At 66.0% G+C, this 57024-nt stretch carries 52 protein-coding genes and 3 pseudogenes (2 of these 55 only partly in view); 31 read left to right on the top strand and 24 right to left on the bottom strand.

Annotated features, from left to right (window positions below; translation table 11 throughout):
- From MSP7336_RS16635 to MSP7336_RS16615, 5 genes and pseudogenes are all read left to right on the top strand, one after another.
- Window positions 1-276, top strand: partial view of an alkane 1-monooxygenase gene (locus MSP7336_RS16635; RefSeq protein ID WP_113964150.1) — the 3' end only. Its footprint begins 972 nt before the window's first position; 276 of the gene's 1248 nt are visible here — the last part of the coding sequence; its start codon lies off the left edge, out of view; it ends in the stop codon at window positions 274-276.
- Window positions 276-448, top strand: a pseudogene (locus MSP7336_RS16630) (rubredoxin). Before MSP7336_RS16635 ends, MSP7336_RS16630 begins: the two are co-directional and overlap by 1 nt.
- The gene (locus tag MSP7336_RS16625; RefSeq protein WP_069396338.1) at window positions 445-627 is read left to right on the top strand and encodes a rubredoxin; all 183 of its coding nucleotides are present in this window, start codon (window positions 445-447) and stop codon (window positions 625-627) included. The pseudogene MSP7336_RS16630 and the gene MSP7336_RS16625 overlap by 4 nt, the downstream one beginning before the upstream one ends.
- A gap of 34 nt (window positions 628-661) precedes the next feature.
- Window positions 662-2401: a GMC oxidoreductase gene (locus tag MSP7336_RS16620; protein ID WP_069396337.1), complete on the top strand. Its 1740-nt coding sequence runs from the start codon at window positions 662-664 to the stop codon at window positions 2399-2401.
- A gap of 168 nt (window positions 2402-2569) precedes the next feature.
- A complete protein-coding gene (locus MSP7336_RS16615) occupies window positions 2570-3838 on the top strand; it encodes a PucR family transcriptional regulator (protein ID WP_069396336.1) in 1269 nt (422 codons plus the stop codon).
- Window positions 3839-4124: 286 nt separating this feature from the next.
- On the opposite strand, the gene MSP7336_RS16610 is transcribed toward MSP7336_RS16615, so the two are convergent.
- The gene (locus tag MSP7336_RS16610) at window positions 4125-5711 is read right to left on the bottom strand and encodes an adenylate/guanylate cyclase domain-containing protein (protein WP_113964977.1); all 1587 of its coding nucleotides are present in this window, start codon (window positions 5709-5711) and stop codon (window positions 4125-4127) included.
- 274 nt (window positions 5712-5985) lie between these two features.
- Between MSP7336_RS16610 and MSP7336_RS16605 the strand changes: the two genes are divergently transcribed.
- The 7 genes from MSP7336_RS16605 to MSP7336_RS16575 all read left to right on the top strand — a co-directional run bounded on the left by MSP7336_RS16605 (window position 5986) and on the right by MSP7336_RS16575 (window position 13880).
- Window positions 5986-6726, top strand: a complete 741-nt coding sequence (locus MSP7336_RS16605; protein WP_099459185.1) for a TnsA-like heteromeric transposase endonuclease subunit — start codon at window positions 5986-5988, stop codon at window positions 6724-6726.
- A gap of 5 nt (window positions 6727-6731) precedes the next feature.
- Window positions 6732-8807 carry a Mu transposase C-terminal domain-containing protein gene (locus tag MSP7336_RS16600; protein ID WP_224860251.1) on the top strand — a complete coding sequence of 692 codons (2076 nt, stop codon included), beginning with the start codon at window positions 6732-6734 and terminating at the stop codon, window positions 8805-8807.
- Window positions 8795-9820 carry a TniB family NTP-binding protein gene (locus tag MSP7336_RS16595; RefSeq protein WP_007172501.1) on the top strand — a complete coding sequence of 342 codons (1026 nt, stop codon included), beginning with the start codon at window positions 8795-8797 and terminating at the stop codon, window positions 9818-9820. The genes MSP7336_RS16600 and MSP7336_RS16595 overlap by 13 nt, the downstream gene beginning before the upstream one ends.
- A gap of 79 nt (window positions 9821-9899) precedes the next feature.
- The gene (locus tag MSP7336_RS16590) at window positions 9900-10721 is read left to right on the top strand and encodes a hypothetical protein (RefSeq protein ID WP_065018912.1); all 822 of its coding nucleotides are present in this window, start codon (window positions 9900-9902) and stop codon (window positions 10719-10721) included.
- 71 nt (window positions 10722-10792) lie between these two features.
- Complete coding sequence (gene cmtR, locus MSP7336_RS16585; RefSeq protein ID WP_007170255.1) at window positions 10793-11149, top strand: Cd(II)/Pb(II)-sensing metalloregulatory transcriptional regulator CmtR; 357 nt, start codon at window positions 10793-10795, stop codon at window positions 11147-11149.
- Window positions 11150-11230: 81 nt separating this feature from the next.
- Window positions 11231-11527: a DUF1490 family protein gene (locus MSP7336_RS16580; protein ID WP_033718759.1), complete on the top strand. Its 297-nt coding sequence runs from the start codon at window positions 11231-11233 to the stop codon at window positions 11525-11527.
- Window positions 11528-11591: 64 nt separating this feature from the next.
- Window positions 11592-13880: a heavy metal translocating P-type ATPase gene (locus tag MSP7336_RS16575; RefSeq protein ID WP_033718775.1), complete on the top strand. Its 2289-nt coding sequence runs from the start codon at window positions 11592-11594 to the stop codon at window positions 13878-13880.
- A gap of 53 nt (window positions 13881-13933) precedes the next feature.
- Here MSP7336_RS16575 and MSP7336_RS16570 read toward each other — a convergent pair whose 3' ends face one another.
- The gene (locus tag MSP7336_RS16570) at window positions 13934-14320 is read right to left on the bottom strand and encodes an ArsR/SmtB family transcription factor (protein ID WP_007170252.1); all 387 of its coding nucleotides are present in this window, start codon (window positions 14318-14320) and stop codon (window positions 13934-13936) included.
- A gap of 88 nt (window positions 14321-14408) precedes the next feature.
- Between MSP7336_RS16570 and arsM the strand changes: the two genes are divergently transcribed.
- A complete protein-coding gene (gene arsM, locus MSP7336_RS16565; protein WP_007170251.1) occupies window positions 14409-15209 on the top strand; it encodes an arsenite methyltransferase in 801 nt (266 codons plus the stop codon).
- A gap of 101 nt (window positions 15210-15310) precedes the next feature.
- Window positions 15311-16818, top strand: a pseudogene (gene arsB, locus MSP7336_RS16560) (ACR3 family arsenite efflux transporter).
- A gap of 242 nt (window positions 16819-17060) precedes the next feature.
- Here arsB and MSP7336_RS16545 read toward each other — a convergent pair.
- From MSP7336_RS16545 to MSP7336_RS16535, 3 genes are all read right to left on the bottom strand, one after another.
- Window positions 17061-17393: a YnfA family protein gene (locus MSP7336_RS16545; protein ID WP_007170248.1), complete on the bottom strand. Its 333-nt coding sequence runs from the start codon at window positions 17391-17393 to the stop codon at window positions 17061-17063.
- A gap of 440 nt (window positions 17394-17833) precedes the next feature.
- Entirely contained in the window at window positions 17834-18604 is a 771-nt protein-coding gene (locus MSP7336_RS16540; protein WP_007170247.1) for a DUF2182 domain-containing protein, read from the bottom strand.
- A gap of 3 nt (window positions 18605-18607) precedes the next feature.
- Window positions 18608-19039 (bottom strand): heavy metal-responsive transcriptional regulator, encoded by a 432-nt coding sequence (locus MSP7336_RS16535; RefSeq protein WP_007170246.1) that lies wholly within the window; start codon window positions 19037-19039, stop codon window positions 18608-18610.
- A gap of 121 nt (window positions 19040-19160) precedes the next feature.
- On the opposite strand from MSP7336_RS16535, the gene MSP7336_RS16530 reads away from it, so the two are divergent.
- The 4 genes from MSP7336_RS16530 (at window position 19161) to MSP7336_RS16515 (ending at window position 22639) form a co-directional block, all read left to right on the top strand.
- Window positions 19161-19457 (top strand): DUF1490 family protein, encoded by a 297-nt coding sequence (locus MSP7336_RS16530; RefSeq protein ID WP_033718771.1) that lies wholly within the window; start codon window positions 19161-19163, stop codon window positions 19455-19457.
- Window positions 19458-19512: 55 nt separating this feature from the next.
- On the top strand, window positions 19513-21882 hold the full coding sequence (locus tag MSP7336_RS16525; protein WP_089150873.1) for a copper-translocating P-type ATPase: 2370 nt from the start codon (window positions 19513-19515) through the stop codon (window positions 21880-21882).
- An 11-nt stretch (window positions 21883-21893) separates the two neighbouring features.
- A complete protein-coding gene (locus tag MSP7336_RS16520; protein ID WP_033718757.1) occupies window positions 21894-22232 on the top strand; it encodes a transposase in 339 nt (112 codons plus the stop codon).
- A 143-nt stretch (window positions 22233-22375) separates the two neighbouring features.
- Window positions 22376-22639, top strand: coding sequence for a hypothetical protein (locus MSP7336_RS16515; protein ID WP_007172605.1), 264 nt, complete (start codon window positions 22376-22378; stop codon window positions 22637-22639).
- Here MSP7336_RS16515 and MSP7336_RS16510 read toward each other — a convergent pair.
- Window positions 22636-22797: pseudogene (locus MSP7336_RS16510) on the bottom strand (YnfA family protein); the annotation flags it as partial. The gene MSP7336_RS16515 and the pseudogene MSP7336_RS16510 sit on opposite strands and share 4 nt — an antisense overlap.
- Window positions 22798-22800: 3 nt before the next feature.
- Window positions 22801-24009 carry an MSMEG_1130 family ribosome hibernation factor gene (locus tag MSP7336_RS16505; protein WP_181786806.1) on the bottom strand — a complete coding sequence of 403 codons (1209 nt, stop codon included), beginning with the start codon at window positions 24007-24009 and terminating at the stop codon, window positions 22801-22803.
- A 133-nt stretch (window positions 24010-24142) separates the two neighbouring features.
- Between MSP7336_RS16505 and MSP7336_RS16500 the strand changes: the two genes are divergently transcribed.
- A complete protein-coding gene (locus tag MSP7336_RS16500) occupies window positions 24143-25006 on the top strand; it encodes a CBS domain-containing protein (RefSeq protein WP_113964149.1) in 864 nt (287 codons plus the stop codon).
- Here MSP7336_RS16500 and MSP7336_RS16495 read toward each other — a convergent pair.
- From MSP7336_RS16495 to MSP7336_RS16475, 5 genes are read right to left on the bottom strand one after another with little or no spacing between them, the layout of a single operon-like run.
- On the bottom strand, window positions 25003-26073 hold the full coding sequence (locus MSP7336_RS16495; RefSeq protein ID WP_069396334.1) for an ABC transporter ATP-binding protein: 1071 nt from the start codon (window positions 26071-26073) through the stop codon (window positions 25003-25005). The genes MSP7336_RS16500 and MSP7336_RS16495 overlap by 4 nt on opposite strands.
- Before the next feature lie 2 nt (window positions 26074-26075).
- Window positions 26076-26909 carry a carbohydrate ABC transporter permease gene (locus MSP7336_RS16490; RefSeq protein ID WP_069396408.1) on the bottom strand — a complete coding sequence of 278 codons (834 nt, stop codon included), beginning with the start codon at window positions 26907-26909 and terminating at the stop codon, window positions 26076-26078.
- Window positions 26906-27799, bottom strand: a complete 894-nt coding sequence (locus tag MSP7336_RS16485) for a carbohydrate ABC transporter permease (RefSeq protein ID WP_069396333.1) — start codon at window positions 27797-27799, stop codon at window positions 26906-26908. The genes MSP7336_RS16490 and MSP7336_RS16485 overlap by 4 nt, the downstream gene beginning before the upstream one ends.
- On the bottom strand, window positions 27796-29115 hold the full coding sequence (locus tag MSP7336_RS16480; RefSeq protein ID WP_113964148.1) for an ABC transporter substrate-binding protein: 1320 nt from the start codon (window positions 29113-29115) through the stop codon (window positions 27796-27798). The genes MSP7336_RS16485 and MSP7336_RS16480 overlap by 4 nt, the downstream gene beginning before the upstream one ends.
- Window positions 29116-29136: 21 nt before the next feature.
- Window positions 29137-30000 (bottom strand): sigma-70 family RNA polymerase sigma factor, encoded by an 864-nt coding sequence (locus MSP7336_RS16475; RefSeq protein WP_113964147.1) that lies wholly within the window; start codon window positions 29998-30000, stop codon window positions 29137-29139.
- 78 nt (window positions 30001-30078) lie between these two features.
- Between MSP7336_RS16475 and MSP7336_RS16470 the strand changes: the two genes are divergently transcribed.
- Entirely contained in the window at window positions 30079-30429 is a 351-nt protein-coding gene (locus MSP7336_RS16470; RefSeq protein ID WP_069396407.1) for a DoxX family protein, read from the top strand.
- Here the strand turns inward: MSP7336_RS16470 and MSP7336_RS16465 are convergent.
- Window positions 30378-31208 carry a ketosteroid isomerase family protein gene (locus MSP7336_RS16465; RefSeq protein ID WP_069396330.1) on the bottom strand — a complete coding sequence of 277 codons (831 nt, stop codon included), beginning with the start codon at window positions 31206-31208 and terminating at the stop codon, window positions 30378-30380. The two genes, MSP7336_RS16470 and MSP7336_RS16465, sit on opposite strands and share 52 nt — an antisense overlap.
- Complete coding sequence (gene pncA, locus MSP7336_RS16460; protein ID WP_113964146.1) at window positions 31208-31768, bottom strand: pyrazinamidase PncA; 561 nt, start codon at window positions 31766-31768, stop codon at window positions 31208-31210. Before pncA ends, MSP7336_RS16465 begins: the two co-directional genes overlap by 1 nt.
- A 144-nt stretch (window positions 31769-31912) precedes the next feature.
- Between pncA and manT the strand changes: the two genes are divergently transcribed.
- The 3 genes from manT to mmpH are packed head-to-tail and all read left to right on the top strand — an operon-like array spanning window position 31913 to window position 34957.
- Window positions 31913-33169, top strand: coding sequence for an MMP alpha-(1->4)-mannosyltransferase (gene manT / locus MSP7336_RS16455; protein ID WP_113964975.1), 1257 nt, complete (start codon window positions 31913-31915; stop codon window positions 33167-33169).
- Window positions 33163-33894, top strand: coding sequence for a class I SAM-dependent methyltransferase (locus tag MSP7336_RS16450; RefSeq protein ID WP_113964145.1), 732 nt, complete (start codon window positions 33163-33165; stop codon window positions 33892-33894). The genes manT and MSP7336_RS16450 overlap by 7 nt, the downstream gene beginning before the upstream one ends.
- On the top strand, window positions 33881-34957 hold the full coding sequence (mmpH, locus tag MSP7336_RS16445; protein ID WP_113964144.1) for an MMP endo-(1,4)-3-O-methyl-alpha-D-mannosidase: 1077 nt from the start codon (window positions 33881-33883) through the stop codon (window positions 34955-34957). Before MSP7336_RS16450 ends, mmpH begins: the two co-directional genes overlap by 14 nt.
- Here the strand turns inward: mmpH and MSP7336_RS16440 are convergent.
- Complete coding sequence (locus MSP7336_RS16440; RefSeq protein ID WP_113964143.1) at window positions 34938-35594, bottom strand: class I SAM-dependent methyltransferase; 657 nt, start codon at window positions 35592-35594, stop codon at window positions 34938-34940. The two genes, mmpH and MSP7336_RS16440, sit on opposite strands and share 20 nt — an antisense overlap.
- Window positions 35595-35660: 66 nt before the next feature.
- Here MSP7336_RS16440 and MSP7336_RS16435 point away from each other — a divergent pair, with 66 nt between their 5' ends.
- The 6 genes from MSP7336_RS16435 (at window position 35661) to MSP7336_RS16410 (ending at window position 39593) form a co-directional block, all read left to right on the top strand.
- Entirely contained in the window at window positions 35661-36233 is a 573-nt protein-coding gene (locus MSP7336_RS16435) for a TetR/AcrR family transcriptional regulator (protein ID WP_113964142.1), read from the top strand.
- Between the two features lie 39 nt (window positions 36234-36272).
- The gene (locus tag MSP7336_RS16430) at window positions 36273-36782 is read left to right on the top strand and encodes a DUF6328 family protein (RefSeq protein ID WP_069396404.1); all 510 of its coding nucleotides are present in this window, start codon (window positions 36273-36275) and stop codon (window positions 36780-36782) included.
- Window positions 36783-36833: 51 nt separating this feature from the next.
- The gene (locus tag MSP7336_RS16425; RefSeq protein WP_113964141.1) at window positions 36834-37628 is read left to right on the top strand and encodes a DoxX family protein; all 795 of its coding nucleotides are present in this window, start codon (window positions 36834-36836) and stop codon (window positions 37626-37628) included.
- 385 nt (window positions 37629-38013) lie between these two features.
- Window positions 38014-38628, top strand: a complete 615-nt coding sequence (locus MSP7336_RS16420; protein ID WP_113964140.1) for a TetR/AcrR family transcriptional regulator — start codon at window positions 38014-38016, stop codon at window positions 38626-38628.
- Window positions 38629-38925: 297 nt separating this feature from the next.
- The gene (locus MSP7336_RS16415) at window positions 38926-39186 is read left to right on the top strand and encodes a hypothetical protein (RefSeq protein ID WP_069396323.1); all 261 of its coding nucleotides are present in this window, start codon (window positions 38926-38928) and stop codon (window positions 39184-39186) included.
- Between the two features lie 65 nt (window positions 39187-39251).
- Window positions 39252-39593, top strand: a complete 342-nt coding sequence (locus MSP7336_RS16410; protein ID WP_113964139.1) for a nuclear transport factor 2 family protein — start codon at window positions 39252-39254, stop codon at window positions 39591-39593.
- A 54-nt stretch (window positions 39594-39647) separates the two neighbouring features.
- Here MSP7336_RS16410 and MSP7336_RS16405 read toward each other — a convergent pair whose 3' ends face one another.
- From MSP7336_RS16405 to MSP7336_RS16390, 4 genes are read right to left on the bottom strand one after another with little or no spacing between them, the layout of a single operon-like run.
- Complete coding sequence (locus MSP7336_RS16405; RefSeq protein ID WP_113964138.1) at window positions 39648-40019, bottom strand: DUF2784 domain-containing protein; 372 nt, start codon at window positions 40017-40019, stop codon at window positions 39648-39650.
- A 38-nt stretch (window positions 40020-40057) separates the two neighbouring features.
- The gene (locus MSP7336_RS16400) at window positions 40058-40573 is read right to left on the bottom strand and encodes a gluconokinase (RefSeq protein WP_069396320.1); all 516 of its coding nucleotides are present in this window, start codon (window positions 40571-40573) and stop codon (window positions 40058-40060) included.
- Window positions 40573-42555 (bottom strand): DUF7064 domain-containing protein, encoded by a 1983-nt coding sequence (locus MSP7336_RS16395; protein WP_113964972.1) that lies wholly within the window; start codon window positions 42553-42555, stop codon window positions 40573-40575. Before MSP7336_RS16395 ends, MSP7336_RS16400 begins: the two co-directional genes overlap by 1 nt.
- Window positions 42555-44054 carry a carboxylesterase/lipase family protein gene (locus tag MSP7336_RS16390; protein ID WP_113964137.1) on the bottom strand — a complete coding sequence of 500 codons (1500 nt, stop codon included), beginning with the start codon at window positions 44052-44054 and terminating at the stop codon, window positions 42555-42557. Before MSP7336_RS16390 ends, MSP7336_RS16395 begins: the two co-directional genes overlap by 1 nt.
- Window positions 44055-44120: 66 nt before the next feature.
- Between MSP7336_RS16390 and MSP7336_RS16385 the strand changes: the two genes are divergently transcribed.
- The gene (locus MSP7336_RS16385) at window positions 44121-44774 is read left to right on the top strand and encodes a hypothetical protein (RefSeq protein WP_113964136.1); all 654 of its coding nucleotides are present in this window, start codon (window positions 44121-44123) and stop codon (window positions 44772-44774) included.
- Here the strand turns inward: MSP7336_RS16385 and MSP7336_RS16380 are convergent.
- The 3 genes from MSP7336_RS16380 to MSP7336_RS16370 all read right to left on the bottom strand — a co-directional run bounded on the left by MSP7336_RS16380 (window position 44764) and on the right by MSP7336_RS16370 (window position 54328).
- Window positions 44764-47346, bottom strand: a complete 2583-nt coding sequence (locus tag MSP7336_RS16380) for a PEP-utilizing enzyme (protein WP_113964135.1) — start codon at window positions 47344-47346, stop codon at window positions 44764-44766. The two genes, MSP7336_RS16385 and MSP7336_RS16380, sit on opposite strands and share 11 nt — an antisense overlap.
- A gap of 24 nt (window positions 47347-47370) precedes the next feature.
- Window positions 47371-53835, bottom strand: coding sequence for a type I polyketide synthase (locus MSP7336_RS16375; RefSeq protein WP_113964134.1), 6465 nt, complete (start codon window positions 53833-53835; stop codon window positions 47371-47373).
- Between the two features lie 154 nt (window positions 53836-53989).
- Window positions 53990-54328 carry a hypothetical protein gene (locus tag MSP7336_RS16370; RefSeq protein ID WP_084226626.1) on the bottom strand — a complete coding sequence of 113 codons (339 nt, stop codon included), beginning with the start codon at window positions 54326-54328 and terminating at the stop codon, window positions 53990-53992.
- A 166-nt stretch (window positions 54329-54494) separates the two neighbouring features.
- Here MSP7336_RS16370 and rbpA point away from each other — a divergent pair, with 166 nt between their 5' ends.
- Entirely contained in the window at window positions 54495-54836 is a 342-nt protein-coding gene (rbpA, locus tag MSP7336_RS16365) for an RNA polymerase-binding protein RbpA (protein ID WP_069397997.1), read from the top strand.
- A 3-nt stretch (window positions 54837-54839) separates the two neighbouring features.
- On the opposite strand, the gene MSP7336_RS23855 is transcribed toward rbpA, so the two are convergent.
- Complete coding sequence (locus tag MSP7336_RS23855; RefSeq protein WP_069397998.1) at window positions 54840-55625, bottom strand: polyprenol monophosphomannose synthase; 786 nt, start codon at window positions 55623-55625, stop codon at window positions 54840-54842.
- Window positions 55622-57024, bottom strand: partial view of an apolipoprotein N-acyltransferase gene (gene lnt / locus MSP7336_RS16360; protein ID WP_181786802.1) — the 3' portion only. Its footprint extends 511 nt past the window's final position; the window shows 1403 of its 1914 coding nt (coding positions 512-1914); its start codon lies beyond the right edge, outside the window; its stop codon occupies window positions 55622-55624. Before lnt ends, MSP7336_RS23855 begins: the two co-directional genes overlap by 4 nt.

Genomic DNA, 57024 nt, shown 5'->3' with positions numbered 1-57024 from the left:
CACCTGGCAACCAACTTGTTCCTGTATCACCTGCAGCGACACAGCGATCATCACGCGAACCCGACGCGGCGGTATCAGATTCTGCGCAGCATGGACGGCGCTCCTAACCTACCCGCCGGCTACGGTGCGCTGATCGCCCTGACCTATTTCCCGCCGCTCTGGCGCAAGTTCATGGACCACCGCGTCGTGGAGCACTACAACGGCGATATCACGAAGGCGAATTTGAATCCACGACGGCGCGCCAAGTTGCTGGCACGTTACGGGGGGGTGGACTGATGACGGCATACCGTTGCCCTGGCTGCAGTTACGTCTACGACGAGGCCAAAGGGCATGCCCGGGAAGGCTTCCCCCAGGAACGGCATGGGACGAGATCCCCGACGACTGGACGTGCCCTGACTGCGCGGTGAGGGACAAGATCGACTTCGAAACAGTGGAGGTGTCGCGATGAATGACTACAAGCTCTACCGCTGCGTTCAGTGCGGGTTCGAGTACGACGAGGAGAAAGGCTGGCCCGAGGAGGGCATTGCCCCGGGCACCCGGTGGGAGGACATTCCCGAGGACTGGACCTGTCCGGACTGCGGCGCGGCGAAAGCCGACTTCGTCATGGAAGAGGTCGTGCGCGGCTGACTTGTATCGAATTCAGAAGGTAAAAGAGACTTTTATGGATTATCAAGAAACCGACTACGACGTGATCGTCGTTGGATCGGGCTTCGGCGGCAGCGTCACGGCTTTGCGGTTGACGGAGAAGGGCTACCGCGTCGGCGTGCTCGAGGCTGGTCGTCGGTTCACTGACGACGAGTTCGCCAAGACCAGTTGGGATGTACGCAGGTTCCTCTGGGCGCCGCGGTTGCGGCTGTTCGGCATTCAGCGCATCCACCTGCTGCGTGACTGTATCGTGCTGGCCGGCGCCGGAGTCGGCGGTGGATCGCTGAACTATGCGAACACGCTCTACAAGCCACCCGCATCCTTCTTCGACGACACCCAGTGGAAGGGCATCACCGACTGGCAGGACGAGCTGTCGCCGTTCTACGACCAGGCAACACGAATGCTCGGTGTGGTGCGCAACCCGCACATGACCCCAGCAGACGACATCATCAAGTCCGTCGCCGAGGAGATGGGCGTCGGTGACACGTTCGTCCAGACCCCGGTGGGTGTGTTCTTCGGTGAACCCGGAAAGACTGTTCCTGACCCATTTTTCGGCGGTGTCGGGGTAGCACGCACCGGCTGCATCGAGTGCGGTGAGTGCATGACAGGCTGTCGGCATGGCGCGAAGAACACCTTGCTGAAGAATTACCTCGGTCTGGCGGAACGCGCCGGGGCCATCATCCACCCGATGACGACGGTCGCCTCTCTGGAGCAGGGGAGCGACGGCCTGTGGAGCGTGCAGACACAGCGCACCGGCGCGATCGTCCACAAGCGCCGCCGAACATTCACTGCCCCGTATGTTGTCGTGGCGGCCGGCACATGGGGAACTCAGAACCTGCTGCACAAGATGAAGGACACCGGCACGTTGCCCAGGTTGTCGGATCGGCTCGGTGTGCTCACCCGCACCAACTCCGAGTCAATTGTCGGGGCCAGCAGGTACACGGTGGATCCGGCCTTGAATTTGACGCAGGGGGTGGCGATCACCTCCTCCTTCCACCCGACCAACGACACTCACATCGAGCCGTGCCGATACGGCCGAGGTTCCAATCTCATGGGTCTGCTGCTGACTCTGATGACCGACGGCGGGGGCCGCTGGCCACGCTGGCTGAAGTTCCTCGACCTAGCGGTCCGGAATCCTTCGGCGCTACTGCGTGTCATCAACGTCAGCAGGTGGAGCGAACGAACAGTCATCTCGTTGGTGATGCAAAGTGTGGACAACTCGATCACCACATTCACCAAGCGTGGGATTCGCGGTCGCTATCTGTCGAGCAGGCAGGGCCACGGCCGGCCGAACCCCACGTGGATACCCGTGGGCAATGAGGCAACTCGCCGGGTGGCGGACAAGATCGGCGGGATTTCGGTCGGGTCTTGGGGAGAGCTGTTCAACATCCCCCTGACTGCGCACTTCCTCGGCGGCTGCGTCATCGGTGCCAATCCCGGTCAGGGAGTCATCGACCCCTACCACCGGGTTTTCGGGTATCCGACACTCAGCGTCGTCGACGGTTCGTCGGTGTCGGCCAACCTCGGGGTTAATCCGGCGTTGACGATCACCGCCCTGGCCGAACGGGCGGTATCTCTCTGGCCAAATAAGGGGGAGAGCGACCCGCGTCCCGATCAGAACCAGGGATACCACCGGATCGCGCCGATCCCGCCAATCAGACCGGTGGTCCCCGAAAACGCACCGGGGGCATTGCGGCTGCCGATCGTTGAGATCCGCACCGATCGGCTCGCCTCCCGTGGCGCAGAGGCTCGGTGAGATTCACTGTCCCTCAACGGCGCACCTCGAGCTGCTGTGTTCTGGCCTGTACGCAACTGCGTGCTTTCGCGCAGATTCAGCAGGACTCTCCATACGTCGCGATTGATGACCGCCGGGCCGGAGCCGGCGGCTTACGCCGTTCGCACTAGGAGAGCTAGACTCCCGGTCATGGCAGCGTCGCCCGGCGCGAACGCCGCGACTGCTCATGCCGCCGCGGCCGTCGTCGACCGTCTCGGTGCTGGACTTGCCGACCTGACTCGCGACGTTCAGCGCGTGCTGCTTGACGAGATCGTCGAGTTGAGCGGTGACGGTCAACTCGTCGATCTGCTCCGCGACACCGTTGAGGCCAACATCGAAACGGTATTCTCCGCGATTCGCCATGAGATCCCGATCGAACGTTTGAAGCCGCCGACCGCCGCACTGGAGCACGCGCGGCGTCTTGCCCAGCGCGGCATTTCCGTGAACGCGTTGGTGAGGGCGTATCGACTCGGACATAAGGTGGTACTCGCTGCAGCACGCGAACAGATCCGCGGAGTGGGTCTGGGCCTGGACCAAAGTCTCGACGTCGATAGCCAGATCTCCGATGTCACCTTCACCTACATCGACTGGATCTCGCAACGGGTCGTCGAAACCTATCAGGATGAGTACGACCGTTGGCTTTCAAACCGAAACAATCTGCGCACGTTACGAGTCAGGGAGATCCTCGCTGGAGGTGATATCGACACCGCCGCGATGAGTTCGGCAATCGCATACCCCCTCAACGGTACTCATGTAGCCATCATCCTCTGGTGTCCGGAAATCGGGGGCGGTGACGAGCTTGTCGCGATGGAGAGGTTCGTCCAGGGTTTCGCCCGATCTATCGGAGCTTCCGGAGAGACGTTGTTCATTCCCGTCGACCGAGTGACCGGGTGGGCGTGGATCCCACTTTCCCGCGCCGGCGCCGCTTCGGTAATCGACGAACTTCGCGCCTTCACGGCTAGACGCCCGGACAGTCCTCGCCTCGCGGTCGGTGACCCTCACGCCGGCCTCGAGGGCTTTCGCCGTTCTCACCAGCAGGCGTGTGACGCTCGCGGTGTTGCAATCGCTCTGAACTCCAACCACCATCATCTGGTCACTGCGGCCGATCCCGGCGTGGCGATGGTCGGACTTTTGGCTGCCGACAAGGACGCAGCCGCCGAATGGGCCGCTCAAGTACTCGGTCCACTGGCGAGCCCTACCGAGAACGATGAGCGTCTCCGCAACACCTTGCGTGTGTTTCTTCGCACGGGGTCGAGTTTCAAAGCCGCCGCGGAAGAACTCACCATGCACGCCAACTCCGTCAAATACCGAGTCGCCCGCGCCATTGAGCGGCGCGGCAGGCCCGTCACCGACGACCGCCTCGACGTGGAGGTGGCGCTGTTGTTTTGTCAGTGGTACGGCCCCAGAGCTCCTGCGTAGATGCGGTTTGCATACACGGCTGTGTACGTCGGCCGGAAGATGAGTCACCCGCAGGCTGTTGCACCATGCGGTGAGTAACTTGACATAATGTCGCTTATCGGTACTTAGCTGTTGCAGGTCGTCTCGTCCACGCTTCAACGAGCTGGATCTGCCGTCGACGCGGTTGCATTGCGTCGAACCGATGACGCAATGGAACGGACCCGGACGTGAGGTGACCGAACCGTCGAGCGCGGACCAACCGATGGCGCCCGCCCTTCCGAACGTCTTCCCGCACGCCGCCAATACGTCACTGTGACGAATTGGCTTGGGGCGCAGGGCTATTGGAGTTGCGGCTGCGGGCGGTGACTGGGACGAGCCGGGCCATCCCGCGCAGCAGCCACGGTGTCCGTCGTGCCATCACCGCCACAGCACGATCGGAGCGACGCATCGTGGTCTGGGGTCCGGGAGTGGGTGTTGACACCAGTTCGGCCTCGACCGACCCGGCCCGCGGCCCGTGGCGATCGACCGCGAGCAGTTGCCAGGTGCCTGGCACACCGCGCAGCTCGACGCTGCCGCGGTCTTCGAAACCGGTGCCCGAGCCGACGACCAGGTCGCACACGGTGCGCGAGACCAGGATTTCGCCCGCGCCGGCGTGACCGAGGATGCGCGCCGCGATGTGTACCGCCAGTCCCCCAATGTCGGCGTCGAGCAGTTCACACTCGCCGGTGTGAATCGCGGCGCGAATCTCGATACCTAATGTCTCGGCGTCATCGCGCAGGGCTTCGGCGCACCGGATGGCCTGTGTCGGCCCGTCGAAGGTGGCCAGATACCCGTCGCCGGTGTTCTTGATCACGGTGCCACCGAAGCGCTGCGTGACGTCGGCGGTGATCTCACCGAAGCGGTGCAGCACCGCACGCCATCGCTCGTCGCCGCTCGCAGCCGCGCGTTCCGTCGAGGCGACGATATCGGTGAACAGCACAGTGCGCAGGGCACGATGTGACTGCGCCGGCGCCGCATGGCTGCCGGTGAGAAACTCCTCGATCTCGGCCAGGATCCTGTCGGGCTCGGTCAAAAAGGGCGCATGGTCTACACCCTCGACCTCCAGGTAGCGCGCACCGGGGATGTGGGCGGCCAGATACCGCCCGCCCTGTACCGGGACTGCGTTGTCCTCGCGGGCGTGAATGACCAGGGTGGGCACGGTGAGTGTCGGCAGGATCGGCCGCACGTCTTGCAGAAACACCGCTTCAAATGAGGCCCGCGCCATTCCCGGGCTCGCGCTCATGCGCTCACACATCGCCAGCAGCCGCATCGACCGGACCGACGGCGCACTGACGCTGGCTGTGGCGCCGCTGCCCCACTCAGAACGCACGGCGCGGCCGGCTTGCTGGAACCGCGCGAGCTGCTCGATAGACGGCGTGTACTCCTCGCCGAGCTCGGCAAGAAAGCGGGCCCGCAGCTCGGCTGGATCGCGATCCAGGTCATCCCACCCCTCGAAGCCCCAATACGGAACCGTGCCCGAAACAATCAGCGCCCTCGTTCGCTCCGGCCGTGTTGCGGCGAACATGATGGCGACCGGTCCGCCGTCACTCAGACCGGCGACCACGGCCTGTCCGAAACCGACCGTATCCATGACAGCCTCGACCTCGGCTACTCGATCTTCCAGCGTGCGAACTTTGGGCACCGGGTCCGACAGCCCGACGCCGGCTTTGTCGAACAGGGCTACGCGACAGAACGTACCGAGCTGTTCAATGAAGGCTTTGAATTGCGGCAGCGTCCAGGCCAACTCGACGTGGCTGACGAACGGTTCGGCGACCACCATTTCGACCGGCCCGTCGCCGAACACCTGATACGCCAAGCTGAGGTCACCGCACTTTGCATACGACGTTTCCGCCACACCCATGAGGGTATGACGCCCGACGCGGCCGAATGCCGACTTTGGGGTGGGCGGTTCTACCGGGCACTATGTGCATACATTTCGTCACCGTGACGCAATAGCCTCACCACCGCAGTAGCGCAGCGACACCTTCCGCATCTTTCAGCTCCCCGGCCGCGGCCCCTACGACGGGGCTGATGTCCGTTGACATCCGATGTGATGTATTGCCACCGTATCTGCGGTATCGGCGTGTCTTTGCCAATCTATCCGAGGTACCGCCGGTAGCGTTGTTTAGGTGAGTGTGGCGCCGGCGGCGCTATGGCCGCAGGTCAACGGTGGCGTTGAGGTGGAATTCAACTCCTCCGGGGGTTCTTCGCGCTTGCCGCTGGCGGAGTGTGCCGCAGTGGCCTTTGAGTTGGACTGCTCACCCGTGCGTGGTTTCCCAGCGTTTCGCGGGCAGGGCAATTATCCAGGCCTGTGGTGGTTTTCGACGACTCGTGAGCACGTTGGGTACGAGTCGTGGTCGGAGCGTGACCATTTGATCGCGCTGGACGCCGATCCCGCGGTGGTTGGTGTTGCGTCGCAGCCGTTCCGGCTCCATTGGGGTGACGGCAGGCACCACGTGCCTGATTACTTCGTGCGGTTGTCCGACGGAACGGCGACGGTTCTTGACGTGCGGGCCGATGACCGAATATCGGATGCTGATGCTGAGTTGTTCGACCGGTCCGAGCAGGCGTGCCGTTCCCTGGGATGGGCCTATCGGCGAGCGGGCGTTGCGGATCCGGTCGTGACGGCGAATTTGCGCTGGTTGTCTGGGTATCGGCATCCACGGGTGTACCGCCCGGCGGTCGCCGCAGCGTTGGAGGCGGTGTTCGACTCGGCGCGGCCGCTGATGACCGGGGTGAGACCGGTCGGTGAAGCGATCATGGTGTTGCCGGTGCTGTTTCACCTGTTGTGGCACCGGCGACTGGGCGTGGATCTTTCCGCGGCTGTCTTGACCGAGGAGTCGATCGTCGGGCCCGCGTTGTCACGATGACGGGTATGCGGTCGGGTGTCATCCGCGAGGGCGATGAAATCCGGTTATCCGACGGCGTATTCACGGTTGTCACACTTTCGGGCAGTTCAGCCAGGCTGACCGATGCGGTCGGCGGGCAGTCGGTGGTACCGCTGTCTCGGCTGCTGGGCGACCCGGCGTTGGAGTTGGTGTCAGGATCGCGACCGGCTTTGTGTTCCGAAGAAGCGTTGGCCGGGGTGCCCGAGGCTGCCGCCGAGCGGGCCCGCTGGTGGGAACGGCACTTGATCGAGGTGTTGACGGGTCGACGGGTTGATTCCGAGGCGGGTAGCCGGCCGCGGCCGGAGTTCGATCCGGCGTCGCGTTCGTTGCGGCAGCGCGAATTGGCCAAGCTCGCCGAGCTGCGCTCGGCTGGCCACGAGATCAGCTTGTACACGTTGCAGCGGCAACGCTATGCCTACGAACGAGACGGCCTGCTGGGGGTTGTGGATCGCCGGCACATTCCCCGGCGGGCGATGTTCGGCCGCGTCGACGAGCGGCTGGTGGCCGCAGTGCGGCAGGCCATCGATGACGAGACCGACGTGTCGACCGGGACGGTGAGCCGCCTGCAGCGACGGGTGACCAAATCGCTGGTGGCTCAATACGGTGCCCAGGACGCACCGGCGATGCCGTCTCAGCGGACGTTCTATCGTCTGGTGAAGAGGCTGTCGGAGGGCCGGCACACGTTCGGGTCCGCGCGCACCCGGCGTTCGTTGTCCAAACAGCCCGACGGCCCGTTCGGTGCGCTGACGGTGGCGCGCCCCGGCGAGGTGGTCGAGATCGATTCGACCCCCCTGGATGTGCGGGTGGTCCTCGATGACGGCACGGTGGACCGGGTCGAGCTGACCGGCATGGTTGACGACGCGACCTGCTCGATTCCGGCCGCGGTGTTGCGGCCCACGACCAAAGCGGTCGACGCGGCGCTGCTGCTGGCCCGAGCGTTGACGCCAGAACCGATGCGGCCGGAGTGGTCCGATGCGCTGCGGATGTCGCGGTCGGTGCTGCCGTATCGCTGTTTGACCGGCGTGGATCAACGGTTGGCCGATGCGGCCGCCCGGCCGGTGATCGCCCCGGAGACCGTAGTGTGCGACCACGGGAAGGCGTATCTGTCGCAAACCTTCCGGCAGGCGTGTTGCACGTTGGGGATCAATCTGCAGCCCGCCCACCCGGATACGCCGACCGACAAACCCAAGATCGAGCGGACCCTGCAGTCGGTGGCCACCTTGTTCGCCCAGCATGTCGCCGGGTATGTCGGCTCCAGCGTCGAGCGGCGCGGCAAGAACGCCGAACAGGACGCAGTGTGGTCGATCGTGGAGCTGCAAGCCCTGCTGGATGAGTGGATCGTCGCGGTATGGCAAAACCGGCCCCACGACGGCCTGCGTGACCCCGTCACCCCGGGCAAGGCGTTGACGCCCAACGAAAAGTACGCCGCCTTGGTCGAGGTCGCCGGGTATGTTCCGGTGCCGCTGTCGGCCGAGGACTACATCGAGTTACTGCCGTCGTGCTGGCGGCGCATCAATTCCTACGGGATCCGGGTCAACAACCGCAGCTACGACGCTAAGGCACTCAACCCCTACCGCCGCCAGCACTCGGGGGTGGAATCCAAGAAGGGCCAGTGGGAGGTGCACTACGACCCCTACGACGTGTCGCGGATCTGGGTGCGCAACCATCACGACGAGGGCTGGCTGGCCGCGACCTGGACGCATTTGCGCAGCCACCCGGTACCGTTCGGCGAATTGGTATGGCAGCATGCGCGGTCCGTGCTGGCCCAGCGCGGATGCGATCAGGCCACCGAAGCCGAGATCGCCCGCGCGGCCGATGACCTGCTCGACCGGGCCGCGCAAGGCCCCGCCCCCACCCGACAGGAATCCAAGGATCGCAGGGTGGCGGGTCGAACGCGAGCCACCGCGACACCGGCCTGGCCCCGCCCGCCGGATACCGCAGAACCCTGCGATGAGGAGCCGCCGCCAGGCGGTGACGAGGACGCCGACGACATCGAGATCGCCCAAGTCATTCCACTACCGGTGTTCGATGCACGCAAGGAGGCTGAATCGTGGCGGCTGTGAACACTTTTGCCCCGGTGAGCCAACTCGAGGACCGGCGCCAACCCACCACCACGCTCGAGGGTTGGCGCCGTTTCGTCGATGCCGATCCACCCGAGTTCACCCTGTTACCCGATGAGCAGTGGAGCACCCTGTCGGAGACCGAACGGACCAACTACAACGAAGCCCGGGTAGCGCATCACAGTGAACTGGTCGTGGTCACCACGTCGGCGATCCAGCGCATCACCAACGAAGGCCGGCTGCTGACCCTGCTCAACCAACGCGAGATCGGCGCCCGGCGCGGGCTGATCATTTCCGGGGCGGCCGCGACCGGCAAGACCACCGCGGTCAAACAACTCGGCCGATTCCACGAACTGCGTATCAGGACACGATTCGCCGACAAGTCCCGGATCCCGATCGTATACGTGACCGCGCCCCCGAAAGGCTCGGCGCGCAAACTCGCGATGGAGTTCGCGCGATTCCTGGGCCTTCCGCCGATGCAACCGCGGATGAATGTCACCGATATCGCCGACGCTGTCTGCCAGGTCCTCATCGACGCCCGAACCGACATCGTGATCGTCGACGAGATCCACAACCTCAACCTCGATACCCGGGCCGGCGAGGAACTGTCCGATCACCTGAAGTACTTCACCGAACACCTGCCCGCCACGTTCGTCTACGCCGGCATCGACGTCGAGCGCTCCGGTGTGTTCACCGGCACCCGCGGACGCCAGCTCGCCGGGCGCTGCGGTGTGATCAACACCAGCCCGTTCCCGTACGCCGGGGAATGGAAGTCGCTGGTGGCCGCGATGGAAGGCACCCTGCGGTTGCACCATCACACCGCGGGAACGCTGGTCGCCGAAGCCAAATACCTGCATCGACGCACCGGCGGAATGATCGGCAGCCTGGCGCACCTGATCCGCTCGGCTGCGATCCGCAGCATGCTCGACGAAACCGAGAACCTCACCAGGGATCTGATGGACACGGTGCTCATCGACTACGCAGCCCAAACATCGGCGCAACGCCATGCCAGCTGACGTATCAACCCCACCGGCGTGGCCGCAGGGGCCTGCCGCGCCACTACCGCGCACCGTCACACCGTTTCGTGGCGAAACGGTGCAGTCCTATCTTGATCGGCTCGCGCACGCCAACCACCTAGAACCCCGAGGTCTGCGGCGCTACCTGGCCGACGGTCCAGCGATCTGCCGTCCCCGGCCGGACTGGTTGGCAACCGCCAGCGGCCAGCCCGTGGGCATCCTTCACGCCCGGCTCATCGGGCTGGCCGCCCCCGACCGCGACACCACCCGCCAACGCCGCCACGCCCGGCCCGCATGCCGCCTGTGCATGGCACGCCGCGGTGTCTATGAGCCGGTCTACTGCTGGTTGCCCGACTACGCGACCGTCTGCTGCCGCCACCGCCGATGGATCGGTGCAGGCACCTCCACCCTCGACGATCAACGCGATCTGCGCTGCGCCCCCGCGGTGATCGCCGCAGCGCAGCGCCATGCCCGACTGGATCGGTGTCACGGCGACGCTGCGCGCTTCGCGGTCAGGGATGCCGCGCGGATTCACCGCTGCTGGGCACGCAGCACCAGCCCGTTTACGCTGCCGCCTGCCCGCGCCGACGCCGACACGCACATCGGCGCCTACCCGGACCTGATCGCCTTGGCCGCCATCCTGGCCGGCGCTCATCGCCGGATCTGGGGCACCGCGCCAGCCACACCCGCCCGTGCCCGCGCCGTCGATGCGGTCTACGTCAACGTCAGCGCCCGGTTTCCCCAGCACCGCGACCAAACCCGCCCCATCGAACAGTGGATCCACGATCAACAACTCAGCGCCACCCGCCGCGCACACCACTTCGACGCGTGGAAACCACGACCAGGTCAATCCCCGCGATCACCGTGCCCGGCTGGGCCAGCTGGGCGGCGTCAGGGCTGACGGCGGCGTGTGGAGCCATGGCACAATTCAGCCCTTGCTGACATATCAGTATCGGCTGTACTGTTTGGTGCATGCTGACGTGTGAGACGCGGGAATCGGCGCTGGCTCGGCTGGGCCGAGCGCTGGCGGATCCGACGCGGTGTCGGATTCTGGTGGCACTGCTCGATGGGGTGTGCTACCCGGGCCAGTTGGCTGCGCAGCTGGGGTTGACACGGTCGAATGTGTCCAATCATTTGTCGTGTTTGCGGGGCTGCGGGCTGGTCATCGCGACCTATGAGGGCCGGCAGGTTCGCTACGCGCTGGCCGACCCTCACCTCGCCCGTGCTCTGGGCGAGCTGGTCCAGGTTGTTTTGGCGGTGGATACCGACCAGCCCTGTGTCGGCGAGGACGCCGCATCGGGCGCAGCCGAGGCCACCGTTGGTCGATGACCATCAGTGGCAGCGATCCGGTGACCTTGAAGATCGCGGTCGCTCAATCGTAGTGAGTTGGCAGAACAGAAGGGATAAGCAGTGGCTATACATGGGTTCGTGGCCAAAGCAGCCGGGACAGTGTTCACCGGGCTGGTCGGGGTGAGCGCCTACGAGGTGCTGCGCAAGGCGGTGGGCACGGCGCCGGTTCACCGGGCAGCGGTGACCGTGACGGAGTGGGGACTGCGCGGAACTCGGAGCGCAGAGGTAGCAGCGGAGTCGGCCCGGCTGAAAGTCGCCGACGTGGTCGCCGAAGCCCGCGGACGCATCGGCGACGATGCCCCTCGGCCGCCCGCCGCCAAGGCTGACGATGACGACTGCTGCCAAGTGATGGGTTAGCCGTTTTCACGGGGAAAGGTCGATTGTGCCTACTGCTGAGGTTTCCTCCGATCACGGGGCCGCGCTGGTTGTCGTGTCTGCGGGTGCGCGACGAATACGGGTGCGTGCTAACTGGTTTCGGTTCGACGCGGTGCGGGCTGTCGCGATCGAGGACTCGGTCGCCACGGTGGCTGGTGTGGATGCGGTCCGCGCGTATCCGCGCACGGCTTCCGTGGTGGTCTGGTATTCACCCGAGCGCTGCGACACCGCTGCCATTTTGTCGGCGATCGCCGCCGCCGAGCACATCCCTGCCGAGTCGGTGCCCGCCCGGGCGCCGCACTCGGTCGAGGGAGGCAACCCCGGTGTGGTGCAGAGAATCCTCGACTGGAGCGAGCGGACGCTATCCGGCGAGCAAGCTGACAGGGTTTCACAACGACCAGTGCAACGAAGCGATGGCTGCTGCGACCACGACGACAGCCACCCTGAGTCGGAGCGGCTGTGGGGCGTTGTCAAGCTGCGGCGGGCCGCGTTCTCCGGGGTGGTGCTGACAGCCTCACTGGTGACGGCGTGGCTGACTCCATTCGGGCCGGTGGCGTTGGGATTGAAAGTCGTGGCGCTCGCGGTGGGCGCTTCGACGTTCGTGCCCTCAACCGTTAGGCGACTGACCGAGGGCCGTGTCGGTGTCGGCACGTTGATGACGATCGCCGCGCTCGGCGCTGTTGGACTCGGTCAGGTCGGCGAGGCCGCGATGCTGGCGTTTTTGTTCTCCATCAGCGAGGGTTTGGAGGAATACGCGGTGGCCCGTACCCGCCGCGGCCTGCGTGCTCTGCTGGCGCTGGTGCCGGATCAGGCCACGGTCTTGCGCGCAGGTGTCGAAACCGTGGTGGCCGCAGCCGAACTGCGCGTCGGTGATCAGATGATTGTCAAACCCGGGGAACGCCTGGCCACCGACGGCATCATTGTTGCCGGGCGCACCGCCCTGGACGTCTCGGCGATTACCGGCGAATCGGTGCCGGTAGAGGCCGGACCCGGTGATGAGGTGTTCGCCGGGTCGATCAACGGGTCCGGAGTGCTGCAGGTGGAGGTCACCGCGACCGTTGAGGACAACTCGTTGGCGCGAATCGTGCAGATCGTGGAAGCCGAACAGGCCCGCAAGGGCGCCAGCCAGCGCCTGGCCGATCGGATCGCGCAGCCGTTGGTGCCGGGCATCATGATCGCCGGGGCGCTGATCGCCGGGACGGGCAGCATCTTCGGTAACCCGCTGGTGTGGATCGAACGCGCTCTGGTGGTGCTCGTCGCCGCGTCCCCGTGCGCGCTCGCCATCGCCGTGCCGGTGACCGTCGTGGCGGCAGTCGGTGCCGCCTCGAAGATCGGGGTACTGATCAAGGGCGGTGCCGCGCTGGAAGCCCTGGGCACCATCAGTGGGATCGCGCTGGACAAAACCGGAACTTTGACCGCCAACCGGCCCACCGTCATCGACATCGCCACCACCAACGACGCCACCCGCGAAGAGGTGCTGGCGGTCGCGGCCGCGCTGGAAACCCGCAGTGAACACCCGCTGGCCGCGGCCGTCCTGGCCGCTACCCAAGCGCCGGTGGCCGCCGCGAGTGACGTGCACGCCGTTGCCGGAGCTGGGCTGACCGGCCACCTCGACGGGCAAGCCATCCGGCTGGGCCGGCCCGGCTGGATCGACCCCGCCGACCTCGCCGATCACGTAGCGCACATGCAACAAGCCGGGGCCACAGCGGTGCTCGTAGAACGCGATGACCGGCTGCTCGGTGCCATCGCCGTGCGCGACGAACTACGCCCAGAAGCTCCCGAGGTCATCACCGCGCTACGTGCCGGCGGCTACCAGGTGACGATGCTCACCGGCGACAATCACGCCACCGCGGCGGCGCTCGCCGCCCAAGCCGGCATCGAGCACGTCTATGCCGAACTGCGCCCCGAGGACAAGGCTCACCTGATCGCAGAACTGGGCGCTCACCGGCCCACCGCGATGGTCGGCGACGGCGTCAACGATGCTCCGGCCCTGGCCGCCGCCGACCTGGGAATCGCGATGGGCGCCATGGGAACCGATGTCGCGATCGAAACCGCCGACGTCGCCCTGATGGGCCAAGACCTGCGGCACCTGCCCCACGCACTAGCACATGCTCGACGCTCCCGGCAGATCATGGTGCAAAACGTCGGACTCTCCCTGGGCATCATCACCGTGCTCATGCCGCTGGCGATGTTCGGAACCCTCGGCCTGGCCACGGTCGTACTGGTGCACGAGCTTGCCGAAGTCGTCGTCATCGCCAACGGCGTACGCGCCGGACGCATAACGCCTCTTGCGGGGCCAGCACGAGACACCCGGCGGCAGGACAACTCAAGGTAGCGGCGGCCGTCACTGAATCCGAGGCATCGCAGGTCAGGCCCTCAAGCGCTGCCTCAGCCACAACGACAACGGACAACAAACACCCCGCCGAGCGCATCCAGGGCCGCGGGCACCAGCCGGTAGTACGCCCACTTGCCGCGCTGGGTTCGGTCGAGCAGGCCGGCCTCGACCAGGATCTTGAGGTGATGCGACACCGTCGGCTGGGATAGCCCCACAGTAGCGGTCAGGTCGCATACACACGCCTCGGCGCCCTCATGGCCCGCGATCATTGACACAAGCCGTAGCCGGGTCGGTTCGGCCAGCGCCTTGAGCACGCCGGCCAGCCGCTCGGCGGCGGCCGCGTCGAGTACGCCGTCGGTGATCGGGCTGCAGCACGCCGCAACGTCAGCGACCAGCAACGAGTCATCGCGTTCGGTCGGGGAGGCGATCGCGGCGGGCATGGCCCCAGTATGACACACGCATTGACAGTCATCGATGTTTCCCGCACACTGCTCACATAGATGTCTGTCGATGGAAAGAGTAGGTGCGATGACCGCCGAACACAATGAGCTGCGTGATCAGGTCCGGGCCAGCTACGGCGCCGCCGCCACCGCGATCAGCGGGGGCGCTACCAACAGCGATGTGCTGACCGCCGCGAGCTGCTGCGGGTCCAGCGACTCAGCCGATATCGGGACCATCTTCGGCGCCGGTCTCTACGGCGACGACGAGCACTCCGAGATTCCCGCTGAAGCGGTTGCGGCCAGCCTGGGTTGCGGTAACCCGACCGCGGTCGCTGACTTGCACCCCGGAGAGCGGGTGCTTGACCTGGGTTCTGGCGGCGGGATCGACGTTTTGTTGTCGGCGCGCCGGGTCGGCCCGGACGGGTTTGCTTACGGCGTCGACATGACCGACGAGATGCTGGCCTTGGCGAGGCGGAACGCCGAAGAATTCCGAGCCAAGGCCGGTGTCACCAACGTCGAGTTCCGCAAGGGCACCATCGAAGACATCCCGCTGCCCGATGCCGCCGTCGATGTGGTGATCTCCAACTGCGTGATCAACCTGTCCGCCGACAAACCGGCCGTGATCGCCGAGATGTTCCGGGTGCTGGTCCCCGGCGGGCGGATCGGGATCTCCGACGTCGTCGCCGAAGACCACCTCAGTTCGGCCGAGCGCGCCGAACGCGGCTCCTACGTCGGCTGCATCGCCGGAGCGCTGTCCCGCCAGGAGTACCTCGACGGACTGGCCGCGGCCGGGTTCACCGATGCCACGGTCACGTTCACCCACCAGGTGGCCGAAGGGATGCACGGCGCGATCATCCACGCCACCAAACCCGCCGCATCGTCTGATTGAGACAGCCGCAGCGAACGACCGCGCCACCGCGCCCCGACCCACCTCACGTTGACAGCTGCCAGTGAAGCGGTACGCCGCTCGCGCCACGGGAGAGAAACCTCATGAGTGACACCGCCATATCGACTGCTGCACCCGCAGTGGCCGCCAAGCTGTCCACCCTGGACCGGCTCTTGCCGGTATGGATCGGGGTAGCGATGGCCGCCGGCCTGCTGCTGGGGCGGCTGGTGCCCGGCCTGGGCGCGGGCCTAAGTGCCATTGAGGTCGACGGAGTCTCGCTGCCCATCGCCCTTGGGCTGTTGGTGATGATGTATCCGGTGCTGGCCAAAGTCCGCTACGACCAGCTCGGCGAGGTCACCGCCGACCGCAAACTGCTGGCGTCCTCGCTGGTGTTGAACTGGCTGATCGGGCCGGCGGTGATGTTTGCCCTGGCGTGGCTGCTACTTCCCGATCTGCCCGAATACCGCACCGGGTTGATCATCGTCGGGCTGGCCCGCTGCATCGCCATGGTCATCATCTGGAACGACCTGGCCTGCGGGGACCGCGAGGCCGCCGCAGTGCTGGTCGCGTTGAACTCGATCTTTCAGGTTCTCATGTTCGCCGCGCTGGGCTGGTTTTACCTGTCGGTGCTGCCGGGCTGGCTGGGCCTGTCCCAGACCGGGATCGAGGTCTCCCCGTGGCAGATCGCCAAATCGGTGTTGATCTTCCTCGGCGTCCCACTGTTGGCCGGGTACCTGTCCCGCCGCCTAGGCGAACGCGCCAAAGGCCGCACCTGGTACGAGTCGCAATTCCTGCCCCGCATCGGCCCCTGGGCACTCTATGGACTGCTGTTCACCATCGTCATCCTGTTTGCCCTTCAAGGTGATCAGATCACCTCCCGGCCTTTCGATGTCGCCCGCATCGCGGTGCCGCTGCTGGCCTACTTCGCGATCATGTGGGCCGGCGGCTACCTGCTCGGCGCCCTCCTCAACGTCGGGTACGAGCGCACCACCACGTTGGCGTTCACCGCTGCCGGCAATAACTTCGAACTCGCGATTGCCGTCGCGATCGCCACCTACGGCGCCACCTCCGGGCAGGCCCTGGCCGGGGTCGTGGGCCCGCTCATCGAAGTACCGGTGCTGGTCGGACTCGTCTACGTGTCCCTGGCGCTGCGTACCCGCCTCTTCGGACCCGAGTCCCAATCACGCAGTGCCCGCTGATGGCCGACAAACCCAGCGTCCTGTTCGTCTGCGTGCACAACGCCGGTCGCTCCCAGATGGCGGCCGCACTGCTGATCCACCAGTCCGGTGGCCGCATCGAGGTCCGTTCCGCGGGCACCGAACCCGCCGACCAAGTCAACCCGGCGGCCGTTGCCGCGATGGCCGAACTGGGCATCGACATCACAGCCAACAGCCCCGCGGTGCTCACCGCCGACACGGTGCAAGCCAGCGACGTCGTGATCACCATGGGCTGCGGAGACACCTGCCCATACTTCCCGGGAGTCACCTACCGGGACTGGAAACTGCCCGACCCCGCCGGCCAAGCCCTTGAGGTCGTCCGCTCCATCCGCGACGACATCGCCAACCGCGTCCAGACCCTGATCGCCGAACTGCTACCTGGCACCACTACATAACCCAAACCCACAGTCACCGAAACCTGTTGCGCCACTGAGATCCCCCCGGGTTATCCAACGCGGCAACGGCCCATGAAATGCTGGTCGACTGTCTGGCCGTACCCGGGATCGATACGGCGATCGCTGAGCGTGCCGGCCCGTCTCCGTCACCGTCGATACTGATCGGCGGGGCCGAGGTGATGCGTCCCGATCCGCCCCCGATGGGTCGGTTTGGGCCTGCCCGGCCGCCACGTGATGCTGAGCTAGTGGCCGCGAGGGGCGTACATGATCACGGCAACGCCTACCAGGCAGGCCAGGGCGCCGATCACATCCCAACGGTCGGGTCGGAACCCGTCGAGGGCCATGCCCCACGCCAGCGAGCCGGCGACGAATACGCCGCCGTAGGCGGCCAAGATCCGGCCGAAATGGGCATCGGGCTGCAGGGTGGCGACGAACCCGTACATTCCTAGCGCGATGACGCCGAGTCCCGCCCAGAGCCAACCACGTTGCTCGCGGACGCCTTGCCAGACAAGCCAGGCACCGCCGATTTCGGCGACCGCAGCCAGGACGAATAACAGGATTGAACGCGCCACCATGATTGCTGATCTTAGGAGACCGTGCCGGGGCATCGGGGCGTCCCCGGCTTCCGGACGCGGCAGCCCCACAACCCGATCGTCGACCCGTGCGCGTACCCGTGACAGACACCTGCCCCGCACACCATACTCAGAGAGCCAACCCACGGGAACCGACGTGAACACGGCAATGCGTTGGCGTTCAAATCGAATGCCGCACTGCCGGTTCAGTCAGTTCTTCGAGAACTGGGCACTCGGCACTGGACCCGCTCACGCAGGCAGCACCGGCATCCTCGATCAACCCCGCAATACTGTGCTCAAGCGCACGGATCTGAGGCGCCGCAGGTCAAACGGCCAGCAGCGCCTCAGATCAAACGACAGCGGACAGCCAGATCAAAATGTCGCCGCTAAAGCGCAGGGGCGGGTGCGTGGTTGTGTCGTCGTCGTCATGACTTAACTCCTCGCTAGACAAGGTTGATGACCAACGCGGGGTGCACCAGCAGCACAACGCCAAGGATTACGAGCACCGCCCCCGTGACGCGCGTGAGCCAATCGCCGAAGGAGGCGACTCGCTCCAGCCAGATCACCACCGAGAGCGCCAGCATCCACGCCAATTGCATGGTGCCGAAGGCGATCATGACTACGAACAGCATCCAGCAGCTGCCCAGACAAAAGACGCCGTAGCGCCCACCGGCACGAAGCGCCCGGGCCGGGCTGTCGTGGTACTTGCCGCACGGCGGGGAAACCGACAATGGCCAGTAGCAGTGCCGCAGGCACGCTGCTTTCAGCGGCGTGAGCTGATAGATCCCGGCGGCCAGCGCTATGGCGCCGGCCAGGCGGCCGACCCACGGTGATCCGTGTGCCAGTGGCCCGTTGAGGTGGCTCCACGCCCAGAAGGCGGGGATCCCGGTGGCGCTCCACAGGGCCAGGTATCCGGCGACGAAGACGATCGCTGGAGCGGCGCTGCCGGTGGCGGCGCGGGCGTAGGCGCGAACGACGGGCAGGACCGCAGGAAGCATCATCGCGGCCATCATGGCCACCCACGCGATGAGGAAACCGGCGAACGACATCATTGGCGCGGTCTCCATGGGCATTCCTGGCTCGGTGTCCATAGACATGGCGTCGCCGGTCATGCTGACCACTGACCACCACCAGCCCACCCCCGCCACACCCAGCAGGGCGGCCGGCAACCACGCATCAGTCCATGACCACTCACGCATTTCGGTGCTGTTCATGGTCTAGTGGCCGGGACCGACGGTGGCGTCGGCATCCAGGTCGCTTTCCAGAATCCAGCACACCGTGGACTGGTCATGTTCGGTGGGCGCGGCGTGCGCCGCGTGGTCGAGAAGGGTCTGCAGGTGGCCTTCGAGGGCGACCAGTTCGGCGATCTGCGCGCGGACTTGGTCCAGACGGGTGTGCAGGACCTGTTGCACGTGCCCGCACGGCACCTCACCGCGGTCGTGGATCGCCAGGATTTGGCGCACCTTCTGCAAGGTCAGCCCGGCGGCTTGGCCCCGATGGATGAACCGCAGCCGATCCACGACCTCGGGCCCGTAGTCGCGGTACCCCGACGCCGTGCGTGCCGGTGGCGGGAGCAGCCCCGCGTTCTCGTAGAAGCGAATGGTTTTCGCGCTGGTATTGCTGAGTTTCGCTAGTTCGCCGATCTGCATGGAACCCATCCTTGACCTTCCACTGTACTGGAAGGTCAAGGATGGGTTCGTGTCGCTCCGCAGCGACCGTGGCCGACTGGTCACCGTTTGGCGGTGCAACGACGGGAAGGGAGTGCTTGGTATGGCGTGGCATGGGTTCTTGATGAAGGCGGCGCCCACGGTGGTAACCGGGGTGGTGGGGGTTGCGGCGTATGAGGCAGTGCGCACGGCCGTGGCGAAGGTTCCGTTGCGCACGGCAACCGTTGCTGTGACCGCGTGGGGCATCCGGGCCGCCCGCGAAGCGCAGCGCACGGCCGAAACGAACACGGAACAGATCCGATTGACGGTCGCCGACGTGGTTGCCGAGGCACGAGAGCGCGCCGGAGAGGACACCGAACCGGCGATCGTGACGAGCCCGGGCGACGGCCATGACGACTGAGGTCCTGCCGGCCGCCGACGCCACGGCGACGGTCGTATCGGACGCGTCCGGGCGGATGCGGCTGCGCATCACCGGATTTCATGTCGATGCGGTCCGGGCCGTCGCGATCGAGGAGACTCTGGCCACGGTGCCCGGTGTGCAGGCGGTGACGGCCTATCCGCGCACGGCATCGGTGGTGATCCAGTATTCGCCGCAGCGCTGCGACACCGCGGCGGTGCTGTCGGCGATCGGCGTAGCCGAGCACATCCCTGCAGAGTTGGTGCCCACCCGTGCCCCGCATTCCGGCGATGCGCGCACCCCCGGGGTGGTGCGCAAGGCCATCGGTGGACTCCGCCGATTACTGGGCGCCCGGCCCGATAGCGACGCGCCGCGCGACACCGAGGGTAGTGGCGGCTGCGGGCAGGGACAGGGCGGTGCGTGCGGCACGGCGTCCTCGGGTGAACTGAACAGGCGTGAGCAGCGGAACTGGTTGCGGCGGTTGTGGCTGGCCATGCCGTTGGCGCTGCTGGCGTCGGTGTCGACGATGGTGTTCGGCGCCTATCCGTGGGCGGGGTGGTTGGCGTTCGCGGCGACGGTACCGGTGCAATTCGTCGCCGGGTGGCCGTTCCTGCGCGGCGCGGTGCAGCAGGCGCGGGCGGGAAGCGCCAACATGGACACGCTGATCACACTGGGCACATTGACCGCATTCGGCTACTCCACGTATGAGTTGTTCGCCGGTGGCGCACTGTTCTTCGAGACGGCGGCGCTGATCATTGCGTTCGTGGTGCTGGGTCGCTATTTCGAGGCCAGATCCACGAGCAAGGCGTCGGAGGCGATCGGCAAGCTTTTGGAGATGGGCGCCAAGGAAGCCTGCCTGCTCGTCGGCGGGCAAGAAATTCTCGTGCCGGTTGATCAGGTACAAGTCGGAGACCTGGTACGGGTACGGCCTGGGGAGAAGATCCCGGTCGACGGCGAGATCACCGACGGGCGCGCCGTCGTCGATGAGTCAATGCTGACCGGCGAGTCCGTCCCGGTCGAAAAATCGGTGGGCGACCGTGTTGCCGGTGCGACGGTCAACATCGACGGGCTGCTGACCGTGCGCGCCACCGCCGTCGGCGCCGATACCGCGCTGGCGCAGATTGTGCGCCTGGTCGAGCAGGCACAGGGCGGCAAGGCGCCGGTACAGCGACTGGCTGACCGGGTCTCGGCGGTGTTCGTCCCGGCCGTCGTCGGGGTTGCCGCGGTGACGTTTGCCGGGTGGACGCTGATCGCCGCCAACCCGGTCGCCGGTATGACCGCCGCGGTGGCGGTGCTGATCATCGCGTGCCCGTGTGCGCTGGGCCTGGCCACTCCCACGGCGATCACGGTCGGCACCGGCCGCGGCGCGGAGCTGGGGATCCTGGTCAAAGGCGGCGAGGTGATGGAAGCGTCGAAGAAGATCGACACCGTGGTGTTCGACAAAACCGGCACGCTGACCCGCGCCCAGATGCGGGTCACCGATGTGATTGCCGGCAAGCGGCGCCAGCCCAATCTGGTGCTGCAGATCGCCGCCGCGGTCGAGTCGGGCTCCGAGCACCCCATCGGCGCGGCGATCGTCGCGGCCGCGCGCGAGCTGGGGTTGCAGATTCCGGCCGCCACGGCGTTCGCCAGCCTCGCCGGCCACGGGGTGCAGGCCCAGATCGACGGCCGCACCGTGCTGGTCGGACGTCGCACACTTGTCGACGACCACGAGCTGCTGCTGCCTGAGCACCTTGCGGCGGCGGCCGCCGAACTCGAAGAGCAGGGCCGCACCGCGGTGTTCGTCGGCCGCGACGACCACGTTGTGGGCGTGCTCGCCGTCGCTGACACGGTCAAGGACGACGCCGCCGACGTGGTCGCTCAACTGCACGCCATGGGCTTGCAGGTCGCCATGATCACCGGCGACAACGCGCGCACCGCCGCCGCGATCGCCACACAGGTCGGCATCGATCACGTCCTGGCTGAGGTGCTGCCGCAGGACAAGGTCACCGAGATCGAGCGGCTACAAGACCAGGGGCGGGTGGTCGCGATGGTGGGCGACGGCGTCAACGACGCCCCCGCGCTGGTGCAGGCCGATCTGGGCATTGCGATCGGCACCGGCACCGACGTGGCCATCGAGGCCTCCGACATCACGCTGATGTCCGGCCGGCTCGACGGTGTTGTGGAGGCGATCGCGCTCTCGCGGCAGACGCTGCGCACGATCCACCAGAACCTTGGCTGGGCCTTCGGCTACAACACCGCCGCGATCCCCCTAGCCGCACTCGGTCTGCTCAACCCGATCATCGCGGGAGCGGCGATGGGGCTCTCCTCGGTCAGCGTGGTCACCAACTCGCTGCGGCTACGCCGCTTCGGCCGCCACACCCGACAAGGATCGCCCCAGACCGCCCACATGGTGGACATCCCAGATAGCGCGACGTGGGATTCGTGAAGCCAGTAGGTATGCCACAACATCGGCGCTCATTCACCCCGCAGTATCGAGTCACGGCCGCGCACATGGTGATCGACGGGCAGCGGCGAGTCGCTGAGGTAGCCCGCCAGCTAAACGTGGACACGAGCCTGCTGCATACATGGGTGCGCGATGAGCGGTGGCTGATGTCCCAGGCCCGCAGCGGTGACGGCCAGCGGCCAGATGTCGCTGGCGAACAGCCGCTTTCGGTCCAGGAGCGAGCGGATTTGGTCCGGCTAGGGCAGACCGCAGCCGAGCAGGCGCAAGAAATGGCCGGCATAGACGCGTCTCGGCACACTTTGCGACCGCAGCAGCGGCGAGCCGCGGCTTGAACTCGCCGCAAGGGAGTGCGCCTGCCACGGCGTACCCGAAATCGCCGAGCTACCGGGCGCGTCGAACTCCGGCTGCAACTGTCACCGGGTCGCGAAAATTGACCCACCTGAGATGCTAATGATGGGTGTTGGGAGACCGTGGGATGCGGATTGAGATTCTGAGCAGCCCGGGCTGTCCGAACGCGGCAACGGCCCATGAAATGCTGGTCGACTGTTTGGCCGTGGTCGGGATCAACACGGCGATCGTTGAGCGGGTCGGACCCTTTCCGTCACCGTCGATACTGATTGACGGCACCGATGTGATGCGTCCCGATCGGCCGCCGACGGGTGACGTCTGTCGGTTGGATCTGCCCAGCCGTGACGTCATACTGACCGCGCTGCGACGGGCGATTGCGGCCGAAAGCTAGTGGCCGCGAGGAGCGTACATGTTCACGGCAACGCCGGCCAGGAAAACCAGGGGCGCCAAGCACGTCCCAGCGGCCGGGTCGGAACCCCTCGAGGGCCATACCCCACGCCAGCGAGCCGCCGACGAACACGCCTCCCCGTAGGCGGCCAGGATCCGGCCTATTTACCTCAGATCAGATGACAAACCACCCGCAACAGGATCGCCATTTGATCTGAGGCACCGCAGGTCAGACGCCCGCACCTGCCTCAGATAGAACGACAACGGACAGCTGATTCGCGCTCTCGTCTCAAGCGCCCGCTCGATCAGCCGCTCGGTGAAACGCGGCTCCGGTGTGCCGCGCCCGTCCGGGCCGGCCTCGTCACCGCCGTACAGCAACCCGTCGGCGCCGATGGTCCCCACATATCTGACCTCGGGGTCGTACACAAGGTGCGCGACCCGTCCGATGTTCAGCGCGGCGCTGACTTCCGACAACCCGACGGCGGCCACGCCGAAGCCGACGCCTTCACGTATGCGCTCCACGAGTTGACGCTCGCGTTCGAGGTGCTGTTCGTGGATCCATTCCGTGACGGCCTCCGACAGCGCGGCGTCGTCAAGCCCGATGAGGACACGCGTATCAGCGAACACCTTGTCGCGCAGTGCCTTTGGAAATCTGGAAATGGTCGCATCGGTGAGGCGCTCTCCCCCGCTGACCAGGATGCGCTCCCAGCCGCGCTCGTCGGCGAGCGTTGCCGTCACCTTAGTGACCTGATTCAAAAACCGCTCCGTCTGCTTTCGCTCGCGGGACTGACGCTGTTCGCGCACCGGAGAGTGGAACTGTCCGGGCGGGCCGCCTCCGCGTTGTCCGGCGCGCTCGTGCGGCGCTTCAACGTATTCCTGCTCCAACGTGCTCAGCGGCTGCAGTGACCCGACGCGCCACTCGAACAGCCGAGCCTCCTTCGCGGACAAGATGAGGAAGCCCGCCGGCCGCCCTTCATCGAGCAGTTCCAGCAACGGATGCACGAACGGTGTGTCGTCCAGGACCAACCGATTGGCCACCGGCATCGCGCTCTTCAGTTGCAGCGTCCAGCCGCTGTCCAACGCGGCGAAAACTATTCGGCTGCGGCCCGTCCCGGTCGGATCCGCCAGGCGCTCGATCTGCGGCCAGAGCCGCTCCAGCGCGGCGGTCAGTTCGCGGCTTGGCTCGGCGTCGCCAGCTTCGCCTATCCGACGCAGCAACTCCCGATACCGGTTCTTCAGGTCGATCGCGACCGCTCGCAGGTTGGGATCGGGCCGCGGGTCGGCGTGCGCATAGACCGACAGCACGCCGTGTTTGTCTGTCCGGCGCAAGAGATCCCGCAGACTGTCCTCGTCGAGCCGCTCGAGAGCTAGCACGATCCACCGCCTTTCGCTTTGTTGCGCTTCGCCGATATCCCTCCCGCCTACCTCATGGTGCATGCCGATCGGACGTTTCTACAGGGGTCGTTAGTCCCTAGAGGTGTCCTCACCCGGGTGGCAGCCTGAACGTATGGCTCTTCATTGGTACCGTCGCCCGCGACTGGTAGTGCTTAACCCGAAGGATCCGGTGCTGGATGCCGCACGCGCGATCGAGCAGAATCGCATCGGCGCCGTGGTCGTCCAGAAGGCCGGCCAGCTGGTCGGCATGGTCACCGACCGCGACCTCACCGTGCGGGCATTGGGGCGCGGGCTTGATCCATCGACAACCAAGATCGCCGACGTGATGACTCCGTCACCGGTGACGCTGTCCCCGTCCGACTCGACCGCGGACGCGATACGCCTGATGCGAGAACGCAACGTGCGACGCATCCCGCTGGTCGATGACGGGCGAGTCGTCGGCATGGTGACACTGGATGATCTCATTCTCGACGAGGCCGCACCGCTCGAAGACCTCGCGGCGATCGTGGAGGCGCAGATCGGCGAGGGGGGTCCCGCCGAGAGTGAGCGGTCACCGGCGCGTCGTCGTAGCCTCGTGAGAGCAGAAGCGACGCTCAATCGGTTGGTCCGGCTGGTTCAGGAGGAGGCCGGTCTAGACGACGTCGACCAGGCCCGCACCGCGCTCGACGTCGTCGTGAGCGCCCTGGTTCGACGGCTCAACGCGGGGGAAGCGAAAGACTTCATTTCACAACTGCCCTCGCTGCTCAAGCCGCACCTGCAGGCCCTGCCCCCGGGGCCGGACCGTTCGGTCACGCGCGAGTCCATCGAGGCCGAGCTCGTCGCACAGTTGGGTGTCGACCGGGCTCGGGCAACTCCGCTCCTCGTCGCGGTCGCGACAACCGTACTGGCAGCGATCAGCCCCGGCGAAGCCAAACAGGTGCGCAGCCAGCTTCCGACGGAACTTCAGGAGATCCTCACCGCGGCAGTGCCGGCCTAAGGGACCCGCTGGCCGTCGGCGCCGAAGAAATGCGCATGCTCGGATTGCGGCTGCAATCGCACTCGGGTACCGCGCGACGGTGGATTGTGTCCGTCGACACGGACGATCACCGGACGAATCGTGGCGTCGCCGGGTACGCACAGCCGTCCATACAGATACGCATCGGCACCGAGCTCCTCGACGACATCGACCTCCATTTCCAGGCCGGTGTCGGCGATTTCGAGGTGCTCGGGTCGCAAACCTACCGTGATCTCATCGCCGGCGTCGGTCACTGCGCGGGGTAGCGCGAGCCGCCAGTCTCCCAGTGCCACCGAGTGATCACTGACCGCGAGCGTGAAAAGGTTCATTGCCGGAGATCCGATGAATCCCGCGACGAATACATTCGCGGGATTTCGGTAGAGCTCGCGCGGCGACGCATATTGTTGCAGCACACCGTCACGCAGGACCGCTACCCGGTCGCCCATCGTCATGGCTTCGACTTGGTCGTGGGTTACGTACACGGTCGTGGTACCCAGCCGCCGCTGCAATCCGGCGATCTGGTTTCTGGTCTGGACCCGCAACTTGGCATCGAGGTTGGACAGCGGTTCGTCCATCAAGAACACCTGGGGTCGGCGCACGATGGCGCGACCCATCGCCACCCGTTGCCGTTGGCCGCCGGACAGGTCCTTAGGTTTGCGGTCCAGGTAGGGCTCCAGGTCCAGCAGACGCGCCGCGTCCAACACGCGCTCACGGATCTCGGCTTTGGGTGTCTTGGCAATCTTCAAGGCGAAACCCATGTTCTGGGCCACGGTCATGTGCGGATAAAGCGCGTAGTTTTGGAAAACCATTGCGACGTCACGGTCTTTGGGGTCGTCGGCGGTGACGTCACGGGCGCCGATGCGGATGCGGCCGGAGTCGAGGGTCTCCAAGCCGGCGATCATTCGCAGCGAAGTCGTTTTGCCGCACCCGGAAGGCCCCACCAGCACAACGAACTCACCATCGTCGACCGACAGATCGAGATGGTCGAGCGCCGGCCGGTCCGTCCCGGGGTATTGGCGGGTGGCTTGCTCGAAAGTCACTGAGGCCATGGCTATCCACCGATCCCCGTCAAGGCGATCCCTCGGACGAAGGCGCGTTGAGCCACCGCGTAGATGATGACCAGTGGAAGCAGAATGAGCATCGATGCGGCCATCAGCACCGGCCACCGAGCGACGTATTCCCCCTGCATCCGCACCAGACCAAGCGTGAGGGTGGCAATACTCTTGCGTTGCAACATCAGCAGCGGCCACAGGAAGTCGTTCCAGACATTGACCCAGGTGAGTACCGCCAGCACCATGACCGCGGGTCTGGCGTGCGGCAGCAGGATCCGCCAATAGATCTGCCACGGCGAACAGCCGTCGAGGATCGCGGCCTCTTCGAGGTCGGCCGGCAGGGTTCGGAAGAACTGCCGCATCAGGTAGGTGCCGAAGGCGGTGCCGAACAGACCCGGCACGATCATCGCCCACGGCGTGTCGGTCCACCCCACCAAGCGCATGAGGATGAACTGCGGAATCACGGTCACCGTCAGCGGCACCATCAGCGTGCCCAAGTACAGCACGAACACCGTGTCACGTCCGCGGAATTGCAGGCGTGCGAACGCATATCCCGCCAGCGAGCAGAAGAAGACCTGACCGGCAGTGATGCATCCGGCATAAACCACCGTATTGAAGAACATCCGCCAGAACGGCATCAGCGCAAACACGTCGCGGTAATTCGACCATTGCGGGTGGGTCGGGAACAGCGTTGGCTCACTCACCTCGCCTTCGCGTTTGAGCGACCCCGATACCGCCCACAGTATCGGGAACAGCGCACACCACGCCACGACGATCAGCGCACCGTAGAGCGCGATGGCGCGCCCGACACTGCGCGCGGCAACTCTGCTCATGGGCCCTCCCACGCCCGTCGGCGCGCAAGCCGGAGCTGGGCCACCGTCAACGCGAGCAAGACCGCAAACATCACCCACGCCAGCGCCGACGCATAACCAAACTCCAGAAACGCGAACGCATGCTGAAAAAGCATGATGCCCAACACGTACGTGCCGGTCTCCGGTCCGCCGTTGCGGCCGGTGAGGACATACACCAAGTCAAACGCCTGGAACACATGAATGATCGAGATGACGACCACAAACGACAAGGCGCCCCGGATCAGCGGCACGGTGATCGACACGAATTGGCGGATCTCGCCTGCCCCGTCGATTCTGGCCGCCTCGTAGACGGTTTCGGGAACTCCCTGCATCGCCGCCAACAAGATGACGGTGGCGAACGGGACACTTTTCCACACGCTGACAAGACACAGTGACACCATGGCCCACCTGGGTTCGATCAGCCACGGGACCGGACCGATCCCGAACCAGCCGAGCATGATGTTGAGTAGTCCATTGTCGGTGTTGAAAACGAACTGCCAGACCACAGCCATCACCACCGACGACATGGCCAACGGCAGAAAGACGATGGTGCGAAAGACTCCGATGCCCTTGACCTTCCGATTCAGGATGCCGGCCACGGCCAGACTGATAAAAACGGTCGGCACGATGGTTCCGACGGTGAATATCAGCGTGTTGCGGACCGCAATGGGAAAAAGCGGGTCGGCGGTGAAAAGATGCCGAAAGTTGGCTGTGCCGACGAACTTTGCGGGGGTGAACAGATCCCACTCCTGGAAGCTCATATACAGCGAGAACCCGAGTGGAAACACCATGAACACCGCCACCGCGGCCAGGTTGGGGGCGACGAAAAGGCGTCCGGCACGTGCACGTCGTCGTGTGTCGATCGGTGTCATGGACTGCGCAGCACCTCGTCGACTTCATGCGACAGCCCGGCCGCCAACGACGTGGCCGGCCGGCTGCCACGCAGCACCGGCCCGAAGTTCCGGTCCATCAACGCGTTGACCTTCTCCCACGCCGGAGAAACCGGCAGGCCCTCGGAGTGCGCGGGCCCGTCGGTCAACACCGCAAGGTTGCCGATGCGCTGATGCGCGGATGCGAATCCGGGCGAGTTGATAGCCGAGCGCAGCACCGGAACGAAAAGCCCTGTCTCACCGATGATTGCCTGCCCGACGGGTCCAGCGGCGAACTTGACGAACTCCCATGCCTGTTGCTTGCGGTGGCTGCTGGCTGCGATGGCAAGGCCGGTGGTACCGATGTTGGAACGGCCTTTGCCTCCGTGTGGACCGGCCGGCAACACGGTGACGTCGAAATCCAGGCCCGGGGCACGGTCGAACGTCTGATACCGCCAGTGTCCGCCCAACGCCATCGCCGCCTTGCCGGCGGAGAACAGGTCCATCGTGGACATCGACTGCGTCTCGGAAGCGGTGGGAGCGACCCTGTACTTGTTGGCCAGATCGGCGTAAAACTGCACGCCTTCGATGAACTTGGCGTTGTCGAAGTTTACATGTGACGGGTTCATTCGCGGAACCGACCACGGGGCACCGTTGTTCATCCCGAACAATCCGGCTGAGTATGACGCCACCCAGGTGTCCACGAATCCCCACTGGGTCGCCCTTCCGGATCGGTCGCGCTTGGTGAGGGCCCGCGCTGTGTCGAGGAATTCGGCGAAGCTCCACGATTGATCCCAGTTGGTCGGCGGTGCAGGCACATTCGCCTCGTGGAAAAGCCTCTTGTTGTAGAACAGAAAATTGCCCGACCACTGCTCCGGGAAGGCGTACTGGCCGCCATTGAAGGTGAAGGTGTCATACAGCTCCCCGATGCTGTCGGCTTTCAGTTGCGCGGCGAAGGCCCGGTCTTGGGCCAACATGGTGTTGAGGTCGAGCAGCACGCCTCGGTCAGCCAGCCCCGCGTAACTGAACTCCCACGCCATCAGCACGTCGGGGCACTTGCCGCCGGCGCAAAATGTCGACATCTGCTGCACGGGATCCGGACCGGAGAGCAGGGTGCGCACCTTGATGTCGGGGTGCCGAGCCGAAAACGCGTCGATGATCCGCATCCTCGCGTCGGCCTCTTCGGGATTCGCGGCAAAAAAGAAGGTCAGCGCATCGTCGCCGGAGGCACAGCCCTGGGGCCACATCGCCAATGACGCGCCGCCAAGCACACCGGCGCCGCGCAACAACGTCCGCCGTCCAAACGGCTTATCGATCATGGCGCTTCGATTGTCGCCTGGTCACCGCGGAAGTGCCAGAACGGTGTCGCGGAGCCGGCCGGGATCGCCGACGATGTCGATGGTGTGAATACGGCCCTCGCGGATTCCGATGCGCAGCAGTGCCTGCAGGCGTCCCGCCGGCGCAATCGCGATACCCGGCGCGCCGTCGACGAGCACCACGACGCCGACCCGGGCGCGCTGGGTGAATTGCCGGGTTTCCTCCGCGACCTGGCGCGCGCCACGGACTTCGGTGGGCACGTCCGCGGGCACCAACACGCGGTCAACGCGACGAATCACGTTGGGCGCCAGTAGCTCGAGCAGCGTGGCGATATCCCCGCCGCGGGACGCTTCGAGGAAGGCCTGCACGATCCTGACGTGCTCGGCCGTCGGACTCGGCTCGGCGGACGGCGCGGGCCGGACCCGCCCACGCGCCCGGCTGGCCAGCTTCTTGGCCGCGCCGGCCGACCGGCCCAACAGGTCGCCGATCGTTTCGAACGGGACGCCGAACACGTCGTGCAATACGAATGCGACCCGCTGCTCGGGGGTGAGCCGGTCGATGACCACCAGCAGGGCGCGATCAACCGCGTCCGCCAACAGAACGTCTTCGTCGACGGGCATCACCGGGGCCGGTTCCCACGCCTCCAGCGGCTGCTCGGCTCGGCGTTTGCGGGTCCGTAGCTGGTCCAATGCCTCACGTGCGGTGATGGTGGTGAACCAGCCGGTGGGGTTTTCGATGCCGTCCGGGTCCGCGCGACTGGCCTTGAGCCAGGCGGCCTGCACGGCGTCTTCGGCATCGGCCGCCGACCCGAGCAGGTGAAACGCGACGGACCGCAGATGTCGGCGATCGGCGTCGAATCGCCGAGCGAGTTCCTCGATCGCACTCATGGTCACCTTTCCTGCGCCCGAGACGTCAACCAGATGACTGCACTGTTCTCGATCAAGGAGACTCATAAGGAGGATGCCATGACCATCGCATACCTGGTAGTCACGCTGGTCACGGTGGTTGTCACCGCTTTCGTAGCCGTGGCCGACTATGTTCCGGCCAGGTTCGTGCTGGCGAATTCCGCCGAGGTGGGCGTCCCGCGTTCGTGGCTGCCGATGCTCGGAACGCTCAAGCTCGCCGGAGCCGTCGGTTTGGTCGCCGGCCTGGTACTGCCCGCGGTCGGCATCGCAGCCGCGGTCGGCCTGGTGCTGTTCTTCATCGGCGCCGTCGTCACACACCTGCGCGCGGGTGTGCTTTACAACATCGCGTTTCCGGGCGGCTACCTGCTGCTGTCGGCGGCGTCGTTGGCGCTGCTGCTCGCTGCAAAGTAGCGGATCCGGCGGATTGCATCGCCGCGGGCAGCTATGTCGGCGAACAGCACACCGCGACCGTGCGGCGACGTGACCGAAACCGCCACGGTCGGGCCCGCAGCGATGGCTTTCGTCCAGCCGCAGCCGGCCAGACACTCGGTCAACTCGGTAATGCCGACTTCTTCGTCATCTCCGAAGGTGATCGTGGTGGTACGTGAAAGTGCCCGCCGCGCACCGAGTTGGTCTCCTCGAGCCATCGCATGCAGAAAAGTGTCCACCTGCCGTTTGTGACGAAAACCGACCCGGCGCAAGCCAGTTGCGAAACCCACGCTGCCCACCAACCGCTGGTTGCGTATCAGTCCGTGCGACAGCTGTAGCGCGACCGGCAGCGCGGCGACGCCGTTGCGCAAGAACTGCACCATCATCGTCGGCAATTCCCAGTAGGCCCGTAATGCGGCAATCTTCCATTCGCCGCTCACCTGACGCAGGTCGTAGCGCAGGTGCGCCGGAATCCGCATCGTCACCGCGGGACTCATCTTCGTCTCGATCTCGAGGTCACGGATGACGACCGGGCCCCGGATGATGTCGAGATCGCGATGGAAAGTGAGGTCGCGAGGGCCGATGAAAGTGTCGTAGAAGCGGCCGATCTGCGCCGGCCCGACGTGGGGCCTCGACCCGACGGGATCCTCGACCGAACCGTCGACGGTGAACAAGTCCACCCAACCGGCGCGATCGCGGGCCGCCGCCGCCCGCGGCGATTGCTCCACCGCCGCCAGCAGTTCGGCTTGGGCCGCGTTCATCAGGCGCTCGGTAGCACTGCCACACCCGCGGTTCGCAGCGCGTCGATGGCCTCAGCGGTGGACTGCTCCCCCACCCCGGCGGTCAGGTTCAGCAGGACCCGGGTGGCAAAGCCCGCGCGTGCGGCGTCTTCCGCCGTCGCACGCACGCAGTGATCGGTGGCCAGACCCACCACGTCGACCTCGTCGACGCCGTGTTGCCGCAGCCAGTCGGCCAGCGGTGTGCCGCTGTCGTCGACTCCCTCGAAACCGCTGTAGGCCGCGTTGTAGGCGCCTTTGCGGAAGACGGCCTCGACGCGCCCGGTATCGAGCGCGGGATGGAATTCCGCCCCTCGGCTTCCGGCGACGCAATGCGGCGGCCACGACGAGGAGTAATCGGGCTGATCGGAGAAATGGTCGCCCGGGTCGATATGGAAATCCTGCGTCGCCACCACGTGCCGGTAATCGGGCGTGCGGGCCAAATAGTCGGTGATGGCCGCGGCGACCGCGGCACCGCCGCTCACACCCATGGAGCCGCCTTCGCAGAAGTCATTTTGGACGTCGACGATGATCAAGGCCCGCATACCTCCACCGTAACGCGGGCGCCGTTGCGCTACGTAGCTCGTCAAATTATAGTCCAGACACGTGTCCAGACAGCCCGCCCACGTCACCGCCGAGTTCTCCACCGTCGCTTGCGCCGGTTCCGCCCCAGCGGATTGGGCGTGAGCATGCGGATTGCTTTGCTGTCGTATCGGAGCAAAACGCATTGCGGCGGGCAAGGGGTGTATGTTCGGCACCTGAGTCGCGGCCTGGTCGAACTGGGACACCACGTCGAGGTCTTCTCCGGCCAGCCCTACCCCGAGGTTCTTGATCCTCGGGTCGTGCTGCGCCAAGTGCCCAGCCTTGACATGTACCGCGAACCCGACCCATTCCGGATTCCGCATCCCCGCGAGATCCGGGACCGCATCGACCTGCTGGAGCTTGCCACGGTGTGGACGGCGGGTTTCCCCGAACCGCGCACCTTCAGCCTGCGGGCCGCGCGCCTGTTGGCCCAGCGGGTGCACGACTTCGATGTGGTTCACGACAACCAGAGCCTGGGCGACGGCCTGCTGAGCATCGCCGGCTTGGGCTTGCCGGTGGTGGCCACGGTGCACCACCCGATCACCCGTGACAGGTTGCTTGACCTGCAAGCGGCTCCATGGTGGCGTAAGCCGCTGGTGCGCCGCTGGTATGGCTTTTTGGGAATGCAGCAACGGGTGGCCCGCAGTATCCCGGATCTGTTGACCGTTTCATCGTCGTCGGCGGCCGACATCACCACCGATTTCGGCGTGGACCCCGAACGGCTGCACGTGGTTCCGCTGGGCGTGGACACCGAGCTGTTCGCCCCGTCTGCGCAACCGCGAGTCCCGGGCCGCATCATCGCTATCGCCAGCGCAGACACGCCGCTCAAGGGTGTGGCGAACCTGTTGCACGCGGTGGCCAAACTCCGGGTCGAGCGGGACCTGGAGCTCCAGCTCGTCGCCAAGCTCGAACCGAACGGCCCCACCGAGAAACTCATCGCTGAGCTCGGCATCTCCGACATCGTGCACACGTCCAACGGACTCTCCGACACGGAGCTCGCGGCGTTATTCGCCTCAGCTGAAATAGCCTGCATCCCTTCGCTTTACGAAGGTTTCTCGTTGCCCGCCGTCGAGGCGATGGCAAGCGGCACACCGATCGTCGCCAGCCGCACCGGCGCTCTGCCCGAGGTGCTGGGACCCGATGGCGACTGCGCGCGGATGGTACCGCCCGGCGACGCCGCCGCGTTGATCCGAGTGTTGGGTGAGCTGCTGGAGTCGCCGAAGCAGCGGCGCCGGCTCGGGGCGGCCGGCCGCCACCGCGCACTCGAGATCTATAGCTGGGAATCAGTTGCGGCACAGACTGTTCGCGTCTACGAACGCGCGATCGCACGCAGTGCCCCGGCCGCGGTCGGTGAACCGTGCTGACGGTGGACTACGACCGGCTGGGGGTCGGACCGGGAACCAAGGTCATCGACGTCGGTTGCGGCGCGGGTCGGCACAGTTTCGAGGCCTACCGACGAGGCGCGGACGTGGTGGCGTTCGACCAGGATGCCGCGGAACTGGAAAACGTCGCCACGTTGTTGCGAGCCATGGCCGAAGCCGGTGAAGCGCCCGCATCGGCCAAGGCCGAGACCGTGGTCGGTGACGCGCTCGCGCTGCCCTACCCTGATCGCACCTTTGACTGCGTCATCGCATCGGAAATCCTCGAGCACGTCCCCGCCGACGGCACGGTGATCGATGAACTGGTGCGCGTGCTCAAAGTCGGCGGCAAGCTGGCGGTCACCGTCCCGCGGTGGCTGCCCGAGCGGATCTGCTGGCTACTGTCCGACGACTACCACAGCAACGAGGGCGGCCATATCCGGATCTACCGGGCCAGCGCCCTGCGTGACAAGATCGCGACGGCTGGAATGACATTCACGCACACTCACCATGCCCATGCCCTGCATGCGCCGTTCTGGTGGCTGAAATGCGCTGTCGGCGTGTCCAACTCGGATCATCCCGCCGTGACGGCATACCACCGGCTGCTGGTATGGGACATGATGCGACGACCGTGGATCACACGGCTGGCCGAATCGGTACTCAACCCGCTTGTCGGTAAGAGTGTCGCGCTGTATTTCGAGAAACCGGTGCCCGCAGTTGAACTGGTGTGACATACCGGGCGTCGACGACGTCTTCACTCCACAACAATGCCTACAAACGGCCGAATCGATCGCCGCTGCGCAAGAACCCTCAGGCGCCATCCCCTGGTCGCAAGACGGGCACACCGACCCTTGGGACCATATCGAATGCGCGATGGCGCTGACCGTTGCCGGGTTGATCCAGCCGGCCCGCGACGCGTTCGACTGGTGCCGGCGCCAACAGCGCGTCGACGGATCGTGGCCGATTCAACTGCGGGCCGGGGTGGTCGAGGACGCCAACAGCGACAGCAACTTCTGCGCCTACATCGCGGTCGGAGTCTGGCACCACGTACTGATCACCGCTGACCGCGCGTTCGCCGCGGCGATGTGGCCGACGGTACGCGCCGCGATCGAGTTCGTGCTTGAGTTACAGCTGCCGGGTGGTGAGATCTGTTGGGCGCGTGGTCCGTCCGGCCCGGTAACCGAGGCGTTGCTCACGGGGTGCGCGAGCATCTTCCACAGCCTTCGATGCGCGCTGGCACTGGCGAACTACCTTGACGAGCCGCAGCCCGAGTGGGAAATCGCGCTGGGCCAGCTCGGTCACGCCATCGCCGCCCACCCGTCGGCGTTCACTGAAAAGCCGCACCACTCGATGGACTGGTACTACCCGATCCTGGGCGGGGCGCTACGCGGGCCCGCCGCGGAGGCCCGAATCGCCGAGCGCTGGGACGATTTCGTCGTCGATGGGCTCGGCATCCGATGCGTCGACGACCGGCCATGGGTCACGGGCGCCGAGACCTGCGAACTGGTCCTGGCGCTCGACGCGATGGGCCGCCGGCGGGCGGCGCTGCAGCAGTTTGCGGCCATGCAGCATCTGCGGGAAAAAGACGGGTCGTATTGGACCGGCTTGGTGTTCAGCGACGGAAAGCGCTGGCCGGTGGAGCGGACCACCTGGACCGGTGCGGCGGTGATCCTTGCAGCCGACGCGTTGTCGTGCACCACCGCAGGCAGCGGCATCTTCCGCGGCACCGACCTGCCACGCGGCCTCGAGGGCGACTACGACTGTGAATGCGCGGTCAGCCGGACGGATCGCTGACGGCGCGGGTGCGTTCGAGCACCCGCAACGATCCGGTGACCGATCGCTCGGTGAACTCGCCGCTTTCGATGGCACGACAGTAGATGTGGTACGGCGCTTGGCCACCGTCGCGCGGATCGGGAAACACATCGTGGATGATCAACGCACCGCCGAGACGTACCCGCGGTGCCCAGCCGTCGAAGTCCTGGTGCGCCGCGGCCTCGCTGTGTCCGCCGTCGATGAACAGCAGCTGTAGCGGCGTGCCCCACCCCCGGGCCACTACTGCCGATTTGCCCACCACCGCAACGACATTGTCGTCGAGGTCAGCCTCGTCGAGAGTACGCCGAAAAACGGGCAGGGTATCGAAGCGTCCGGTGACTTCATCGACCAACGACGCGTCGTGATACTCCCAGCCGGGCTGGTGTTCTTCGGAACCATGATGGTGATCGATGGTGAAAAGAACGCTGTCGGTGGCCGCCGCGGCCGCGCCCAGCAGCAAGGTTGACTTGCCGCAGTAGGTCCCGATCTCCACGCCGACACCGCGATGAAAGTAGTGCCGCGCCGCATCGTGCAGCGCCTGACCTTCGTCGGAGGGCATGAACCCGGTCACCTGGTCGGCGAGTTCGAACAGCCGGCGGGTGCGCTCAGTAGGCGTCATCTTCGCTGCAACCTAACGAATCGGATCGGTTGCCGCCCATACTACGTTGTAGTAGTGTCCGGACACGTGTCCGACCCGGTGGCTCGGGAGTCGACCAGGCGCCGACTGACCGCCAAGCAAGCCGACACGGTTGACCGCCTCGGCCACGCCGCGCTCCACGTGCTGAGCCGAGAAGGCTTCGCGGGGTTGACAATTCGTATGGTTGCCGCGGAGGCCGGGGTTGGTACCGCGACGGCATACACCTATTTCGCGTCCAAGGAACACCTTGTGGCCGAAGTTTTCTGGCGGCGACTGGCGACCACGCCCGTTCCACCCGACAACTCACCCGATCCGGCGGACCGGGTCATCGGCGTGCTTCGGCACATCTCGCTGCTGCTCGCCGACGAACCCGAGTTGGCCGCCGCGGTGACCAATGCTTTGTTGGGCAAGGATCCCGAAGTCAAGCATCTGCGGCTGCGCATCGGCCAGGAGGTTCATCAGCGTCTGGTGACCGCGTTGGGTCCCGAGGCTGCTCCAGATGTGGTCGAGTCACTGGAGCTGCTGTACGCCGGGGCGTTGGTGCATGCCGGGATGGGATACGGGTCATACGCGCAGATCGCCGAGCGGCTGGAGTCCTCGGCAAGGCTGTTATTGAAATAACCGCGCCCACGCCGGCTGGTGGCTGGCAGGATCACCGAGGTGAACGTCAACCACCCCGAGCGTGACCAGGCGTGGTATGAGGCTGCCCGTTCGGAGACCGAAATCGAACGGTTGGACCGGAATTGGGGCAGTTTGTTGCAGGAGCTGCGGGTGGTGCAGACGGGTGTTCAGCTGCTGACCGGGTTTTTGTTGACGTTGCCGTTCCAGCAGCGGTTCAGCGAACTCAACGACACCATGCGGGCGGTGTATCTGGCAACGGTCGCATGCTCGATTAGTTCGACGATTTTGCTGGTCGCTCCGGTTGCTATGCACCGGTTGCTGTTTCGCCGCCATCGCCTGAAGGTTTTGGTTTCAGCCGCGCACCGGTTTGCCTATATCGGGTTGTTGCTGCTGGGTCTGGCCCTGGTGGGTGTAACCGTGGTTGTTTTCGACGCGGTGGCCGGCCATGTCGCCGGCGTGGTGGCCGGTGGTTGCGCGTCGGTGGCATTCGTCGGACTCTGGGTGGTGCTGCCGCTTGGAATGCGCGCTATCGGAGCGCCGATGCGGTGAGAGCTCAGCACCGGCTGTTTGCCAGGCCGCCAGGCCGGGAACACACGATCCATGTTGCTTCGTCGAATCGCCCGACCGTTGTTGTCCGCGGTGTTCATCGGCCAGGGTGTCGAGACGCTGCGAAACCCCGCCACCAGCGCCGACGCTGCGCAGCCCACCCTTGCGGCGCTGCGCACCCTGCCCGACCCGGTGGGCACCAAGGTTCCCGCCGACCCCCAGACGGCCGCACGCATCAATGCTGCCGTACAGGTTGGAGGCGGACTGTTGCTTGCCACCGGCAAGATGCCCCGGATCGCCTCGGCCGCGCTAGCGTTGACGGTGATCCCGGGCAGCCTTGGCGGCCATCTGTTTTGGAGTGAACCCGATCCCCAGCAGAAAGCGCAGAAACGTCGTGACTTCCTCACCGATCTGAGCCTGCTGGGTGGACTGATCATCGCGTCGGCCGATACGGAGGGCAAGCCGTCACTGGGTTGGCGCGGTCGACGGGCGGCGAGCCGGATCTCGGAGGCGGTCTCCGAGGCGTTTCCGGCTGGCGGTAGCGACAACGCGTTGATTGATTCCGAACTCGGCGAAAAGCTCGGCGATGTCGGGCAGCGGATCGGCCACCAGCTGCAGATGGGCGCGGAGCGCGGCCGCGAACTGGCCAGTGTCGCCGCCGAACGTGGCGCGCCACTGGTGGAGGCCGCCCGCAGCCGCGGGGCGAAGTGGGCCGAAACCGCCCGTGAGCGCGGCGCTGACTGGGCCGAACTTGCGCGAGAGCGCGGCACCGAACTCGCCGAAACCGCCCTGGACCGCGGCACCGAGCTGGCCGAAACCGCCCGTGAGCGCCGCAGGCGCTGGATTTAGGCGAAAACGGCTCAGCGAAGAGCTGCGCGGCCGAGTCCACGCCGCGTGGAGTTGGCCTGGGCGGCGACTACGGTGCGTTGAGTGACCTAATGTGCGGGCCCACGCAGCTCGGCGCAAGTCACGCAGTTAGCTGTTGCTGTTGTTGTCAAAGAATACGAGTGCACATTGGCCAGGCGTTGTTGCGGCTGTCGGCTGCTGCGTCGGGGCCCGCGATGTTGATATCCCCTCCGTAGGGCGGGCCACTTAGGCTACTGTGCCACGTAGGGGCCTTATATGGGTATTCGAATAAGGAGTTCGGATGCCGGCAAACTCAACAGCCTACGGGCGCACGCGGTGCCGCCCGAAACCGTCGTAATAGCCTGTCCACAATAGAGTTCGGTGGCCGATGGATGGTTTTGAGAGCTTGCACGATTTGCTCGCTAATGAGTCGGCTACCGATCCAGTGAGTGAGCGGATTCTGGCCGCCGCCGCCGAGCTTGTCGGGCGCCACGGTGATCAAAACACCACCATGGCCGCGATTGCACAACGAGCCGGAGTGGGGCGAGCGACGGTCTTTCGCCGATTCGGCTCCAAGCAGGAAATTCTCGATCGTGCCCTGATGCGAGAATTGCGCATGCTGGCGCTGGCGCTACGGGAGTCGACCGCCAACGCCGACACTGCGGCTGCTGCGCTGATCGAGTGCTTCGTTTTGTCGATGCAAGCGATGCGCCGCCGGCCATTGCTGCGACGGTTGGCCCAACTCGAGCCAGAAAAGCTGATCGCATTTACTCGACTGCGTCACCCCCGTGTGCTGGGGCTCTGGCGCAACATGCTCACATCGATCATGGAAAGCTTCGATACACCGTCGGTGGATCCGCTGGAACGCTCCGACCTCGCCGATATGCTGATCCATCTCACGATCGGCTACTCGGTGGTACCGGAGTCGAGCATCGACCTCAAAAATGCGGAGAAACTGCGGCGAGTGGCTGCAACGGTGATCGCGCCCATCCTTGGGCAGTGATCACCCGCACGCCATCACTTTCGGTACCTGCGTAGTCGGTCGTGAAGCGTACATGAGTACACCAGTTGATATTTCGGTATCGACTGATACTTTCTGCCCTGCTAAAGTCTCACACGATGATTGGTCTCCTCGCCGGAACCGACCGCTGGATGGGCATCAAGGGGAACCCACCGGGTTGGCTGGTTTGTCGGTTACGAAGGCACGCATACCGGTGGCCACACCGGTTCGGCGAAACCATCCCGACCTGTGACGGCTCCGGCGCCACCGCGCGGTGAATAGCACGAGGAATCGAAATCGATGAGGGCCGACAGCGACAATGACCAGAGCGCTCCTGCCGGTGACGCAAATGCGCGAATCGCGGTGGGTACCCGGGTGCGGATACATCCGCGAACCGATGCCGAATCCCCCGGCGTCATCATCGAGGACTTCGGCGAAATGCCCCGCGTCGACGTCGAAGTCGGGACGAATCAGGTAATCGGCCCAGCGAGACGGTGGGCGGTGGCCCTAGATAACGGCACCTTGGCCTTCGTAAACAGCGAGCAACTCAGTGCTGAATAGCACCAACCTGTGCGCTGCTTCACGCAGGCGCGTCGCCGCGAACTGCGAACAGATGAGGGGAAGTAATGGGTCGACTACCGGTGCCCTTGCCGGGGCCTGTGCGCAAGGCGATCAATGCGGTCAATGCTGGTGACACCCGATCGTTGCTGGCGTTGTTCACTCCCAATACTGGATATGTCAAAGATTGGGGCCGCAAATTCCGCGGCAGCGAAGCGATCAGGTCCTGGAGCAACCGCGAGTTCATCGGTCGGCATGTCAAGCTTCAGGTGGCTACCTTCTACCTAACGGACGAGGGTGACACCGTGGTCATCGCCGAAGTCGGGGGCTTCGGCTTTAAAAGCCCCTGCGCCTTCACCTTCCACGTCGACGGTGAACTGCTCACCAACATGCGCACATGTCGTTACTAGACGACCGAGATCGACCGGCTTCGTCTCAGCGACGGCAACCTGCCGGGCTAACGCCTAGCCCTTGATCGTGGTGGCCGGGCGCCGACCACTGCGCCAATAGAGCGCCCAGGACACCGCGACGACCGCGAACACCCCGACTTGCACCGCGCCCATCCAGCCTGCCGGGTAGAAGACGCCGGTGATGTAGTGCGCGATGAAGCCGTCAGCCGGCAGCGGTGGCATCTCGGCTTTGGTGCGCCCCCAGCGCTCAACCCAGGTCAGCGGACAGTCGAGATGTTCGGTGGTGATCGCCACTCCCCACACCACAGCAGGCAGGTGCAGCCAGATGCTGCGGCGCCACCGGAGCGCGAGGAATCCGCCGGCAACCAGATAGGCGAGGAACGCGAAGTGTGTTGCCACCGCCAGCGCCACCACGATTTGGTACATCGTCAGGTGCCTAATGCCCTAGGAGTGCAGTGGTTCCATTATGCGCCGCTGAGTCGCTCAGTGAGATGAGCCATGACACCGTCGACGATCGCATCGACCGGTTGGTCGATGTCGACCACGATGCCGGCCTCGTCGGGGCCGAGCGGTTCGAGGGTTTCGAATTGTGATTTCAGCAGCGACCGCGGCATGAAGTGACCTCGCCTTGCGCCAAGGCGACGGGCGATCAGCTCGGGCGCGCCATTCAGGCCCACGAATTCGGTGTCCGGACAGTGCAGCCGCAGCTGATCGCGATACTTGCGTTTCAGCGCCGAGCAGCTGATCACGCCGCCATCGGTATGCCGGGTCAACCACTCCCCGACGGCTTGAAGCCACGGATCGCGGTCGTCATCGTTGAGTTCATGACCCGCAGCCATTTTCGCGATATTCGCTTCAGGATGGAAGGTATCGGCGTCGGCAAAGGGCGCCCGAAGGCGTTGCGCCAGCGCGGCTCCCACTGTCGATTTGCCCGATCCGGAGACTCCCATGACCACGATCGGTGGCACTGGTTGGGTCATTACCCGGGCTGGTTGCGATTCCATTCCAGCCAACCCACGCCGCTTCGGCCGTCCGCGGTGCTGACGGTCGCCCAGACCCGCGGGAAGCGGCTGATGCGGCCGTCGGCGGCGGGCAGCAGCACCGGCGCGTGGCCGCATACGTCGACTGTCACGGTGATGCCGGCGAGAGTCAGCTCCGCCCGGGTGGGTAAACCGTTGGCGTCGGAGTCTTCCCGCACATCCACCGTATGCACCTCGGTCAGTGCGCCGTCGCGGTTCTGCACGTAGCCGACCGCCATCGGCGGGGCGCCGGGTATCCGCAAGTCCACAGCGTGCAAGTGGGTGCCGTCGTCGAGATGCAGCGCGCTCCACAACCAATCCATGCTCCACCAGTCCCGCACGCCCCACGAGTGGTCGCGCTGGGCCGGCGCGGAGTCAACGGTGTATCGAGTGCCGTCGATGGTGACCCTGCCCGAGACCACGCACGGGATTTCGTAGCGGGTGGTCAGTCGGTACTGGTACGGCGTGCCGTCGGTGGTCCACACCAGATCGATCGAGACGTCGGCCGGCGCGCCGTCTTCTCCCCGTAGCAGTGCAGCGGGGTCGGGGTAGGACTGTCCGCGGCCCTGCAGGCCGATGCGATAGGTGTGCAGCGGCCCGTCGGCCGAGTGGGCGAAGTCGGCGGTGTCGGTGTGGATTTTCCACGGGTCGACCGGAAGCGGAACATCGATATCGACCACCGCGACCGTGGGCAGCTGAGGTCCGCACAGCAGTGCGTGCAGCCAGGCCCGGTGCTGGTTGGGGATCAGGCCGAGACGTACCCAACCGCCGAGGCCTTGTGCCGGATCGACGAAGTCGGCGTACCAGCTCTCGCTCCACAGGGGTTCGTCGGTTGGCGCGTGGGCTGATTCATCATCGCCGGACGGACGCAGCGGCTCCGGCGCCGCCGGCGCCGGCAGTGTTGCCAGGGCGTCGGTGTCCAGCACGTGCTCGCAGTGTCGCTGGAGCATCGTCATGAACATCGCATCGCCGCGCTCGGTGCGTTCCACGAGCATCGACGAGACGATGGCCATCATCACTCCGAAGAAGCGCTGCCCGCGCACGCCTTCGCGGACCTCGGCGAGGGTCATCGGCGGGTTGGGGCCGAGCGCCTCGTGATAGGCGGCCAACAGAGCGTCGTAGTGGTTGCGCCGGTCCTCCGCGGGCAACGCACATCCGAGGAAGTACGCCAGATCCGTCATCGCGGGACCCCAGGTGACGGTCTGCCAGTCGACGACGGTCAGCGGACGGTCCGCGCCCGCCGTGCCGAACAACATGTTGTCCAGCCGATAGTCACCGTGTATCAGCCCGTGGGGGCCACTGGATTGTTGGGCCTGGTATTCGTCGAAACTGGCCACCAGCCGTTCGCACACCATCCGGTGCTGTGGCGCGATCTGGTCGCCGTATCGGTCCAAAAAGCCGGCGTAGAGTCCGGTGATGACCGCCTGACTGATCGGCGCGTCGCGGTTGAGCCACGGCGCCTCCCCGAGTGCAGCGTCGCCCAACAGCGGACGTTGCAGCCGAGCCAGCTCGGTTACCGCCAGCCGGGCTTGGGCCGCTGCGGCGCCGCGGATTTCGTCGCCGACGACCGCGGGGTTGGCATCGCCAAGCAATACGTCGAACGCACCGGTGGACGCGTCGAAGGCGGCGTGATAACACGGTGCAACCGGGCCGGCCAGGCGCGGTGCGATCTCACGATAGAAACGGACTTCGCGCTCATAAAGACCCAGGCTCAGCCCGGTCTGCCGACTCACCGGATCAGTGGCCGCGACCTTCAACACCACCGACGCGGGGCCATCGCCATCGGTATAGGTGAGCGCGATGCGGTAGCAGGCACTCATCTGGCCGGTACCGATGCGCTCGACGGCAAAACGGGAGACGGTCCCGGCATCCAGTACCGAGGTCAGCCATTCGGAGCTGAGATCGTCCGGTCGGTCGATGAGGTGATCGAGGTGCGGTTTCATCAGCGCGCCAGCGAAAAGTTCTGCCACGCAATGCGTCGCTCGGCGTGGGGATCGAATTCGACCCGCGGCCTGCTGTCGATGACCATCACCGCGCGGTCGGTTTCGGCGTAGGCCGGCCAGTCGTCGCCGGGAACACCTGCGTGGCTGAATGACAGCCAGCGCCTTTGGATTTCACGACTCACCCGCCGTGCCGAGCGACGGTCACCGGCCGCGCTGAGCAGAGCACCGAACCGGGTGCGGTAGACGCCGAACACCGCTAGCAGTTCCGTGGCGTGGGTTGCGCCCAGACCGGACCAGCGCAATGTGCGCGGCGAGTAGTCGTACCGATACAGGTAGGTCGGCGCATGGCGCGTGTGTGCTTCGGCGATCTCCCACGCCGCCGAGTTGAACGCAAAGTCTCCGCCGAGGCGGATGCATGCTTCACGTTTGGGGTAGTCCGGGTAGGCCCTGGTAATGCGTTCCCGCGCAGCTGGATCCGTCTCGGCCAGCAAGGCCTCGATCATCGACTCGGTCGTCGGCAGTAGTTTCAGCCACCGCGTGAACAGGCGACCTTCCTCGGCGTTGGTGCCGACAATCAGTGGGACGCGGTGTGCCTGACCGCGACGCAGCGCATCCATCGGGTCCAACGGCAGGCAATCGTCACCGAAGGACGGGCCGATGGGAAAGGCGCCCAGCAGGTCTTGTACACCCTGCTCAATGAGGCGGTCTTGGGCGGCCACCAGTTCCGCGGGAGAAGCTTGCATCAGTCTCTGGGCGGCATCCTGTTTGCCTGCGCCGAGCAGCGCAGCGAAGCGCCGCGCGAACTCTGCCGCCACTTCCTGCGAGCGCACCATACCGGCGGCCGGGCTTTGTGAAATCGCGCGAGAGAACAGGCCTTTCGCGTCGGGAACCGCCATCAATGTGGCGACCGCATGCGCGCCGGCGCTTTCCCCGAACACAGTGACTTTGTCGGGGTCGCCGCCGAACGCCGCGATGTTGTCGCGCACCCACTGCAATGCCAGCACCAGGTCACGCAGGAAAAGATTGCTGTCGATGGTGATTTCGGACGTCGACAACGACGACAGGTCCAAACATCCGAGCGCACCGAGCCGGTAGTTGACCGATACGTAGACGCAGCCGCGGCGAGCCAATGCGGCGCCGTCGTACAGCGCAGAGCTGCCCAGTATGTATCCGCCGCCGTGGACGAACACCATGACCGGCAGCGCTTCGCCGGGTGCGTCCTGGGGTGTCACGACGTTGAGTGTCAGGCAGTCCTCGCCGCGCGGCTGGTACTTGCCGACACCAATCATCGTGTACCAGCGCTGCTGCGGAGCGCAGTTGGTGAACGCGTGGCAGTGTCGCACGCCTGACCACGGCTGCACCGGTTGCGGCGCCCGGAATCGCAGCGGCCCGACCGGCGGGCGGGCGTACGGGATGGACCGCCAGCGGTGCACCCCGTCGCGGGTGAAGCCTTCGACGGTGCCGGTGGCGGTCGTGACGCGAACGGTGTGCTCGTGCATTCTTCGAACCTAACGAACGCGATGGTGGCAGGCGGGGTGGGTCGGGAAATCAATTAACCTGACCGGATGCGGAAAGCCGTGCTGGTTGCAGCGTCGCTGCTGATAGCCGGATGTTCACATTCGACCACTGGCCACCCTGAGCAGACATCGACAACCCCGGTGACCACTGCGTCGACGTCTGTGCGACCGGCCGCCGCCGCGCCGGCGGCCGGCGCATCGATCTCCGATGTCATCGCATGGATCGAAGCTGGTGCGCCCACCGACGTCGCCGGATATCACCGCGCGACGCGCGAGGGTGTCACCACCGATCTCGGCGACGACGTCGCGTTCCGCGTGGAGAAGGTGTCCTGCATGACCGACGTCAAACACACCGGAGGAGCACTGGCCTGCCTAGTGGACTTGGCCCATCCGCCGCCGCGGCCGACGGCGGTCTATGGACCCTGGCTCGGCGGTTGGGTCGACTTCGACGGCGCCAGCCTGCAAGTCGGATCCTCGCATGCCGATCCCGGCCCGTTCAGCCGCGGTGACGGGCCCGAGTTGCCGACCGGCGCGTCGTTGTCATTCGGCGACTATCGTTGCCGCGCCGGCGAGGTCGGCGTGCTGTGCGTGAACTATGCGCACCGCTCGGCGGTTCGGCTCGCCGCGGCGGGCGTCGAACATTTCGGATGTCTGCGCTCTGTGCCGCCACCGGACGGCGTGGCCGAGAAATTCAGCTGCTGAGCGAGGTGCCGATCTCGGTGTCACGCAGGACGAGGATCTCGCCCGTAGTGCCGTCGACCTCGACCAACGCCCCCGGGGGCAGGCGGCGAGTGGCGCCCTCGACGTCCACCACGCAGGGAAACCCGAACTCGCGGGCCACCACAGCTGCATGCGACATCGGGCCGCCGAGTTCGGTCACGACGGCGGCGGCATAGCCGAACGCGGCGGTGTAGCCAACATCGGTGACCTCGGCGACCAGGATCTCCCCCGGTTCCAGGTCATCGATGGTTTCCGGCCGCACGATCCTGACCCGGCCACGGACGCGTCCACCACAGACTCCCAGGCCGTGCAAGGTCTCCCCGGGGTTGAGCACGCTGGCCAGGGTGCTGGCCGGCCGCCAGCTGCCACTGAAGATCGGGGGCGGCACGATGCCGCTGAGTCTTTCTCGCTCGGCGCGGCGTCGCTCTGCGATCTGTGCGGCGTGTTTGGGGTACGGGTCGAGTTCGTCGACCAACAAATAGAACACATCCTCGGGGGCTGCGAGAACGCCCGCGTCGGTGAGTCTGCGCCCGTACTCGCGCAGCAGCCGTCGCAGCACCCAGATGGCGCGGACCATCTTGTCGCGGCGGACTTCGCGGTCGCGCAGCTGACGCACGGCCAGCCACGCGACGGGTCGGGCATGCACGGGGATCGGGGCATGGCGGGGCTTTGGCGGGGCCGGAGCGGTCAGCGATTTGGCAACCATCCCGACGAGTAGTTCAGGGTCATCAGCGTAGGTGGTCGATTGCATCTCCACCTCGGCCGGACCGCGGTGACCGATCAACGCCAGCTCGGCGAGAACCGCGGCATGCAATTCCGGCGCCTGCTCGGCGAGTGCGTCGAGGTGCTTACCCGGATTGGCGAGCACTCGAGCGGCGTCGGGGCTTCGCCGCGCGACCGCCACCAGTCGATGCAGCGCGCCCAGCAGCCGCGCGCTGACCACTTCGGGTCCGGCCGACAAAGCGATGCTGCGACCACTCACGCCGCGCAGGATGACACTGAACGCGGCGAACAACATGAACGACCCGCCACCGGCCAGCACCCAGCCGTGCACGACGCGGTCGCGCGCGGACATGATCAGGTTGAGCAGGCGATGCTCGTCGAGGTCGGCAAGGTTGTCGCCGGTGAGTTGTTCCAGGCGATCGATATCGGCGATGTAGTCGCGGGTGTCGCGGTTCGAGCCGGCACTCAGCCCGATCACGTTGACGCCGAACACACCGATATTGCGCATGGTGCGCAACGGTTTTCGGAGGCCGCTGGTGTCCCGCGGTAGGCGGTGTTCACCGAAGATCGGTAACGCGGTAAGGCTGGGGCCGAAGAACTGGCTGTTGCGGACCACCGCCTCGGGTTTGATGAACGGCACCGTTTCGGCCATGAAATGCGCGGCGGTGATGGCTCCGTAGAGACGGTGCGCGAAGACACCGATGGTGCGGGTGGCGATTTCACGCTGGATCAGCCCGCCCGGACGCAGCCGTTCGGCGATGGCCACGCCGGCGGCCCGCAGGCCGCGCACCGTTACCGATGCCGACGAGGGTGAGAACGGTCCCGGCAGCGCCTCGGACAAATTCGTGGCGAGGAAGGTCGGGAAGCGCGGGTCGATCGGTGTGTCGAATTCCCCGTTGGCGCCGTCGGGTCCGGCGAGGACGGGCACGGTACCGTCCGGGGCCGCCGCGTCGGCCGCCGGGATGTCTTGAACATTGGTCAGCCGCCACGGCAGCGCGATCACCCGGTTGCCCAGGCTCAGCCGGCCACGCACGGCCAGTGCGAAATCCTCGACGCATTCGCGGGCGTTCCACGCCGGTGTCAGTCCCCACTCCGCGAGCCGCGAGATGTCCATCAATGGCGCTTCGCATAACCGGGTCAGCGCAATAACCTGCGACCAACCTTGCAGCGCCGCGGGGATGCGAACCACTGGTCGTCGCAGTGCCTTGGCAAGCTCGCCGAGTGAAAGCTCCCCGGGGGCGGCCAGGTTCACCGCGCCGCTGGCGATGTTGGTGTCCGTGTCGGTACTGGCCCGGACCAGCACCCGCAACGCGTCGTCGCTGTGGACCACTTGGAGTTTGTGCTCGGTTGCACCGTCGCGGCTGGGTAACACCGGCGATGCCAGCACGCGCAACACCCAGTTGTTGACGTTGCGACCCAGGATAATTGCCGACCGGATCGAGATCCATTGCGCGCCGGAGCCGGCGAGCAGTCGTTCGGCGCGGGCTTCGGCGGACGACGGGTCGACGGCGTGCGCCGATGAACAGAATACGATCCGGCGGGTGCCTGCTCGGGCCACGGCGTCCACGACGTTGGACATGCCGCCGATGTTGTCTTCGTCGTACTCGGTGCCGTGGCCGGCCCATGCGCAATGCACGACGACGTCGGCTCCGGTGACGGCGCGCCGCACAGCGGTCGCATCGCGGACGTCGCCGTGGACGAATTCCGCTGCGCTCGGCCAGCTTTCTGGTCGGCGCCGTGCCAGCCCCGCGACATCGTGGCCCAGGGTCAGCAGGCGCCCGACGATGCCGCGACCCAGGACTCCGCTCGCACCGGTGACGACGATTCTCACTGATCGGCCTCGAATTGCATCGGGCTACTCGTCGTCGTCGAGCAGTGCCGCGTTGACCAAGTCGTCTAGATCCATATCCGCAATGTCTTTTTCTCTGGTTTGCGCTGTGGCGGCGCCGTCGCCTTCGTTGGCCAAGCCCAGCAGCAGGTCCAATACTCCGGCCTGACGAAGCCGCTTGACCGGAATCGATGCGATGACCCGTTGAATCTCGGCCTCCCCGGGCGCCGGTTTTTCCGCCACCTCGGCGGCCTCGCCGACGAGCTCTTGACGGAAGTATCCGGCCAGGGCCGCGGAGTTCGGGTAGTCGAAGACGAGAGTGGGTGAAAGCGCCAGCCCGGTCGCGGCTTTGAGCCGGTTGCGCATCTCGACCGCGGTCAGCGAGTCGAAACCCAGCTCCTGGAACGCCTTGTCCGGGTCGATGGCCTCCGGCGCGATGTTGCCCAGCACCGTGGCGATATGCGAGCGCACCAAATCCAGCAGCACCGCATGCTGCTCGTCCTCGGACAAGCCCTCCAGTCGTTGCAGCAAAGCTGATTTCGACCTGGCGGCGGCCAGCGAGTCGTCGACTTGGCGGCGCGCCGTAGCGTGGATCAAGTCGACGAACATCGGCGGCAGGGTGCCACCGTCGAACTTGGCGCGCAGCGCGGTCAGGTCGATGTGGGCCGGCAGCAGGAACGGTTCGTCGACCGCTAGCGCAGTGTCGAGCAATCCGAGTGCTTCACCACTTGACATGGCGACGATGCCGTCTCGGGCGAACCGCGCGAAGTCGACAGCTTCCAGTCCGCCGGTCATGTTGCTGGCTTGATCCCACAGCCCCCAGGCCAGCGAGATCGCCGGCAACCGATGAGCCCGCCGATGCGCGGCCAACGCATCCAAAAACGAATTCGCCGCCGCATAGTTCGCCTNGGCGGCGCCGAGTCCGCCGGTCATGTTGCTGGCTTGACCCCACAGCCCCCAGGCCAGCGAGATCGCCGGCAACCGATGAGCCCGCCGATGCGCGGCCAACGCATCCAAAAACGAATTCGCCGCCGCATAGTTCGCCTGCCCCGACGAACCCACCAACCCGGCCATCGACGAAAACAGCACAAACGCCGACACACCCAAATCACGAGTCAACTCATGCAGATTCCACGCCGCATCCACCTTGGCCCGCAACACCGCATCCACCCGCTGCGGCGTCAACGACGTCACCACCGCATCATCAAGCACACCAGCGGCATGAATCACCGCCGACAACCGCCGCTGCACCGGAATATCGGCAATCACCTTCGCCAACGCCTCACGATCAGCCGCATCACAGGCCAACACCTGCACCTGCGCACCAGCATCAGCCAACTCGGCAACCAACTCAGGCGCACCCGGCGCATCCATACCGCGCCGACTCAACAACACCAAATGCCGCACCCCATGCCGGGCCACCACATGACGCGCCAACGCCGAACCCGCCATCCCGGTACCACCGGTGATCAACACCGTGCCCGCCGCCCACGCATCCGGCATCGTCAACACGACCTTGCCCACATGACGCGCCTGACTCAAAAACCGCAACGCCGCCGCCGCCCGCCGAATATCGAACCTGGTGACCGGCAACGGACGCAGCACCTTGTTCGCGAACATCGCGGCCAGCTCGGCGAGGATGCGCTGGATCTGATCTGGTCCGGCTTCGAAGAGGTCGAAGGCGCGGTAGCGCACGCCCGGGTGGCTTTCCGCGACGGCCTCAGGGTCGCGGATGTCGGTCTTGCCCATCTCCAAGAAGATCCCGCCCGGGGCGACCAGCCGCAGTGAGGCGTCCACGAAGTCGCCGGCCAGCGAATCGAGCACCACATCCACACCGCGGCCGCCGGTCACCGCCCGGAACTTCTCCTCGAACTCCAGACTGCGCGAATCGCCGATGTGATCATCGTCAAAACCCATCGCCCGCAACGTGTCCCACTTACCGCGGCTGGCAGTGGCGAACACCTCCAACCCCCAATGCCGGGCCAACTGCACCGCAGCCATACCCACCCCGCCCGCCGCGGCGTGAATCAACACCCGCTGGCCCGCCCTCACGTCGGCAAGCGCTGACAGCGCGTAGTAGGCCGTTGCGAAGACCACCGGTACCGTCGCGGCATCGGTGTGCGACCATCCGGCCGGAATACCGAGCAGCAACCGCTGGTCGGTGGTTGCGATGGTGCCGGTCCCCTCCGGGAACAAGCCGGTGACCCGGTCTCCGACCGCGAATTGAGTGACTTCCGAGCCGATTTCGACGACGACACCGGATGCCTCCACACCCATGGCCGCGTCGTCGTCTGGGTAGAGACCCAACGCGATCATGACGTCGCGGAAGTTGGCGGCCATGGCTTCGACGGCCACCCGGACGTGTCCGGGCGACAGCGGCGCGTCCGCATCCGGGACTGGTTCGAGTTGCAGGTTTTCGAAGGTGCCCGCGCTGGAAACGCCCAGCCGCCAAGGACGCCCGTCGTCCGGCGGCACCAACAAACCGTCGGCGGCGCGGCTGGCCTGCACCCGGGCGATATGGATCACACCGTCGCGCACGATCACTTGCGGCTCACCGGCGGCCAGGATCGCCGGCGCATCGACCGGCCCATCCACATCGGCGAGCACCAGCCGACCCGGATGCTCGGTCTGCGCCGACCGCACCAGCCCCCACACCGCCGCACCGGCCAAATCCGTGACGTCTTCCCCACCTAACGCCATCGCCCCACGCGTGACGACAACCAACACCCCCGAATCACGCTCCGACAACCACGACTGCAAAGCAGCCAAGGCCGCATGGGTGCGCTCGTAGGTTGCGGCGACGGGATCCTCGCCGGCGGGCACTGATTCGAAGACCTCATAGGCCGGCGTGGCACCGGCAGCCGGCTCAGTCGGCGACCAGGCCACCTCGAACAGCCGATCCGCGCCCGAGCCTGCCATCGCCGCCATCAACTGTTGCTGCGAGACCGGGCGGGCCACCATCGCCGACACCGACAGCACCGGCAACCCCAACCCATCGGCCAACTCCACCGAGACCGCCGACGGGCCCGTCGGCGCGATCCGCGCCCGCACCGACGACGCACCCGCGGCATGCAACGACACGCCCTGCCACGAGAACGGCAACGCCAATTCGGCAGCGTCGTGTGCCAACACCACCGCGTGCAGTGCGCCGTCCAGTAACACCGGATGCACGCCGAACCCGCCGACACCGCCGGCCGCCTCGGGCAGCGTGACTTCGGCGAACACCTCGTCGCCGCGGCGCCACACCGCTGTCAATGCGCGAAACGCGGGCCCGTACTCATAGCCGTGCGCAGCCAACCGGTCATAGCCGTCGGTGACGTCCACGGCGGTGGCGCCGGCCGGCGGCCAAGCCGACAGATCAGCCGCCGGTTCAACCGAATCCGACGTCAGGACACCCTCAGCGTGACTGGTCCAGGCCGACTCCGCATTAGGCCTGGAAAACACCGACACGGTGCGCCGCCCCGACTCGTCGGTCGATCCCACGACTATCTGGACGGCCACCGAACCGGAGGTCGGCACCATCAGCGGCGCCTGCAGGGTCAGCTCGTCGAGCACCGAACACCCGACTTCGTCGCCGGCGCGGATCGCCATCTCCACCAAAGCCGCACCGGGAAGGACCGCCATCCCCGCGACAGCGTGATCAGTCAGCCAGCCCTGCGAAGCGGGCGAGAGTCGGCCGGTCAATACCACTCCGCCCGAGTCCGGCAGCTCTACGACCGCCCCCAGCAGCGGGTGTTCGCTGGCTCCCTGGCCCAGACCCGCGGCGTCTAACGCGGCGCCGTCGCCCGACAACCAAAATCGCCGTCGTTCAAAGGCGTACGTCGGCAACTCGACGAACGCGGCACCGGGCAACATGGCCCGCCAGTCGATGCGCACTCCCGATACAAACGCCTGCGCGGCCGAAGTGACGAACCGTGTCAATCCGCCGTCGTCGCGGCCGAGGGTGGGAATGACGACCGGTGCCGCCGCGCCGTGGTCGGCGACGGTGTCTTCGATGCCGGCGATCAATGCCGGGTGCGGGCTGGATTCGATGAAGGTGCGGTAACCCGCCTGGCACGCACTGCGTACCGCCTGGTCGAATTCGACGGTCTGCCGGATATTGCGGTACCAGTACTCGCCGCCCAAGCCGGAGGTGTCAAAAAGACCGCCGGTAACGGTGGAGAAGAATGCCGTAGCCGACGATTGAGGCTCGATACCGGCCAACGCGTCGGCAAGCTGCTCGCGGATCTCCTCCACGGCAACGGAGTGCGACGCATAGTCCACGTCGATGCGGCGCGCCCGGATCTCGAGGTCGCTGCACTTTTGGATCAACGCCTCTAGTGCCGCTACCTCTCCGGAAACCACTACGGCCGATCGCCCGTTGATCGCGGCGATGCCGATCCGATCTTCGAAGGACGCCAACAGCTCTCGGGCACGCTCGACATCACACGCCAGTGACACCATGCCGCCGCGGCCGGCCAGCTCGCTGAGCAGCTTGCTGCGTAGTGTCACGACGCGCGCGGCGTCTCGTAGCGATAACGCTCCGGCGACGAAGGCGGCGGCGATCTCGCCCTGGGAATGGCCAATCACGGCGTCCGGGCGCACACCGATGGATCGCCATAATTCGGCCAGCGACACCATGATCGCGAACAACGCGGGTTGTACGACGTCGACGCGGTCCAGCCCCGGCGCGTCCGGGGCACCGCGCAGCACGTCGATCAGCGACCAGTCGACGAATTCGGAAAAGGCATCCGCGCACGCCCGAAGCTGTTCGGCAAAAACCGGTGCGGTGTCCAGTAATTCGACTCCCATGCCGACCCATTGGGAACCCTGGCCCGGGAAAACGAACACGTTTTTGCCGGCCGGCGTGGCGGTGCCGCGAATCACCGAAACCGGAGTGTCAGCGGCGAGTTCGTCGAGTCCGGCCAGCAACTGATCCCGGTCACCGCCGACCACCACCGCCCGATGTTCGAACACCGAGCGGCCCGCCAGTGTCCAACCCGCGTCGGCGATATCGATCTCGTCATGGGTGCGCACATGCTCGGCCAGCCGCGCGGCCTGAGCCCGTAATGCGTTCTCGGACTTGGCTGAAATAGCCCATGGCACAACCGGATACGCCGGTACGGCTTGACGCGGTTGCGGCTCGGGCGCGGCCTCCACGATCACATGTGCGTTGGTGCCGCTGATTCCGAACGACGACACCGCCGCCCGTCGAACTTTGCCGTCGTCGGGCCACGGCCGCGGCTCGGTCAGCAGCGACACCCGCCCCGCCGACCAATCCACATGCGGGCTGGGCGCATCCACATGCAACGTGGCCGGCATCAACTGATGGCGCATCGCCAACACCATCTTCATCACCCCGGCCACACCCGCAGCCGCCTGCGTATGACCCATATTCGACTTGATCGAACCCAGCCACAACGGCTCGTCACGGTCTTGCCCATACGTCGCCAACAACGCCTGGGCCTCAATAGGATCACCCAACGTCGTCCCGGTACCGTGGCCCTCCACCACGTCCACCTCAGCCGCACTCAACCCCGCATTGGCCAGCGCCGCACGCACCACCCGCTGCTGCGACGGCCCATTCGGCGCAGTCAACCCATTCGACGCGCCATCCTGATTCACCGCCGACCCACGCACCAACGCCAACACCGGATGACCCAGCCGCCGCGCATCCGACAACCGCTCCACCACCAGCATCCCGCCACCCTCAGACCAGCCGACTCCGTCGGCGGCACCGGCGAAAGACTTGCAGCGGCCATCAGGGGCCAGGCCGCGATGCCGGCTGAATTCGACGAAAACCGTTGGCGTGGCATTGACTGTCGCACCGCCGGCCAGCGCCAGATCGCACTCCCCCGACCGCAGCGACTGCACCGCCATATGCAGGGCGACCAACGACGACGAGCACGCGGTGTCCACCGACACCGCCGGACCCTCCAGCCCCAGCACATATGCCACCCGGCCGGTCGCGACACTCGATGTCACCCCGGTCAACCGGTAGCCCTCGATCTCGTCGGCGAGCATTCCGTAGCCCTGCGCGATGATCCCGGCGAAAACACCGGTGGCGCTGCCCCGCAGGCTGGTCGGGTCAATCCCGGCGCGCTCCAACGCCTCCCACGACAACTCCAGCAGCATGCGGTGCTGCGGGTCGGTTGCCAGCGCCTCGGCCGGCGAGACTCCGAAGAACCCCGCGTCGAATCCGGCGGCGTCGTCGACGAAGCCGCCGACCCGCGCATAAGACTTGTGCGGCACGTCGGGGTCGGGGTCGAACAGGTCGGCCAGATCCCAGCCACGATCGGTTGGGAATTCCGACATCACGTCGCGGCCCTGGGCAACCATCTCCCAGAGGTCGTCAGGGCTTTGAACTCCACCGGGGAAGCGACACGACATCCCGACGATCGCGATCGGTTCGCCGGAGCGCTCCAGCAGTGCCCGGTTCTTCTGCTTCAACCGCTCCACCTGGACCAGCGCTTTGCGCAGCGCTTCGGTCGCATGCTGGAGTTGGTCAGCCATATTTGTTACCCCTCGCTTAGCGCGGCAATGTGGCCGCCCGAGTCCTCAGCCGAGCCGGATGAGTCGGTGCGCTGGGCGCGCGGGAACTACCGGCCTCGCCCAGCGGTCCATGGCGCGACTGTACAGGTCATAGATCTTCGACGGCCACCGCCTATCAGCGCCAGCCGTCGGCCGCCCGGGCCGCTTGAAGCAGCGCGTCGCAAAGTTCGCGCAGTTCGCTTACGCCGGCCCCCTCGTCGAGCGCGGTGGCGACGTCCTCCGCAGCGCATCGCACCTGGTAGACCCGATCGGACAGGTCGGCGGCCTCGTCGGCGGACAGCAGTACGGCGTCGGGTGGCAGCGTCGATCCGGTCGTCCCGTTGATCGAGGCTCGTTGCTCATATGCGCGTTGCCGGCAGGACTGTCGGCAGTATTGACGGCGCCGGCCCATCCCGGCGTCGGGAACATCACGACCGCACCAGCGGCAGGGCTGCGGTCGACCACGGCGGCTCACGGGGCCGACTTTAGTCGGGGAAACGCAGTGTTCCCGGTATCCCCGGTATCATTGAAGGTCGCGTCGCGCCTTGCGAAGTGCGCGTCCGGGAACTTCGCCGACCGCCACGGCGTTGTCAGGGCGCGAGCCGCAAAGAGGATTAAGAAACCCAAAGGAGTAACAGCCGATGGCTGATCGTGTGCTGCGAGGAAGCCGGCTCGGAGCCGTGAGCTACGAGACCGACCGCAATCACGACCTGGCGCCGCGGCAGATTGCGCGGTACCGCACGGACAACGGTGAGGAATTCGAGGTTCCATTCGCCGACGACGCAGAGATTCCCAGCACCTGGCTGTGCCGCAACGGCATGGAAGGGACCCTGATCGAGGGTGACGTGCCGGAGCCGAAGAAGGCAAAGCCGCCCCGGACGCACTGGGACATGCTGCTGGAGCGCCGGTCGATCGAGGAGCTCGAGGAGCTGCTCAAGGAGCGCCTGGAGATCATCAGGGCGCGCCGCCGCGGTAGCAGCTGATCTTTAGTGCGGCGTGTCGACCGGGGACACGCCCGCTTGCGCTCGGTGAAGGCGGCCGCTGATCCCCCACTGGGCGACCTTGACCAGCGCTTCGCGGATGTTCGATCCGCTCATCTTCGACACGCCGAGTTCGCGCTCGGTGAACGTGATCGGCACTTCGACGACGGCAAAGCCGTTGCTGACCGTGCGCCACGTCAGGTCGATCTGGAAGCAGTAGCCCTTGGAGTCGACGGCATCGAGGTCGATCTTCTCCAGCACCGCACGCCGGTAGGCGCGGAACCCGGCCGTGATGTCGTGCACGCCGATCCCGAGTAGCAGCCGCGAGTAGGTATTGGCGACCTTGGACAGCACGATGCGTCGCCACGGCCAGTTGCGGACCGTACCGCCGTCGACGTAGCGCGAGCCGATGGCCAAATCCGCTCCGGCGTCGACCGCGTCCAGCAAGCGGTGTAGCTGCTCGGGCGCGTGGCTGCCGTCGGCGTCCATCTCGACCAGCGTCGAGTACTGCCTGGCCAGGCCCCAGGCAAAGCCCGCGAGGTAGGCCGCGCCCAGGCCGTCCTTAATGGTGCGGTGCATCACGTGGATGCGCTCGAAACCGGCCTGGTGGTCAGCCTCTGCCAGCTCGTCGGCGAGCTGGCCGGTGCCATCGGGGCTGCTGTCGTCGACGACCAGGACATGGACGTCCGGGAGGGCCTCGTGTAGGCGCCGCAGAATGAGCGGCAGGTTCTCCCGTTCATTGAAAGTCGGAATGATCACCAGCGTGCGCTGGGTGGGGCGGTCGCCCGTCATATGGCTCCTCTGTCTGGCCCTCGGCGGGCTGCATCTCGGCCGTGGTGCTCAGCCGCAGTGTCGTGGTCGGATCTGTCCGCGGCGGGCGCGCCCTGCTTCGCCGACCGCAGCCGACGGCGATTCGGACGCATGAACCATCCATTGTGCAATATTCCGGCAAACACGGCCCCGATGCCCGCCACCACCAGGACCCACCCCAGGATGTCGCCCCAGCGGGTCGCCGGGGTCAACGCCGTCTTCAGACGCACCTGGCTGACCAGGTAAGCCGGCTGGAAAAAGGCCGTTCGCTCCAGCTCACCGCCGTCCGGGGCGATGACCGCGCTGATCCCGACGGTCCCGGCGACGACGACGTATCGGTCATGCTCGACGGCGCGCACCTTGTCGAAGGCCAGTTGCTGCTCGCTCATGGCCTGGTTGAAGGTGGCGTTGTTGCTGGGCATGGCGAGTATCTGCGCGCCGTTGCGCACCGACTCGCGTGCGGCGCGGTCGAAAATCACTTCCCAGCAGGTGGCCACCCCGACGGGGATGCCCGCGGCGTGCACCACCCCGCTGCTCTGCCCCGGCACGAAATGACCGGCCCACTCGGCATACCGGGACAGGTGGCGGAAAAACCCCGGCCAGGGCAGATACTCCCCGAACGGCTGGACGATCTGCTTGTCGTGGCGTTCGCCTGGGCCGGTGACCGGATTCCAGACGATCACGGTATTGGTGTACGCCGGATCGTCGGGCGGCCGCTTCGGAACGTCGAGCACGGTTCCGACCAGGATCGGCGCGCCGATCGCATCGGCCGCGACGTTCATTTGTTGCCCGGCGTCCGGGTTGGCCAGCGGATCGATATCAGAGGCGTCTTCCGGCCAGACGACGAATTGGGGTTGCGGCGCGCTGCCGGCATGCACGTCGTCGGCCAGCCGAAGGGTTTCCCTGACGTGATTGTCGAGCACCGCCCGGCGCTGCGAGTTGAAGTCGAGCCCGAGCCGGGGCACGTTGCCCTGCACCGCCGCCACCGTGACCGTGGGTTCGTCGCCGGCGCCGGCGCCGGAGCGCCGGACCGCCGGCCAGACGGCGACGCTGGCGAACAGCACCGCACAGATGCAGATGGCCGGCACCAGCACCGCCGGCGGCGTGTCGGCGGCTAACCGCCGGGATTTGTGCCACCAGGACACGATTTCCACGGCTATCGCGGTCAGGCTGGACCCGAGCAGCACGATGGCCAGCGACAGCAGTGGCGGCCCGCCCAGGCGGACCAGCGGCAAGAACGGCCCACTGGTTTGACCGAACGCCACGACACCCCAGGGGAACCCACCGAACGGAACGGACGACTTCAGCCACTCCTGCACCGCCCACGCCGCAGCGAACCACACCGGCCAGCCCGGCAGTCGGCGAACCGCGACCGCCAGCA

This window comes from Mycobacterium shimoidei (assembly GCF_900417275.1).
GTDB lineage: Bacteria > Actinomycetota > Actinomycetes > Mycobacteriales > Mycobacteriaceae > Mycobacterium > Mycobacterium shimoidei.
This window is presented reverse-complemented; position numbering and strand designations above follow the sequence as displayed.

What these genes read in the sequence shown, in the direction of transcription:
- MSP7336_RS16625 (WP_069396338.1), top strand. Translation starts at nt 445, where the DNA reads ATGAATGACTACAAGCTCTACCGCTGCGTTCAGTGCGGGTTCGAGTAC.
- MSP7336_RS16620 (WP_069396337.1), top strand. Translation starts at nt 662, where the DNA reads ATGGATTATCAAGAAACCGACTACGACGTGATCGTCGTTGGATCGGGC.
- MSP7336_RS16615 (WP_069396336.1), top strand. Translation starts at nt 2,570, where the DNA reads ATGGCAGCGTCGCCCGGCGCGAACGCCGCGACTGCTCATGCCGCCGCG.
- MSP7336_RS16600 (WP_224860251.1), top strand. Translation starts at nt 6,732, where the DNA reads ATGCGGTCGGGTGTCATCCGCGAGGGCGATGAAATCCGGTTATCCGAC.
- cmtR (WP_007170255.1), top strand. Translation starts at nt 10,793, where the DNA reads ATGCTGACGTGTGAGACGCGGGAATCGGCGCTGGCTCGGCTGGGCCGA.
- MSP7336_RS16570 (WP_007170252.1), bottom strand. Translation starts at nt 14,320, where the DNA reads ATGCCCGCCGCGATCGCCTCCCCGACCGAACGCGATGACTCGTTGCTG.
- arsM (WP_007170251.1), top strand. Translation starts at nt 14,409, where the DNA reads ATGACCGCCGAACACAATGAGCTGCGTGATCAGGTCCGGGCCAGCTAC.
- MSP7336_RS16545 (WP_007170248.1), bottom strand. Translation starts at nt 17,393, where the DNA reads ATGGTGGCGCGTTCAATCCTGTTATTCGTCCTGGCTGCGGTCGCCGAA.
- MSP7336_RS16540 (WP_007170247.1), bottom strand. Translation starts at nt 18,604, where the DNA reads ATGAACAGCACCGAAATGCGTGAGTGGTCATGGACTGATGCGTGGTTG.
- MSP7336_RS16535 (WP_007170246.1), bottom strand. Translation starts at nt 19,039, where the DNA reads ATGCAGATCGGCGAACTAGCGAAACTCAGCAATACCAGCGCGAAAACC.
- MSP7336_RS16530 (WP_033718771.1), top strand. Translation starts at nt 19,161, where the DNA reads ATGGCGTGGCATGGGTTCTTGATGAAGGCGGCGCCCACGGTGGTAACC.
- MSP7336_RS16525 (WP_089150873.1), top strand. Translation starts at nt 19,513, where the DNA reads ATGCGGCTGCGCATCACCGGATTTCATGTCGATGCGGTCCGGGCCGTC.
- MSP7336_RS16520 (WP_033718757.1), top strand. Translation starts at nt 21,894, where the DNA reads ATGCCACAACATCGGCGCTCATTCACCCCGCAGTATCGAGTCACGGCC.
- MSP7336_RS16515 (WP_007172605.1), top strand. Translation starts at nt 22,376, where the DNA reads ATGCGGATTGAGATTCTGAGCAGCCCGGGCTGTCCGAACGCGGCAACG.
- MSP7336_RS16500 (WP_113964149.1), top strand. Translation starts at nt 24,143, where the DNA reads ATGGCTCTTCATTGGTACCGTCGCCCGCGACTGGTAGTGCTTAACCCG.
- MSP7336_RS16495 (WP_069396334.1), bottom strand. Translation starts at nt 26,073, where the DNA reads ATGGCCTCAGTGACTTTCGAGCAAGCCACCCGCCAATACCCCGGGACG.
- MSP7336_RS16490 (WP_069396408.1), bottom strand. Translation starts at nt 26,909, where the DNA reads ATGAGCAGAGTTGCCGCGCGCAGTGTCGGGCGCGCCATCGCGCTCTAC.
- MSP7336_RS16485 (WP_069396333.1), bottom strand. Translation starts at nt 27,799, where the DNA reads ATGACACCGATCGACACACGACGACGTGCACGTGCCGGACGCCTTTTC.
- MSP7336_RS16480 (WP_113964148.1), bottom strand. Translation starts at nt 29,115, where the DNA reads ATGATCGATAAGCCGTTTGGACGGCGGACGTTGTTGCGCGGCGCCGGT.
- MSP7336_RS16475 (WP_113964147.1), bottom strand. Translation starts at nt 30,000, where the DNA reads ATGAGTGCGATCGAGGAACTCGCTCGGCGATTCGACGCCGATCGCCGA.
- MSP7336_RS16470 (WP_069396407.1), top strand. Translation starts at nt 30,079, where the DNA reads ATGACCATCGCATACCTGGTAGTCACGCTGGTCACGGTGGTTGTCACC.
- MSP7336_RS16465 (WP_069396330.1), bottom strand. Translation starts at nt 31,208, where the DNA reads ATGAACGCGGCCCAAGCCGAACTGCTGGCGGCGGTGGAGCAATCGCCG.
- pncA (WP_113964146.1), bottom strand. Translation starts at nt 31,768, where the DNA reads ATGCGGGCCTTGATCATCGTCGACGTCCAAAATGACTTCTGCGAAGGC.
- manT (WP_113964975.1), top strand. Translation starts at nt 31,913, where the DNA reads ATGCGGATTGCTTTGCTGTCGTATCGGAGCAAAACGCATTGCGGCGGG.
- MSP7336_RS16440 (WP_113964143.1), bottom strand. Translation starts at nt 35,594, where the DNA reads ATGACGCCTACTGAGCGCACCCGCCGGCTGTTCGAACTCGCCGACCAG.
- MSP7336_RS16425 (WP_113964141.1), top strand. Translation starts at nt 36,834, where the DNA reads ATGTTGCTTCGTCGAATCGCCCGACCGTTGTTGTCCGCGGTGTTCATC.
- MSP7336_RS16420 (WP_113964140.1), top strand. Translation starts at nt 38,014, where the DNA reads ATGGATGGTTTTGAGAGCTTGCACGATTTGCTCGCTAATGAGTCGGCT.
- MSP7336_RS16415 (WP_069396323.1), top strand. Translation starts at nt 38,926, where the DNA reads ATGAGGGCCGACAGCGACAATGACCAGAGCGCTCCTGCCGGTGACGCA.
- MSP7336_RS16410 (WP_113964139.1), top strand. Translation starts at nt 39,252, where the DNA reads ATGGGTCGACTACCGGTGCCCTTGCCGGGGCCTGTGCGCAAGGCGATC.
- MSP7336_RS16405 (WP_113964138.1), bottom strand. Translation starts at nt 40,019, where the DNA reads ATGTACCAAATCGTGGTGGCGCTGGCGGTGGCAACACACTTCGCGTTC.
- MSP7336_RS16400 (WP_069396320.1), bottom strand. Translation starts at nt 40,573, where the DNA reads ATGACCCAACCAGTGCCACCGATCGTGGTCATGGGAGTCTCCGGATCG.
- MSP7336_RS16395 (WP_113964972.1), bottom strand. Translation starts at nt 42,555, where the DNA reads ATGAAACCGCACCTCGATCACCTCATCGACCGACCGGACGATCTCAGC.
- MSP7336_RS16390 (WP_113964137.1), bottom strand. Translation starts at nt 44,054, where the DNA reads ATGCACGAGCACACCGTTCGCGTCACGACCGCCACCGGCACCGTCGAA.
- MSP7336_RS16385 (WP_113964136.1), top strand. Translation starts at nt 44,121, where the DNA reads ATGCGGAAAGCCGTGCTGGTTGCAGCGTCGCTGCTGATAGCCGGATGT.
- rbpA (WP_069397997.1), top strand. Translation starts at nt 54,495, where the DNA reads ATGGCTGATCGTGTGCTGCGAGGAAGCCGGCTCGGAGCCGTGAGCTAC.
- MSP7336_RS23855 (WP_069397998.1), bottom strand. Translation starts at nt 55,625, where the DNA reads ATGACGGGCGACCGCCCCACCCAGCGCACGCTGGTGATCATTCCGACT.